The sequence below is a fragment of the Deltaproteobacteria bacterium genome (assembly GCA_016709225.1).
GTDB lineage: Bacteria > Myxococcota_A > Polyangia > Nannocystales > Nannocystaceae > Xiheibacterium > Xiheibacterium phototrophicum.
The window spans coordinates 1-43,417 of the sequence record JADJEE010000007.1; the positions used below are offsets into that span (position 1 = coordinate 1).

A 43,417-nucleotide genomic window follows, 5' to 3' on the forward strand; every position below is an offset into this window, starting at 1 on the left:
TTACCTGCGAACTTCGCGCAAAACGCTGTTCGCTGCCAGCTACTGGCATCTAAACGCCGTTCTAGCCACTTTGTGCGCTTACGCTTTTTCTGTACGCTGCTGTTGGCACGCAGTTTTCCACCTGATTTGGCACGCCGCTTGGCTGCCACGATTCGTGCCAGCCGAAAACCCGAACGACAGGAATCGTGCCATGGGCAGATTGGCAGCGCGCCGCGATCCCCGGCGGCTAGTGCAGCGGGGCCGCACGGGCTTTGGAACGGGGGTCTCGATCTCGTTCAACCGCGACCTGCAGGTGGGCGTGAGCGCGCGCGACGCGGTGGACTTCGCGGCCACGGCGCTGCGCGACTGGTTCGAGGAGGCCCACCGCACGGGGCAGCGCTTCGACGCGGGCCTGCTGCCTCGCGACGCCGGGGGGTCGTCGTGGGTGGGCTTCGACACCGGACTGCTGGCAGGCTACTGGCGCCTGCGCACGGCGGGCGACGACAAGACCGCTGCCGCGCGCGTCGCGCTCATGCCACCGGATCGGCAGCGCGCGCTGCGGCTCGCGGCATTGCAGCGGCAGGGGATCACGCTGTCGGGGCTTTCGGGCCGCGCCCTCGACGTGTATCACCGGGCGCTGTCACAATACATGACGGCAGTGGTGCACGGGTAGGCAAGATCCGTGCTACGCTTCCCCCGTGGAAGTTCGCGGTGGAATCCCAAGCGATCCCGGGGCCATCGGCCGCTGGGTCGCGACGCTTCGAGCCGAGCGCCTGTGCGACACCAGCCGTGCGATCGTCGACGGCATTGCGACATTGGCTCGTGACCTCGCCGCCACCGACGACGTCGACACCCGCATCAAGCTGACCCGTGCCATCGGCGAGCTCGTGAGCCGCTGCGTGGCGGCGGACAAGCACGCCGAAGCGCTGGAGATCGCCGCCCTGCGCAAGCGCAGCGACGCGCAGCGCGAACTCGCAGCCGAGCTCGGGGGGCTGCATTGAGACTGCGCGACCGCATGCGCCGGCAGCCGCGCTCGGCCGGCGGCGAGGTGGCGGCGCCGCCCTCGACCTACACCGCCACCCTGGCGCCGGCGGGCCTCGACACGCGCCGGCGGGCCTTCATCGAAGGCCACGGCGGCTCGTCGGCAGCGGGGGCCTACCTGCGGATCGAGGCCTCGAGCGGCACCAGCCGATACGCATACTGCACGATCGACGGCATCGGCTTCGACCCCGGGCCGCTCGTGGCCGAGCTCGCGGGCTTCGAGGGCGTCGAGGTGGCGCTGACGGGCCCCGCCGTCAGCGCGGCCGCACGCGCGACGGCCTACGCGGCCGCACTCGCCCCGTACTACACCACGGCCGCCGACGGTGCCGACCTCGAGATCACCGGCGCCCTCGCGAGCGTGACGGTGGGAGGGGCCTTCACCTCGCGCGGCAGCGCTGGACTGTACGGGAATCACACGTCGCAGCCGGCGACGAACGGCAACCCCTTCGCCGCCGCGCTCGCGGTGCATGGCACCTTCACGCCGGCCCGGCGATCGTGACTGCGATCGGCGTGCTGCTCGGGACGCCGGGCGGCGACGACGTGCGCGTGGGCTTGTACACCGGGGGCTCGAGCACCAGCTTCGTCGGCACCACGCTGGTCGCCGAGGGCATCGTGAGCGCCACCGATGACGGCTCTGGCAATGTCTACGCCTGGCTGCCGCTGACCGCCGATCAGGTGCTTGAGATCGCCGACGGCACCTCGATCTGGCTCGTCGCGAAGTGCAGCACCGGGGGCACGAGCGGCACGCACCCGGGCCTCGCACTGGTGGGCGACTCCGAGGATTGGACCGCGCGCAACCTCGTGATCTTCTCGGGCATGTCCACCGATCCGTCGGTCGCCTTCCCGTCGACGCTCGACGGTGAAGCGAGCGACATCGACACCGGATTTTTGGTGACCATGATGGCCGCGCTGGAGTTCCGCACGGCTCCCTACGTGGGCGACGCGTCGATCGGCGGCGCCACCACGAGCGGCGTGCTGCACGGTGTGCACACCGACGCTGTGCTGGGCGCGTCGCAGTCGGAGCTGCTGATCCCCGATGCAGGCGGCGCCAACGTCTTCGCCGGCTTCACGCCGCCGCCGATTCCGGGCAAGCGACTGACGCGGCTCGAGGTGGCGATCGGTGACACCCATTCGGCGCAGTTCCGCGTCGCGTGCTACGAGGGCGGCACGCTCGGCGACGCCGACGGGGCCACGCTGATCGCGGATGCCGGGCTCACCTCGGGCTCGGCCGCGAACGCGTGGACGGGGATCAACGTCGCCGGCGAGCCCGCGCTGCCCGACACCGATCCCATTCATGTGGTGTTCCGAGGCAACGGCGGCGTGACGATTCGCTACGCCGCGAGCGGTGCCCCCGAGGGCGTCAATCTCCCGGACGACCCCGCCGATTACGCCATGGGAGCGCTCGACGAGTTCGAGATCAACACCTCCAACCCTTCGCACTCGACGGATCCAGCCGATCCGTTCGAATCGCCGATCGTCGGGGATGCCTCCGACTTCAACCCCGGAAACTGGCCCGGCGTGCGCTTCTATTGGCGCGTACCCGGCGACACCGTGAGCGGACCATGAAGACCTTCCCACAGCAGATCGCATCGCAGCTCGGCTTCACGCGCATCGGCCCGGCGGTGCAGCTGCCGATCGCCGAGACGGCCGCCACCGGCAATACTACGCTCGTTTCGATCGCAGCGGGTGAGCGCTTCGTGATCGAGTCGATCGAGCTCGTGCCCGGGGGTGCCGGCGGCTTCACCCTGCGCTCGGGCGCGACGGGAATCACCGGCGCGATCGCGGGCGTCGCGGGCTCGCAATACGTCTTCTGCGAGAAGTTCGGGCAAGCCGATGGTGACGATATCGTGCTGAACCGCACCGATTCGATCGCGATCGCGGGGTCGCTGGTCTACCGGGTGCTGTCGAACCCGGCGTGACCGCATGCCGCGGATCGATCAGATCTACGCGCACGAAGAGCGCGCGCTGTACCGGCGCACGTTCGGCGCAGCCTCGCACGCGCTGGTCACCACGACGATCATTCCGCACGAGCGAAACGACGTGCCCGGGCGCACGTGTCCATGCTGTGGGAGCGAGACGGCGCGAGAGCTCGGGCGCGTCGACGATCTTGCTGTGCTGATCAACCGGCAGACGGGCGCGCGGAATAATAGGTGGGATCAGCACACCGGCGACGGCACGCTCGAACTGTTCGACTCGAAGGCCACCCTGGCGCAGCCGTGGGGCACAGCCGATGCCCTCGTTTGGCAGGCACCAATCATCTACAGGTGCACCGAATCCCAGGTCGACGCGCTGACCGATGATCACAGCGAGGTGATCCTATTCACTGGCGGGTGGCGCTCGGGTAAGACGTTCCTAAGCGATATGTGGTGGACACGAGGGTGGGTGAAGTTCGGGGGACGAGGGGAAATCTTTTGGCTCGTGTCGCCCGCGCTGATGCGCACGTGGAAAAACATGCGCAAGATCTTCTTCGGAAAGGAGAGCGACCCGCCGCTGCTGCCCACCTACGTCACGCCCGGAGGTGCCCGCGTGCCGATCCTCGCCAGCAGCTTCCCCGAGAAGCACACGAGCTCGCACATGCATTTCAACTGGTTGGACGGCTCGCGCGGCGAACTCTACCACGCAGGCCACGGCCACGGTGGTCACCTCGAGGGCGACGACGTGCGCCGCGTGCAGTTCGACGAGGCCGCGCGCGTGCGCGAGAAGGATGCCTTCGAGGTGCTGCGAGGGCGTGTCGCGCAGTCGCTCGGCGCCCTGGGCCTCGCGACGGTACCGGACGACGAAGGGCCATGGATCTACGACGAGATCGTGCAGCCGATCGAGCAGAAGACGCCGACCGCAGCGAATATGCGAATGGTGGTCTTCGACAGCTACGACAACGTGTTCGTGGCGCGTGAGGCTATCGAACGACTCGAGGCCGGCACCAACGATCCGAAGACGCGCGCCGAGAAGATCCGCGGGCAGTGGCAGCGCGGCAACGCGTTCGCCTATGGCGACACGTGGTCGCAGTCGCTGATCGTCGACACCAACAGCCACGACCCCGAGGCCTGGGGCTTCCGCGCCGACGTGACGAAGATCGCCACGAAGGTGCTGCTAGGCACCGAGGGATGCTCGTACATCGCCGGGGCCGATTCGAACTGGTCCCCGCAAACGTGCATCGTCGGCAAGATCTTCGGCGACCCCGAGCACCCACGCACCTGGGCGCTGTGCTGGCTCGACGAGATCGTGCTCGACGGCGACAGCGAGATGGCCGCGCGCGCCCTCGCCGAGAAGGACGGCGGCCGGTACCGAGGACGCACGCTTGTGGTGTGTGATGCGAATATGTTTCGCAACTCGCAGTATCACGGCGGCCACTCGACGCAGAGCAATGACGCGGCCGAATACAAGCGTCTGGGGTTTCGTACCAAGGCGCCGATCACGGTTGACGGCACGAAGCACTCGAACCCCAACGTGCTCGAGGCGAGGAAGCTCGTGCGCATCATGCAGCGCGAAGGCGTGATGCTCTTTTCTGCGGTCGGCTGCCCGCAGCTCGTGCAGGCGATGCCGAAGGTGCCAAGCCGCGTGAAGGCCCACGCGGAAGCCGGCAGCCGCATGGACCGGCAGGTGTACAACTTCGACGATTCGCTGCGCTATCCCGCGTGGCGACTGTTCCAAAAGCGCTGGCTGCCGCAGGGTGTAGGCCAGGGCGTGAGGGTGGCGTGAAATGGTGACGATCGATCAGCTTTCCGAAGAGAAGCGCGAAGCGCTGTTCAACACCGCACTTCGCCCCCATGCGCACGGGGCCGGAGCACGTCGCCGCGAGTTCCTGCAGCGCTACAAGATCGCGACCGACGACTACGACGATCTGATCTCGGCTCGCATCGGAGCCACGCACCACAACGGCGAAGTGGTGGCCGAGCAATCGAGGTGGGCGGTTGGCTTCTTCAACATCCAGAAGCGTGTCGGCCGGAAGCTTGCGGTGGCCTACAAGCGCCGCCCGATTCGCCGACTGGAAGGCGAGGGAGTCACCGACGAGGACAACGCGAAGCTGACGAGGCTTTACGAGCGCCTCCACTTCAACGCCCGCGCGCTGCGGTGGCAGCGACTGGCGGTGCAGATGAATCGGATCATCGTCGTCGCGGTGGTGCGCGAGGACGAAAACGGCGAGCGCGTGATTGACTTCGACGTGCTGACCGGCGCGGAAACCGAAGTGCACTCCGCCGGAAACCGTCCGCTGGCGTCGGTGCCCGACGTGGCGGTGCAGCTGCTCGCACACCGCTTCGGCGCGAACGAGCCCGCGCTTCGGGTGATCGACTCCAACGGGCTGCGCTTCTACAACGAGCAGAAGCTCGAGATCCCTGCGCTGCGCGTCGAGCAGCAGATCGGCACGTTCCCGGGCGCCGACATGCTGAGCGAGCACGCCGAGCTCGGATCCGACTGGTGGGACTGGAAGTCGTGGTCACCGAACACCAAGGCCACGATCGAAGCCGGCATGATCTACGCTTCGGCAGGGTGGACGCGTAAGACCCAGTGCCGCAAGCTGCTCGCGTGCACCACCAGCGGCGAGCGCGACGACGTGGTCGACGGCTCCGACCTCGTCGACCACGAGCGGCCGCTGATGTTGAATGGGCCGAACATCGCGCTGGCATCGCATGACCTCGACACCCCGGTCGAAGGATTCCGCAAGCACGTGGCATGGCTCGTCGACGAATGCGCCGAGCAGATGACCGGCACCGCGTCGACGTTCGCTGACCCCGATCCCTCGCTGCCGAACGCGGGCGTGGGAGGGGTGCAGCAGCACGCGGCGATCGAGGAGGTGCGCGAAAGCCAGTGCCCACCGCTCGAGCGTTTCGAGCGTCGAATGGCCTACGTGATCATGCTGCTGGCGCAGATGCTCAACGACCCCGACGCGGTCGACCCCGAGCTCGTGCGCAAGTCGTTCAAGGTGCAGTTCCAGCGGCTGCCGTTTCTCGACACGCCCGAGGCGCGCGTGAAGGTGTATGGCGAGCGCACGAAGTTCGGAATCTCGAATCAAGTGCAGGCGCTCGTCGAAGAAGAGGGCATCAGCGAGGCTGAGGCCGAAGAGCGGCTGATGCACCTGGCCGAGCAGCGCGTGAAGCTCGACGCGTTCAGGGCGAGCCGGCAGCAGCCCGGCGACCCGTTCGCCGATCCTGCGCTCGCAGGCACCACCGCGATGCCGCTCGCCGCCGCACCGGGCGAAACGCTCGAGCAGACCCAGGGCCGCGCCGGCGGCAGCTTCGACGACGCGGGCAACCCCACGATGCCGCCCTCGGCTGCCGGCGACCTCGCGGCCCCCGGTGCGTCGGCAGCGGTGCCGGCCCCCGGCGCGCCGAAGGCCGCGGCCGCGCTTGCTGCGCAGGGCGGCACGGTGGCAGATGCGGCGCTGAACGGCACGCAGCAAAAGGCGATCACGGATGCCGCGCTGCTGGTGACCGAAGGCAAGCTGCCCGCCGAGTTCCTGGTGCGGTTCATTCCGCTCGCGATGCCGACGATCAGCGACGAGGAGGCCCGGCGCCTGGTGGAGCCGCTGATCGGCTTCGAGGCCCGGCCAGACCCCGTTGTTGCTGTCAAGCCCCCGGCGTCGCAAGCAAATCCCGGGCCGACGCAGGCCGACCCGGTTGCATCCAACGATTCCAAGGGCTAAGCTATCGGGGTGGTAGATGATCAAGACGGTGGGCTGAGCGCTGGTGAAGCGGCGTCCGGCGGGGCCGGTGCAAGTGACAGCGCCAGCGGCGGCGACGCCGGTGGCACAATCGACTGGAAGGCTCGGGCCGAGAAGGCCGAGCAGCTGCTGGCGAAGGCGACGGGCAAGGCCGGATCGACGCAAGCCGATCTGACCGCACAGCTTGGGCACGCACGCAGCGAGCACGATCGCGAGAAGTCGCGAGCAGAGCAGCTCGAGCGCGAGCTGAAGCAGCGCGATGTGCTCGACGCCGTGCGAGAGAAGGCGCCGCCTTCGATGCGCAAGGCGGTGACGCTCGCCGCGAAGGGACTGCTGCCGTCGATCGACATCAGCGACCCCGAAGCAGCGGCGCAGGCCGTGATCGAGAAGATCAACAGCGACGCACCCGAGCTCTTCAAGGCCTCGGCTGCCGTCTCTACTTCACCCCACGTCGCCACCGGCAACGCCCCATCGGGCGGTGTGCTCGTGATCGGCGGCAAGACCATCTTCTGAGAGGTGCCCCGTGGCTGTCCCGTCCAATACCACCGTCCGAAGCAACGTCGCCGAGATCGTGCCTTCGGAATGGATCCAAGATTCGATCATTCGCGTCAAGCGGCCCAAGCCGCTGTTCGCCCTGCTGTGCAATACCGACGTCGTGCCGCCGGGCAAGGGCAGCACGGTCAACATCCCGAGCGTGGCAGCGCTGGATCCTCCGGCCGGCTCGAAGACCGAAGGCGACGTCTTCACGGTCGTGCAAATGGACACCGGCGAGGACACGATGACCGGCGGCTTCGTCGGCCATCAGGTGCGCCTGTCCTACGAGGCGATCCACGACAGCGCGTTCGACATGCTCGACCTCGCGACGTCCGAGTCGATGGCGGGCCTGATGAACCGCGTCGACGCCGACGGCTTCGCGCTCTGTTCTTCGCTGGCGAACGTCGGCGTGGACGTGGGCACTTCGGCGCTGACCGACGCGGACGTGCAGGAGGCGGTGCGCCAGTTCAACGAGCAGAATCCCAACTTCGACGGCATGCCGGTGGGCGTGCTGAATGCGAAGCAGTTCCTCGATTGGTCGCTCGACCTTTCGGCGAACGGCGGCACGGCGCTGGGCGGCGATGCGCAGTCCAACGAAATGGCCAAGCTGATCGGCCCCGAAGCCGGCTTCAAGTGCGTTCGCCACGGCGTCGCGTGGTATCAGTCGAACAACATTCCGGTTGCGACCGGCGAGGCCACGGGTTTCATCGGAGTGGCGGGCAAGCTCTCGCCCTTCTGGCTGCGCTCGTGGCAGGAGCTTCGCGTGGTGCAGGAGGATGACCCCGACTACGCCAGTGTGAAGCTGACCTTCATGATCCGCTACGGCGTTGCGGTCGTCGACGACGATCAGGCCGTCAGCATCACTTCGGATGGAGCGTGATCCCATGGCTGGCAAGGTGCGACTCACGACTGACGATGTGCCGGTGATCTGGCTCGTCACCCCTGCGGGCAAGCCCTTCAAGCACCCGGTGGGGCTGTGCTTCAACTCCAAGGTGATCCGCTACGACGGTGGCACTCCGCAGCTGCGGCCCGGCGCCGTTGCCCGCGGCTACCGCTACCTGCGTGATGTGCTCGCCCCCGACGAGGTGGCGCTGTGGCAGGAGTACGCCGCCGCCGAGAAGGCGGCGAAGGGCAAGCTGCGCCTGCCGCCCGAGCTTCGCCCGCGAGCGCTTCGCGTCGCGCAGCCCGGCACGCGTCAGAAGGCGCGGATCTTCGTGCCCGCGGCGCTGATGGCCGCGACCACCAAGCGCGTGAGCGTCGAAGTGCCCAACACCCCCGACGCCCCCGAAGCCGAGGGGCCGGATCCCCGCGACGGGCAGATCGCCGAGCTGGTCGAGGCCTCGAAGGCGATGGCGGCCGAGCTCGCGCTGCTGCGCGAGGAGAAGCAGCTGCTCGAGCAGCTGGCGGCCGAGCAGAGTGCCAGCGCGGAGATCGAGAGCGCGACGGCCGAGGCGAAGGACAAGACCAAGGCGGCGAAGAAGACCGCGGCGGAGGATCGGATCTGATGCCCGCCGTTCGCAAGCCCAAGATCCTCGTGATCTCCACGCGCGTCACGACTGCCGGCTTCGCCAGCGGCGCGTCGGCAGCCGCGGCCGTGCACTCGCTTCCGGCCAACGCCTTTCCGATTCGCGCACTGATCGAGTGCGAGTCGCCCATGACGTTTTCGGCTGGCACCACCACAGGTGCCACCGCGACGCTGGGGCGCTCGGGCAGCGCCAGCTTGTACCTGAGCAGCGGGAACCTCGGGGCGATGACGGCTGGCCAGAAGTCGGTGCTGGGAGGGCAGGGCGCCGGCGCGGGCGTGCTCGACACGACCGCCCGCGACGTGCTGCTGACGATCACGCCGACCGGCGGCGCCGCTGATGCCGACGAGATCAGCGGCGGTGTGTTCTGGGTGCATCAGGAGTACGAGATCGCCCCCGACCGCGTCGGGTGACAGTCGATGGCTGCTGGCTTCCACGAGGTGCTCTTCGAGGGCGGCGCGCAGGACTTGATCCACGTGCCGCCCTCGCGCGTCGCGTCTGCCTCGGTGCAGGTCGAGGATCTGACCGAACCGGACGACGGCGCCGATCGCTTCATCGTCGCGAACGGGGCCGCGACTGTCGACAGCTACAGCACGACGAGCACCGCAGCCGCCGGCGCCGGGCAGCCCGATCCGCGGCTCGTGACGCATGCAGGCGCGACGGCTACCGCTGGCCGTGCCTACGAGATCACCGCCAGCGATGGCCGCCGCGAGCTCTTCGCGGCCGAGACGGTCACCGCCACGACGCTGCGCAGCGCGACGCCGCTGTCGGGGGCCTACGCGAGCGGGGCCACGGTGCGTGGTGTGCAGCTCTCGGTGGCGTTCCCTTCGCTCGCCGCTGCCGACGCTGACATCTTCGAGGCGGATCACCCGCTGCGGGTGCGCTGGCAGTACACCGCACCCGACGGCGCCACGTGGCGCGTCGACGAGCTCGTGAGGCTGGTGCGAGGCAGCGCGACCGCACGCCACCTCGCGGCTGTCGAGCTCGACCTGCGAGCATCGAAGTGCGAGCTCGTGCGGCTGCTCGGGCCCCAGGCCTCGGCGCTGCGCAACCTCGTGGCGTCTGTCTCGCGTCGGCTCACCGCCGACCTGCGAGGCAAGGGGATCGACCCCAATCGCTATTTCGCCGGTGACGAGGGCTACGAGCTGCTGAAGCAGGCTTGCGTACTCGAGATGGCTGAAGACGGCCTCGCGCCTGCGAACATGGACGCCGCCGGCTTCGCCGCGCTGCAGTCGCAGAAGTTCGGCCGCATGTGGCAGCAGGCGACGCGAGGCAGCGACAGCGCGGTCGCAGCGACCACGACGCGCGTCGACGACACGGCGGCCGCTGGCTCGTCGAAGGTCGTGCGTTCGCCCTGGAGGCGCGGATAGTGGCGGTGTTTCCCAGCACGACGCTTGCGCAGCTCGAGGCCGCGATTCGCCCGATCATCGCAGCCATCGTGCCGTCGCACGCCGCCGACCGCGGCGAGGCGTGGATCCCCACCGACGACAACGCGGATCCCGGCTCGGGTCTGTGCCCGCGCCTGTTCTTCTTCGAGTGGAGCGATCCCACGAGCGTGCCCGGCGGCGCCACGGGCAACGCCGACAGCGAGGTGGCGATCGAGCTGCGGATCGTGACCGACTACCGGGCTTTCGACGCCCGCTCGCTCGCACAGATTGTGGTCGAAGACTACTGGGACCTGCACGATCGGCTCTTCGAGGCGTGCCAGCAGGATGAGATCGACGGGCTGACGAAGATCGAAGAGCTGAGGATCGACCCGCTCGACGCACAGGGCGTCGCGCACACGTTTCGCGTGCAGTACATGCGCGCGCGCCGGAGCTGACAATGCCGAGCAACGCCATTCAAAAGACCGTCGCTTTCGACCGCGAGAGCGCCTTCGCCGACCCCGACGGCGACGGCACGGCGAAGGATTGGGACTCGCTTACCGCGAACGGTGCGGTGATCAACTGCCGCAACCTCGACTACTCCAAGATCAAGCGACCGAAGATCCCCAACCCCAACATCGTGCAGCGCGCGGGCGCGACGCGTGCGGGCATCCTCGGGCTGCGCGGCCATGAGTTCAGCTTCGACACGGATTGGAGCGAGGGCAGCACCAACGCGGCCGAGGGCGCGCAGGCGGCCCGCATCGCGCAAGATGAGCTGCTATTCAACGCGCTCGGCGGCGAGCATCGCGGCTATGCTGCCGGCCTCGCGGGCGGCACTGCTTCGGCGCCGACCGTCGAAGATGCCGACGGTGACAATCTCGAGCCTTACGGCTGGTCGTTCTTCGTCGACAGCGGGTCCGGCTTCGGCGAGTTCGCCTGCTACAGCGTCGTGGCGGAGGGTGTCGGATCCGACACTCTCACGATGGCTTCCGGGCATACGCTGTCGTTCGTGCCCGATGCCGGCGGTGCAGACACGGCATATGCCGTCGTCGCGCATTACCCCGATTGGGATGCGCTCGAGGACCACACACACGCGAATCACACGTCGCTTTGTTTCTTCTTCAAGGGCCGCCACGCCGAGCACAGCGTGGAATCGCTGGGAGATGCGCTCTCGGTGGAGATGGGACCGATCGAGCAGGGCACGCCGGGCGAACTCAAGTGGTCGGGCATGGGCTGCGACTTCAGCGACAATGGCATTTCGCAGCCGTCGCTCGACGACACGCCCGCCGGCGGTCCCGGCAGCGTGATCGGCAGCGGCATCGCGACGATCTGCCACTTCGCGACGGCGGGTGCCGCACTCGCCACGCAAACCTTCTGGGGCGCGGTGCAGGTCACCGTCGGGATCAAGAAGGACCCGGTCACGGGCCCCAACGGTCGCGAGGGCAAGCACGGCTATGGACTGACCGAAGACAGCTACAACGCCACCAAGGTCGAAGTGACGGTGCCGTTCGACGACGCGCTGATCGCCGAGTACCACGCCGACACCCGCAAGCACCTGCGGATCCAGATCGGCCGCACGGTCGGCGATGCTCGCTTCGTGTATTTCCCGCACCTCGAGTATGCAGACACGCCGGAGAAGGTGAGCGTGGGCGGTCGCGACGCGCTGAAGCTCACCTTCAACGCGCTCGAGCGCGAGGTGGCGCAGGGGTCCATGACGGCGGCGCAGTACCACCTCGCTCGCGCCAAGATGATCATCGGAAGGGTAGGCTAATCGATGCGCCAGAAGTTCGCCCCCACTCACGACCTGTGCGCCCGCATGCGCTACGTGCCGAGCAGCGACAGCGCATGGCGCCACGAGCTCGTCGACAGCGAGACCGCCGAGCTTCGCAAGGCGGCCATCGTTGCGCTCGGCGAGCACCCGTCGGCGCTCGAGCTCGAGGCCGCACGCGACGCGCCCTACCACGCCGAGACGGGCCACCCGTTTTGGCGATACTTCTCCGGCTCGACGCGCTTCGATCTCGACGATCCGGCGCTGCAGCCGTACCTCGATCGCGACGCCAAGCCCGAAACGTGGCGCTTCCGCCGGCTCACGCTCGACGAGCGCGACCGGGCTGCCTACTACGATCGCCAGGGCAAGCGCGAGACTGGCCTCGCCTTCGCCTACGCGCACGCGGTGCTCGAGCTGCTGAACCCGAGCAGCGCCGAGGGCGAGCGGCTGGCCGACTACCTCGCGAAGCTGCCTCGCACCGGCCGCAGCGCGTCGCAGATCGACGAGCTGCTGCGCCTGACCGAAGATTACGCTGGCTCGATCGCCGCCGACGTCGGCGCGGCCGCGTTCCAAGGTTCGCAGGATCTCACGCGCGCCGAAACTTTTCGCTGAGGCTCGCCGCGTGGACGTGGCTCCCCTCGGGGGAGGTCGGCGAGTCCTGGAACCCACACGACTGCGAGCGCAACTGCGGCGCGCGAGGCGAGCACACTGGAGTGCGGCAGCTGCGGGGCTGCACGCGTTTCGATCTGCCGCCGGTGCAGTGGGAGGTCGACGAGGAGCTGATCGCGTTCCACCACGGTGCACCGCGGGACCTCGAGCGCCCGGGGCTCGGCACGTGCGAGAAGCCCACCGAGCGCCCCGAACACGGCTGCCCCGGCGGCTACCAGCGCGCGCGCGTACTGCAGGGGCTGCACCGCTACTACCGGCGCCGCACCGACGATGGCGCGCGGGTGCAGAATCCCTTCTTCGACGCGTGCGACGACTGGCTGATCCACGCCGCGATCTTGTACCTCGAGCACGAAGAGGAGCGCTGCGCGGGGGATCGCGAGCGCGTGTGGCACGACCAGCGCAAGAGGGAGGTGAACCGTGGCTAGGCCTGCACCCAGCCCAGGCGTGACCGGCAGCGGGTCCACAACGGCCACCGGCGAAGTACTGCTCAAGGGCAACGCGGTGCAGCTCGACACCACGCTGCAGAATACTTCGAGGGCCGTCGACGACCTCACGAAGAAACTGCACGAGGTGGGCGCCGCCACCGACGCGGCGAAGAACGCCAGCGAGCGCGCGCGCCAGGAGCGGGTCGATTCGATCGGATCGACGATCGCGGCCACGAACGCCTCGACGAACCTGTCGAAGACCTACACGCGACTGGGCTTCGCGGCGCATCAGCTCGTCGCTGGGACCGCGTCTTTCAATACGGCGCTGCAGGGAGTGCTCGGCACGCTGGGGCCCACCGGCCTGGCTGTCGGCGCGCTCGTGGGTGTCGTGTGGCATTTCGTCGATGCCGAGATCGCCGCTGCCGATGCGACGAAGAAGGCCACCGCTGAGCTGAAGAAGCAGCGCGAGGAGGCAAAGCGGCAGTCGAAGATCGACTACTTCGAGCAGGTGTTTCTGCCCGAGCAGAAGCTGAAGGCCGAGGAGCGTACGGCCGTCGCCGCACTGCGCGAGACCGAAGATTTCCTCGAAGAGGAGGCCGCCCGCGCGCGCCGCGAAGTGCGGTTTGCGAAGCAGGGCCCCGATCGCGACGCGGCGAAGCGCCAGCTATCGGAAGTGATGTCAGCGCGAGCGGTCGCGCGAGCCGAGGTGCTGAAGGCCGAGGCTGAGGTGGCCGCCGCGGTCGAGGACATGGATTCGTCGATCCGACTGAAGAAGGAAGCCGAGCGCACGCTGCGTGCCGATCGCCTGCGCCAGATCGACGATGAAGACGTGGCCGAAGAGGAGGCGCACAAACGCAAGCAGCGCCGCGCCGCCGAACAGCTCACGGACGTCGAGAAGGACTTCAAGCGCGAATCGGAGCGCGTGATCTATAGGCGCCAGCTGTTCGAGGATATGCAGAAGCGCGTCGAGGGGTACGCGAAGCGCGACCGCGAGGCCCGCGACGCGGCCGACTTCAAGGCGTTGGATCAGCGCTTCGAGGACGCTACAAAGCGAGCCGCACAGCAGGAAGCGGCGACCCGCGCTGCCGAGCTCGAGCGGCTGAAGGCGCAGGGCGCCGCAGGCTCGATCAAGGATCCGAGGTTGGCGGAGATCGAGCAGCAGCGGATCGAGGAGCAGTTTCAGTTTCAGCAGCAGCTCGAGACCGGCTTCGCGCAGTTCGATCAGGCGCGAGAAATGCGGCACGTTCGCGAGCTGCAGCGCCTCGACGAAGAGCGAGCGGCACGCGAGAAGCTGCTCGTCACTGTCGACAAGGCCTCGAAGATGGCCGCGAATGCTGCGTCGCAGACGCTGCTCGCGATCATTTCGGTCACAGACGCCCGGCGGCAGGCCGAGCGAGCCGCGCGCGCGCAGGGCAAGTCGGACGCCGAGGCAGCGCAGGCGGGCAAGGTCGCCGAGCTGAACGCCCGCGCCAGCCAGCTGCAGGGGATCCGCAACATGGCGGGAGTGAGGGCGCTCGAGGAGACCGCCGAGGGCATCGCATCGCTGGCGTCGTTCGACTACACCGGCGCGGGCTTCCACTTCGCGAGTGCTGCGGTGTTCGGCGCGGTGGCGGGCGCGGCAGGAGCTCGCAGCCGCACACTGTCGGATCAGGCCTCGAGCATGGAAGCGGGGGGCTTCAGCAGCGGCGGTGCCTTCGGTCCTGGGCAGGCGGGGGGCGGCGGGGGAGGGTCGACGTCCGCAGCGAACGGGCCGTCGGCGAACTTGGGCCCCGTGCCGGGCTCGCCCACGCCACAGCCTCGATCGGGCAAGATGCCGACCGGCAACACTACCTACATTCACGTCGAGCACCTGCATGGAAAGATGGATCGCGAGGTCGTGCGCGACATCTCCGAGCAGCAGCGCCAGCTCGGCTACAACGGGGCGAACTTCGGGAGCCGGTGACGCATGCCGCAAGTCGAATCCTCTTGGCTGGTCGGCTCCATCACGCTGCCGGACGCCACCGCGCTGTTCGACAGCGAGGACGTCGTGCTGCCTGGCGGCACGTATTACCTGCGCCACCCCACCGCCGCGCTGTCGCTGGTCGACGTCGTGCGCACCGCGATCAATGACTCGCTGTCTTCGATCACGTGCACGTCGCTGGTGGTCCTGGAAAATCGCCGCACGCAGATCAACCTGTCGACCGCTGCGGATCTGATCTGGGCAACGGGCTTCGCCGACTCCGCGGAAGATTGGGCCGCGGTGCTCGGCTTCAGCACCGGCGATTTGACCCTGGCCGCGAGTTACACCAGCAGCGGAATCTCGCCGCTGCTGTTCTCGGCCGGCTACCCCGCGCGCCCGAAGACGCAGGCCGGGATCACCGGCTACACCGTTCTGAAACAGGCCTTCCTGAAGGCGGCCGACGGCAGCGTTACGCGCCGCGTGGGCTTCGGAAACGAAACGTGGCAGGAGCTCGACTGGGGGCACATCGTGCCGAGCCGCCTGCAGTCCACGGGATCCGTGCTCTCGCAAGGCGGCACCTTTCACCAGTTTTTCGAGCAGTCGCTTTCGCTGGGGCTGTCGATGCTTCACTACGAGGACATGATCGAAGACGCCGCAAGCACCACGGCTGCCAGCTGGTCGACGCCGCTGGGTCCGTATCAGCTGCGCGACGGCTTCGATGGCAACTGGTACGCGCGCAACGTCGCCAACGCTGAGATTTCGTCACCTCTGAGCCTGCCGCTCCTGGCGGTCGAGGAATACTGATGCCGACCACCACGCAGCTGCGCGAGTACCCCGGCGCCCAGGTGGGCCATGTCGTGCTCTTCGACGGGATCGAGATCGGGCTGACCGATCGCCGCGAGCTCGTCGGCATCGACACGGGCAGCGGCCACTCGGTGCAGCTCGGGCTGCAACGCAGCGGGCTGTCATACCGCATGGCGATCGACATACGCACCGGCGAAGTGTTGCAGTCGCCCGCCACGCTTCCGATCGACGACTTCGACGATTCGATCTGCGACCTCTTCAAGGTCGCGAGCACCAGCGAGCAGGCGCTCGTCGACGTGCCCTTCGGCGCTGGCACTGCGATCGCCCCCAGCGAAGACCTGTCGCCACGCACCGAGCTTCACGGGCGCCATGTAGGCCTCGAGCGGATCTCGAGCTCCGGCGCGCGCCACCAGTTCCCCGTGCCCACCGACGCATCGGACACGTGGGGCATGCAGCACACGATCGCCCTCGATGGCGCGGGCACCGAGAGTGCGCCCGTGTCCGAAGATCCGATCGTGTGGAGCGGCCGCCGCGTTGAGCTTCGGCGCGTGTATTTCGACCTGGACGGCACGCCGCGGCCGTGGTCGGAGTCGCGTCGCTTGTGGATGGGCACCCTGCGCGACGACGGCATGCCGCGGGGACGCCGGTGGACGATCGAGGCAGCAGGGCCCGAGTCCCTGCTGCAGAAGCCGCTTGCGCTCGGCTGGCAGCGCGAGCCGGTGTCGGCGGTCAGCGACCTCGACCTCGACGCCACCAGCGACGAGCGCGAGACGGGCTTCGGTGTGCGCTTGGTGATTCCGTATGGTGGCGGCGGGGGCGATTATTCGCTGGACCTCTTCGCCAGCGACCTGACCGGAGCCAACGCGATCGAGCTGCGCGACGAGATCCGCGCCAGGATCGAGCTCGCCGCGGCGGACGCAACCGGCGACGGCCCGTTCGACGAGATCGCAGGGTGCGCAGTGTCGATGGATGCGCAAGGCCGCGTCCGCATCGCGACGACCACCACTTCAAACTTGCCCGCGATCCTGCAGCTCTGCCTGCACCGCAAGGTGTGGGCCGCGCTCGGCTACGAGGTCGAGATCCAGCGGCAGCTCGAGCCGCCCGATGCCGTCGCGGTGCGGTTCGATCCAATCGGCGCCGATGCCTTCGCAGCGTCGGCGCCTGGCGGCGACTACTGGGTCGGAACCTTCTTCACCGGCACCGAAGACACCACGATTTATCCCAACGGCGCGAACAACGGCGGCGCGACGAGGGTCTACAGCCCGCTATATCCTGCGGGCACGCAGACGCTGCTCGCTGACCTGAACGGCGGGCGAGGGCAAGTCGTGCGCCTTGGCGACGCGAACCTGGGCAGCGATACCTCGCAGTCGACGATCGCACACCCAGGCCAGGCAGCGAGACCGATCGCCAGCGACCCCACTGATCCCACGGCACCGATCGAGATCGACGGGGTGCCTTGCACGCGCACCGGCTTCTGGCTCTTCTTCGGCGTGCGCCGCTACGTGGGCGGCGGCGACGGGGTGCCCAACTACGCGGTAGGCATCGACGAGGTCTTCGATGAGGTGTGGGTCGGCGAGGCATCGTGGGTCGGCGGCGCGGGGCAGCAAGCGGGCTTGGTGTCCGGCGATCGGATCATCGTGACGAAGTGGTGGGAGCCGGGGTTGTTCGGCTTCGCGTCGAAGGGCGGAATCACCAGCGACTGGGTAGCGCGCGTGTCGACCGGCGACCCCGAGGACGGCAGCGTTCGCGCGGTGCCGATCGCGGTGTCGAGCTACTCCGACGGCTTCGACGAGGCCCACAAGGTGCTGCTGCGCACGCTGCTGACGACGGGCACGTCGGCGGGTTGGTCTTCTTACGCGGCCGACGGCGCCGCGACCCTGGCCGCGGGTGAGAACGAGCCGAGCGAGGCGCCCTCGCTGCGGTGCGACGCCGAGGTGGCGCCGCTCGGGCTCGCGATCCCTGCCGACTGGGTCGCGGCGCCGTCGGAGTTCGACGCGGTCGCCGAGCAGGTGGCGAACTCCGACGTGCTGAAGGTGAAGGCGGCCTACTCGGCGGCCTACCCTGCCGGCGACCTGCTGCGCTCGCTGATGCAGCCGCTGGGCTGGTGCTGGCACCTGCGCGACGGCGCGTTCGGCATCTGGTGCCCCGCCGACGGGCTGACGATCTACGACGCAACCCTGGTGATCGATCGCAGCGTGCGCGGTGAGATCGGCAGCGGTCGCTTCACGCACCCCAATCAATCGCTGCGCTACCTGCAGCCGATCGACAGGTGGAAGTTTCAGACCAACCTGCGCCCGCACTTCGGCGGCACCACGCTGCTCGAGCGCACCTCGCTGGATCGCGGATTCGCGTACCGCCCCGGCACCGTGCAGCAAGATGTGCTTGCGCACCATATGCGCCGGCCCGAAGGGATCTACGCGCGACTGCAGACGCTGTCGGCATGGTGGGCCCGTCGCCACTTCCCCGTGAGCGGGTACCCGATCTCGATCCTCGAGGCCGAGCGCGCATGGCCGGGCACGATCGTGCGGCTGACCGACTCCGAGCTGGTCGACCCGCGGGGCTACTACGGCGTCGTCAATCGATTGGCCGTGGTCACGGCGCTGCGCGTCGACTTGGCCGATGGCATGCGCGGCAACGGGGGCACGGCGTCGGTCGACCTGCTGGTGTTCGACGACAGCGCTGCGACCCCCCGCTACCACGCGCCCGTGGCGGTCTGCATCGGCTACGACTCCGCCACGCAGCGGTTGATCACGGCGCCCGAAGGCCTCGGGGCGGTCGGCGGTGGCGCTCTCTTCGTCGAGCCCCAGGTCGACGGCGTGGTGCCGTTCGGCGGCGACGCGGTGATCGAGTGCTGGCAGTGGGACGGCTCGACCTGGGCGCAGACGTGCAGCGGCACGGTCGACAGCGCAGCCGCCGGCTACGTGCAGCTGACAGGCCCGATCACGGGCACCTACTACCGCGACCGCGACACGATCGGCGTGCTGCGCCCCACCGCGACGGCAAATGCAGCGTGGGTCGACGCGATCTTCAGCCCGATCAGCAGCGGTACCAACGGGCAATGGACCGACGTGGCCACGCCGACCGACGGCTACCCCTGGGAGACTTGAAATGCCTGCATCCTACGAGCAAGGCTACAATGCGCGGGCGAAGGCCTCGACCCGCCTGTATGTCACCGGCGCATCGATCACCGCGTGCACCGCTGATCTGTCGCAGTACGGGCAGAACCTCACGGCGGGCACCTCGTGCGTGTTTCAGGCCTCGCCCGGCAGCGCGCGGCTCGACTTCTCGCACCCGCGCACGATCGGGGCGGTGATCACCGCCAACAGCACGGACACGGGCACGATCTTTCGCCACGGCTCGGCCTCGCCGACGCGCTTCGCGTTCAACGCGGCGGCTTCGCTGCGCGCGACGGTGAACAACACCACCGCCGGCACGCTCGCGATCACCGGGCTTGACGGCACGCGCGACACGCTGGTCGTGGCTTGGACCTCGCGAGCCAACCCGGACACCACAGGCGCGAGCGATGCCGTCAGCTCGACGCTGCACTGCTTGAACGTGACCAACGGCACCTACCAGTCGACGACCTTCGTGCACGCGGTGTCGACCACGAAGACGCAGACGGCATTTTTCGGCGCCGCCGACAACGCTTCGACCGCGGTTTTTTCGGGCGGGATCACTTCGATCTGGTTCGAGAACCGCGAGCAGTCGTGGGTCGAGATCGAAGCGGACTGGGTTTCGACCTACACGCCGCCGTCGAGCGACTACACCGTCGAGCTTCAAGGCCTGCCGCCGCAAGCCGACACGATCGACGCGGCCAACTACCACCACGGCCCCGCGGCGCTGTGGGCTGTCGACGCCACCGCTCGGCTGCAGCGCCGCACGCTGTCGGCGTTCGCCAACGATCGCTGCCGCGTGGCGCTGACGTGGCAGGCCTCGACGCTGACGGGGCCGTTCGTGCGCCGCGTCCCCGGTGACGCTGCGTGGCGAATGCCGCTTGGACATCTGCACGTCGCCCAGGTGCCCGACGTGTGCAACGCGATCGCAGCTCACGTGCACGTGCGCTCGTGGACGACCAGCGGCGCAGCGGTGCCCGTAGGCTTGCGGGTCTACAGCATGTCGCGCCCGCCGGGCGTCCCGGGCAGCGGGCCGCTCGAGCAGTTCTTCGCCGAGCAGGTGATCACCCGCGACGACGACGCGAGCAGCGGGTCGCTGACCGTGTTCGACCCGCTGCCGATCGCTCGGGGGCGCGGCGCCCTGCGGCGCGGCAAGACCTACCTCGCGCTGGCGATCGCGATCGATCCCTACGGCGCGAGCGCAAACGATGCCAACGCCCGCGTGACGATCAACGGCATGCACTGCGTGCCTGGCTTCATCGATCCCGCCGGCGGCGGGCAGTTCGGACTGCAGCAGCCATGACGGACAGTGCGTACAAAACGAAAGTCCTCGCCGGGCTCACCCCCGCGACGCCAGCACCCGGCGGCCTCGCTCCCTACACCCGCGTGCGCTGGGCACCGCTGCGCGCCCTCTTCGCTGCGCAGGACACGATCCCCGCGACGTCGCGGCGCACGCTCGCCTCGGTGGGGCTGAGCGGCGCGGCCTCGTGGGCGCAGCCATCGGGCCTCGACCCCGACGGCGGGGCAGGGGATGCGCAGTTCTACCCGACCAATGCCTGGCGCACGATCCACACGACGCTCGCGAATCTCACCCCCGGCTGCGAGCTCGAGGCCTGCGTGCTCGCGTGCCCCGCAGGGCTCGTGGTGAAAGAAGTCGCCGGCGACTGGGTGAGCGACGGCGCGTGGGCCGAGCTTCGCGTGCGCGTCACGTGGACGAACGGGGGCAGCAGCAGCGGGCCGCACGACTGGACGGTCACGATCCCCGGCTCGACCCACGGCACGTGGACCGGCGACGAGGAGAGCGTCGACGGGGGCAACTGGTCGCGGCTGCTCGAGCGGCGGATTGTGGAGATCCGGCCGCCGGGCTACGACAGCGATCCGGCGATCCAGGCGGCATACTCCGAATGGTCGCAAGTGGAGATCGCGATCGCGGTGCGCGGCGGCATGCGGCTGGTCGAGGCGATCGTGCACGAGCAACCGCTCGCGCACACGACCACGCACGAGAGCCACGGGCTGACCTCGGTGCACGCGATGCCGCCCGGCGCCGCACCGTTGACCTCGCGCCCGCTCGACGAAGCCCCCGACGGCGCCACCTACGAGGAACACCGCTTCGGCTCGCGGCGAATGGCGCAGGTGGCCGAGCGGCAGAGCGAGCGGCTGGGCCCGCGCGTGCTGTCGTGGTCGAGCTACAGCGAGGCGACGCACGACCCGCTGACCGAGACCGAGGCCGCGCCCGTGACGGTCACCAGCACCAGCTACGTCGACCTGCTCGACCCCACGAGCACCAGCTACGACGCGGCGGGGCCCGGCTTCGCCGTCGCCGGCGCCCATGCGCAGCTGCACCGCCTGGCCGGCCCGTACATCGCGGGCGGGCGCTTCGGGGTGGTGCCGGTGCGGGTGAGCGTCGACGCGTCCTGCACGAGCACGGGGGGCCGCGTGCGGGTGCAGTGCGGCTCGGGCTACGTCGAGGTCGCGGTGACGGGCGCGCGAGGGTGGTACACCGCCACGGGGCACCTGCAGTCGCAGGTCTTCCCCAACGACGCCGACGCACCGCCGATGGTGCTGCGGGGCTCGAGCTCGAGCGGAGCGCAGACGCTGTCGGTGTGGAACGTGTCGATCGACTTCGGCACGTGGGCCTAGTCGCAGTCGGCGTCGCAGGCGTCGTAGAACTCGGCGCATCGCTGCGCGCAGGCGAGGCCGCACGGCGCCGAGCTGCCCTGTTCGTGCTCGAGGCATGCGTCGAGCTCGGCGTCGCATTCCGCGTGGCACTCGGCTTCGGCGTCGTCACGATGCGCAGGCGCCACGATGCCGGGGCCCGGGGCAGGGGAGGGCGGCGCCTCGACAGCGCAGGCCGAGGCGAGCAGCAGGGCGGCTAGGATGCGTGCGGTCATTCTTCGACCAGACAGGTGCCGGCGGCGGTGACTTGGTGTTCCTGCACCCACGCGCACGAAGCGGCGTCCCCCTCGGCGCAGCGCTCGAGGTGGATCCGCGCGGCCGCCGCGCACGGGTCGCAGGCGGCGAGCAGGGCAGCGACGGCGGCGAGCAGCAGGGTGGCGCGCATGATGGTGTAGCTTGCGGCCACCGCGGCGAAAATCAAGCCCTGCGCGCCTGCCGCCGGCGGCCATGCACGAACGGTGCTAGGCTTTGCGCTGTGATCACGCTGCGTTCCCTTGCTGACATCGACTTCGTCGCCGCGTGCGCTGCCGCTCTGCTGGCCGGCCTGCTGATCCTGGTGCCCGCGCTGGCCCCCCTCGCCGCGCGCGTGCCGCCCGAGCTCCTGCTGAGCTTCGCGGGCGGCGCGATCGTTCGCTGGGCCCTGCGGCAGCCGCCCTCGCCGCCCGCAGCGGGCGCCCTCGAGGCAGCCCCGGCGTGAACGTCGCGGACATCGCAGCCGACAGCGGCCCCGTGGCGCTGATGCTGGGCATCCTGGCGAAGCTGGCGCACGGGATGCTGGGGTCGATCCTGCGCGAGGTGAAGGCCTTGCGCGCCGAGCTCGTGACGCACACCAAGCTCGACGATCAGCGGCACGCCGACGTCGTGGCGGCGCTGCAGCAGCGCTGGGCCTCGCAGCCACGCTAGTCGTCCGGCGCAGGGGTGGCGCGCTGTGCAGCCGCGTCCAGGTACTCGGCTGGCGTGACGGTCAGGCCCTCGCACCACTCGAGGGTCGCGGGCAGGACCCACAGCCGGAGCAGCACGCGGCGCTGGTCGGGCGGGAGCGGCGGGCGCCCGCGCTGCGGCAGGCCGATCTCGACGGTCGCACCGCAGCGCGGGCACGGGGTCGTGGTCGCGCTCGCCTCGAGACGCTGGCCGGCCCACCCGCACGGCGGGCACTTCACGGTGACGCGGCTGGTCACGTGATCACCTCGAGCTGGCCGGCCGCCAGGGTCGCGCAGTCGTGTCCTGAGCCGTCCGAGTACCGTACTGGTCGATCAAGCTGCACCGTCACCGCGGTCCAGTACGGCGAGGCGATCGCCGTGACGATCTCACCGCCCGTGGCGAGGCTGTCCGCGTCCTGGTCGCCGACCGCCATCCGCACCCTCGTGACCCAGTCCGCGGTCGCGCGCACGCGCTGCCCGACGGCGAGCGGCGTGCCGCAGGAGGCGACGAGCGGGAGGTCAGTAGCGCCGATCATCACGCACCCGTTTTCGCATTCGTTGCTCTGCACGAACTCACTTCCCGACCGCCTCTCCGATGCGACACGCGAGGCACCGATCGCAGTCGTCGTCATGGTGCTCCCAGTGGTGCTCACACTCACACTCGCAGCCGTTCCGTTCGAGCAGCTTGCGGACCGCACGGATGCGCTCGTCCGACTCCATCGAGTTGCGCTGGTAGTGATCGATCAGGGCCAAGACGTTGTGTTCACCCTGGCCGGCGTCGTCGAACAGCTTGCGGAGACGGTTGGCTTCGGACACCGACGCCGAGTACGCCGCCAGCAGGTCGTCGTATCCGTTCGCGGCTTTCCACTCGTCCACAAGTCTAGTTCTCTCGGCGTCGCGCATGCGCTCGTAGTCCTTGCGCATGTTGTCGTACGTCATCGGTCCCTCCTTAGCCGAGAGCGTCACCCGCCGTGTGCTCACGCCCGGGCTGGTCAAAGCCTGCGGTCTTGCCTGCGATACGAGGTGGCGACTCAAGAGCCGACGCCAGTTCCTGGTATGCGTGCTCGGTCATGCTCTCCGCGACGCTGGAGAGGATGCGGCGCGCGGCTTCCACCATTCGCCCTGCCTCTCCCGCCCGCCCGATCCACTCGTCCATCTCGTCGAGCAAGTGACCAACGCGCGCCCCCAGGCCGTCGAAGATGACCGCCCGCCCGTCCAGCGCGTCGAGCACCTCGCGGAGCCTCGCATCCTCCGGCTTCGCCAGCTCCTCGGCGAGACTCTCGATGCGCATCGCCATCGACTCGACCTGGCGGGCCAGCGAGGCGTTCTCGGAGCTTAGGTGATCGCTGTTGGAACGCAGGACCTCGTTCTCGCGCACCAGCTCGCGGTTCCGTTCCTCCCAATGCCGATTGCAGCCCGGAGAAAGCCTGCACACGCCATCCTGGCCGCAGTCCTCGATCTCGCTGCGCTGCCGGATCTTCGGCAACGCGCCGCTGCACGTCGTCTGCTCGCGGTCGTAGTTGCGGACCATCCCGCAGCGCGAGCAGACGGACCAGCCCTCGCGCTCGTGCTTCGCCCACTCGTGTCCCAGACTACTCACAGAGCGCCTCCCTCTCTGAGCCATGCCTCGATGGCTCGCAGGGCTGAGACGATCCGATGGGAGCCCGACTGCCCGGCTGTCGCGTAGAGCGCCTGCACCGCAAGCGCGTCGGCCGCATTGATGCCGCTCGCGCGCAGCGCGTCACCCAGTCGCGAGTCAAGATCGGCGCGGCGCTTGTGCTCGCGCAACGCGCGTTCGCCGATTGACTGGTCATCGTGCCACTGGGCATTGCTCATGCGGCACCGCCCCTGTAGGGCGCGGTCACGGTCTCGTTGCGCGCGGTGCTTTGGTCGATCAGTTCGTCGGCGGTCATGGTGGTCACACCGCGAAAGCCCCGCGCGACCTTCGTCGGCGGGGCGCGGGCAGACCCAGGAGAGCGCTACAGGTCGGCCGCGATCACGGCCTCGACGACGTCGTCGGCCGACAGCGTGCCGGCGTCGAGCGCCGCGCGCAGGGTGTCGTCGGCCCAGTGGTCGAGCTCGCCCCAGACGTCGAGCCGGCCGTCGTGCTGCCGCGGCAGCAGGGTGCAGTCGCCGACGTCGCGGCCGTCCACGTAGACGGTGGCGTCGACGGCACCCGCGTTGCCCGGGACGGTCGAGCGGGCAGCGCGGGCGGTGATCTTGGCGGTGATGGTCGAGGCGGGCATATCTGAATAATACAGCCGCCTAAGCCAGACGCCAGGACCAATCGACACCGATCGCGAATATCGCGTGTTAGCCCGGGCTGCGCCGCTGCCTAGCGAATGCCCCAGTCGTGGCACCACTCCAGCCACGTCTCGGCCGCGCGCTCGGGCTCCCAGCACTCGATCCGCGGGTGCGGGTCGCGAGGCCGTGGCAGGCCTTCGCCCCAGCCGCGCTCGCACGGCAGCAGCAGCTGCGCGCGCTCGAGCCACCGGGATTCGAGGTCGTGCTGCTTCACCGCTGCCGCGACCGCCGCCGAGTACACGACGCCGAAGCGCAGCTCGATCGCCCGCTGCACCGCTGCCTCGAGCTCGGCGAGCACGTGGTCGCCGCGCGCACGCAGGTAGGCCTTCACGGGGCCCGCGACGTCGCCGGGTGGGTAGGCCTCGTGGGCGTCGTGCAGCAGGCAGGCCTGCACGACCGGGCGCGGGTCGTCGGTGGGCAGGGCGGCCAGGCTGGCGATCGCGAGCCGGGCGACCAGCACCGAGTGCTCGGCGACGCTGATCCGCTGCCCGAGCGGCGTCTGCCCGTTCCATCGGCAGACGTGGGCCAGCCCGGTGGCCACGTCGGTCAGCCGGATCTGCTCGGGGCGCGGGTCGTCGAGGTCGAGCGCGCCACCCGACGCCGTCGCGGTCCAGTGCTTCGGCGCCGGGTACTCGCCAGGCGGCAGCAGGTCGCCGGGCTTCACGGCGCCACCAGCTGCTCGACGCCGACGATGTGCCGCTGCGTGAGCCCGTGCCTGCGATGCCAGATGTCCAGCCGCATGTCGCGCTCGCTGCGGTACCCCTGGCCCGCATGCCACGCGTCGGCGGCCGCGGTCGTGCGGAAGGTCTCGACCGTGCAGCCGGGGTAGTCCTTCACCCGCTGGTGGTGCACGTGGCCGGTGTACCACTGCCGGTGCCGCGTGCGGCCCCAGGCCTCGCGCTGGTCCACCGCCATGATGCCGGGCAGCTGCGGCGGCTTCACCGTGTCGAGGTGCGTTGAGCCGATCAGACACTGCCCGTGCTCGCGGTAGAAGAACTTCGCCGGCGACGTGTCGATCTGCACGCGAGGCTCGTCGCGGTAGCGCTGCTCGAGCGCGAGCGACAGCAGGATCGAAGTGTGGTCGTCGTGATTGCCGATCTCGTTGCGGACCTGCACGCGGCGGTGACGCTCGAGCGCTCGGTCGATCTGCCGATACACGATTCGGATCCCGCAGCGCAGTACCTTCGACCACCGCGAATCGACGTCGAGCTGATGCCCCGACTTGCGCGTTGTGTTGCCCTGGTGATCGCTGTGGAAGAAGTCGCCGAGGTTCAGCAGCAGGGCATCGGTGCCCGCGGGCGCGAGCGCGACGAGATGATCGACCGCGCCGAACAGCAGCGCTTCGGCGATCGCCAAGTCGTAAGAGGCGCCCGTCTCTTCGGCCCACGCGTACATGCCGACGTGGGGATCGCCCATCGGATACACGCACAGCAGGTCGTCGCTCGACACCGCGGGCGCCGGCACCGGCTGCACCGCCGGCACGTCTTCGCACGCTTCCTTCAGCGCACGCAGCAGCGCCTCGATCTGCGCGTCTTTGTCGACGCTCGACTTGATCCACTTCGGATCGCCAAGCGCGTTGCGGGTCATTTCCGAAACGCCGTGGATATGGTATCCCGCCGGAAGCGGCGCATCCTGGTAGCGGTGCTGCTGCGGGTCCGTGCGCGCGGCCTTCTTCTTCACCGCCGCGACGACGTGCTGCACAGCCTGGTAGCTGATCTTCAGCGCCCGCGCAGCGGCCCTCTGTGAGCCGTGCTCCTGCAGCGCCTCGAGCACTTCGCGCTGGCGCTCGCTCGCGTGTGGCAGCAGTGCTGCGATTTCGTCGTGCGTCACTTCACCACCTGTCCCTTCGGCTCGACCTCGCTGCGCCGGCGCAGCAGGTCGATCAGGTGCTCGGCGTCGGGGCGTTTCTGCAGCTGCCCGCAAACTTTCCCAGCTTCGATCCACAAACACTCGGAGCTGTCATTCTGCACGTACCACACACGCCGGAAGCCCCACTCCAGCCCGTCCGGAAGTGCCCACGGGTCGGTCGGCTCCGCCAGCGCCCGCTTCACCTCTTGGAGGGTGGCCACGGACCGAAACATGGCCTCGCGGTACTGCCCGCCAGGCTCGGCCGCGTTGCGGCGGCGGCGGAGCAGGTCGATCAGGTGCTCGGAGTCGTCGCGAAGGAGCAGGTACCCGACGGGGCGGCCCGCGTCGTTCAGCCACAGACTGCTGCACCCATCGGCGGACTCGATCTGCCACCCACGCCGGAAGCCCCACCACAGCCCGTCCGGAAGTGCCCACGGGTCGCCTGGCTCGGGCACCTCCCCTGCGCGCGGCACCAGATCGAGGAGGATCGCCAGCTGGGCGGCGGCGTGGTCGAGGTGCGAAAGCCCGCTCTCGGGGTCGAACTTCTCGCCGGCGCGCCACAGCAGCAGGTGCCGCAACAGGCACGCGTAGTGCGTGAGCGGCTCGGCCTGTTCGGTGCCTGCGATCCGCCACGTGCCATAGCCGTCCGCGCCTGGTGGCTGCCCGTGCTTCTGCACGCCATAGCCGAGCCCGCGCCCCGCGGCCAACATCAGCTCGGGCGGCACGATGTCGACACGAGGCTTCGAGGCCTTCTCGGCGTTGATCTCTTCTGCGGATTTCGTCACTTCAGTGCCTGCTTTCGCCAATAGAGAAACTGCGTGGGGGCAGCGGTTGCGGTCGGGTGCGGCGCGCTGTCGGCTGCGTCGTCGTGGTCGTGCCAATGCGCAGGCACCCACAGCCGGAAGCCGGCAGCGATGAAGCTGTTGGCGCTCGCAACATTCGCCAGGCTCGTGTAGCTCCACACCTCAGGCAGGCCGAGCTCGGCAGCGCGGCGGCAGGTCAGCTGAAGCAGCCGCTTCTGCAGCCGCAGGCCTCGGTGCGACGGGATCACGCCCTGCCTCGACACGATGAACGCCGCTTCACCGCTGCTGCGGTAGGTGTAGCCGCCGGAGAAACAAACCGGGGTGCCTTTCGGCGTGCGGCCCACCAGCCACTCGCCGCGTCGAGGGTCGGCGGAGTCGTCAGCGGGCAAGCACACGCGCTGCATGCAGAGCAGCAGGTCGCGGTCGCCCGGCTTCGCGATTGTGATACGGATCATTGCCAGCCTCCGATCGGTGTCGCGTCGAGCTTGCGCTGCTCGACGTCGGCGCGCCGGCGGCCTCGCGGCGTCAGCTTCGGGGCGTCGGGCCGCAGCTCGAGCAGGGCGGCGAGCACGAGCTCGCGCAGGGCAGCGCCGCAGCGCCGCACCGGAGCGTCGAGCTCGTCGGCTCGCACAGCCAGGAGAACGTCGATCGCCTCTTTCGTCAGCGGTTGCGGTTGCGGCGTCACAGCTGCCCCCTGCACCACGCCCGCGCGTCGAAGTCGTACCACACACGATCGAGCCCGAAGCCGGCCAGCTGCTGCCAATCGAACGCGGGACCGGGGTCCTGCTTGCCGCCGGGGCGTCCGATCGTGTCCCGGTGGGTCACGTCCTCGTGGCCGGTCACGTAGCGCAGTCGGGGGAAGCGACGAAGCAGCGGGGGGATCAGCGAGCGCAGGCCTTGATATTGTGCTTTGGTGTACGACTCCCACGAGGTCGAGCGCGCCGCAGGGTTCCGATGCCGCGCAGTGACGTACGGATTGCTGCCGCCGGGCGCCCATCCACGATTGCACAGCTCGATCCCCACCGAGCGCCGATTGATGTCGCCGACCCCCGCGATCAGCGGCACGGGGCGGCCTTCGAACGCGTCGAAGTCGGCGGCAGAAGGCAGGAGGCCGTCGCCGGCATGCCACGCGGCATCTTCGGCTGCCACGTACTGCCCGATATCACCGGCACGATCCACGGCGAACGTCGCCGACGCGGGGCGCGAGCGGAACACCCGACCCACGCCGCGCACGTCGCCGCGGCCGGCGGTGTAGTGAATCACCAGGAACTCGACGGGTCGACCCGCTCGCCCCCGGTAATGGTGAGGGCTGGGGATCCATTGCACTGGAGGCCATGCTGCGTTCATTGTTTCTTTCCTTCGGCATGCGCGATTCGTGCTCGCGCGATCGGCAGGTAGTCTTCGGTCATTTCGATCCCCAGCGCGTCGAAGCCCTCGAGCACGGCTGCGACCAGCGTGGTGCCCGACCCCGCGAACGGGTCGAGCACGAGGCCGCCGGGCGGCGTGATCAGTCGGATCAAGTAGCGCATGAGCGCGACCGGCTTCACCGTGGGGTGGTGATTGCGTCGACCGCCCTTGCACCCGGCGCCCGCGCGCGGGCTGTTCAGGCCGGCGCTGCCGTCCTCGCGATCGGTCAGCTCGCCGCCACTGCGGATCGGCAGGCCCGCGGCCTCGAGCCCGGCCTCGCGCTCGGAGCGGCTCGCCTTGGCCACGTAGAAGAAACGGGAAGCGTCGGCCTGCGCATCGAGCATCGCCGCCGCGTCCTCGTCCAAGAGCACGTTCGCGGGCCAGCGGCCGGCGTCGTGTGCCTTCGCCCCCACCGACGCGAGCGACCCGTCGACGCGCCACGCTGTGCCGGGAGGAGACTCGTACCCCGCCCTGCCGAACCCCCCCATGCTGTTGACGATGGAGCGGTCCTTTTCCGACATCTCGATCCTGCACGCCTCGACATTGATCCCGCCGGTCCCGTGCTGCAGCACGTTCGCGGCGACTGTGCCGACCAGGGGTTTGCGCGCGAGCACGATCGGTTCCTGCGCTGGCTTGAGCGCGGTACGCTTTCCGCGATGCGGGTCGCCGGCCGGGTGCGCCGGGCACAGGTGCGCCCCGGGCTTCTTCGACAGCGTCTTGTCGCAGTGGTCGCCCGGCAGCGTGCAGAGCGTCATGTCGATGTCGCGGCCGACATCATTCGACTTCGGAAAACCGCTGCCGTACATCCACGCCAACTGGTCACGGATCTCGAACCCGGCGATCCGAATCGCGGTGACCATCAGGTCGTAGGTGCGCGTGCCCGAGAACGACAGCACGTGACCGCCGGGCTTCAGCACTCGGTAGACCTCGCGCCAGACAGACGGGCCGGGGACGAATCTGTCCCAGGTCTTGCCCATGAACCCGCCCCCGCTGTGCTGATAGTCGTCGCCCGCGAGCCAGTGCCGCAGCACCTCCAGCATGTCCGGTTCTTTGCTGAGACCGTACGGCGGATCGGTCACGACCGCGTCGATGCACGCATCGGGGAGCCCGCGCAGTACCTCGACACAATCGCCGAGTGTGATTTCTACATCAGCCACGCTTCGTCACCGAATCCTCGTAATAGAGCTCGGCGCCAGGGACCTCTTCGCCGGCCTCGAGCGCTGCCTTCACCAACGCGTGCGACGGCTCGCACAGGTGCCGAGGCACCAGGGAGGAATCGGTGTAGCGCACGCACGGGCGCGGGGTGACGCTGATTCCCGTCGGCTTGTCGAGCACCACCGCGGCGATGGCCTCGGCGTCGCCAGCCTCGTGGGCAGCTTGCAGGGCGAGCGCCGCCGCATCCTCGGCGCGGCGCATCCCAGCGGCGATGCCGGTTTTGAGCTCGTGCTCGAGCTGTTCGAGCCGCTTGTCCGGCTTCGCGAAGAAGGCCAGGGCGGCCTTCCACGCGGCGTGCAGTGGCTGCGTGATCTTCTCGCGCTCGGCCTTCAGCGCCTTACGGTGCCTCTTCACTTCGCCCAACAGCTCGGACGCGACCTCGCGCCCGGCGGGCGTGTCGTAGTCCACAGCAGGCATCAGGGGCTGCGCCTCGGCTACGTACTGCTCGAGCTCGACGACGAGCGCAGGCTTCTTCACTGCTTGGGTACCCACGGGATCAGCCTTCCGTTTGCGTCGAACGTCGCCTTGGCCTTCTTCGACCAGCGCAGCATCGCGACCGCGCCGGCTGTGATCCGCACCCGCGGTATCCACTTCTGCACAACGCGCTCGACGACCTCCTGCACCAAGCTCGCGACCGCCGAAGCCTGGTCAATCGGGCACTGCACGATAACTTCGTCGTGAATGTAAGCGAGCGTGCGCGTGCCATTGAGCGGGGCGAAATGCTCGGCGTCGAAGCCCTCGGCCTCCTGCCCCCATTGCAGGCACGCCAACACCCACAGCGCCTCGAGCATCGCCGACGCGATCCGCTCCTGGTAGAACCCGTTCGCCGCTTGCGTGAAGCGAAGGCGGCCTCGCAGCAGTCCGGATCGAGGGTGCCTCACGTTGCCGCCGGCGCGACGCAGCAGCTTCTGCACCAGCGCCTGATAGCCGAGCGTGGTGGGGTAGGCCCGCTTCCATGCCGCCACGACCTGCCGCGATCGCTTCAGCGAGAGCTCGCGCCCCTGTCCGCGCGCATATGTCACGTAAGTCTCGGGCGACATGCGCACGGGCAAGCCGAAGTTCGCCGGCTTCACGTCTTGTCGCGCGTCGCTCGCCTCGGCGTCGCCGGCCTGATAGCGGCGCATGAACTCCGCGAGCGACAGCTGCACGAGCTCGGCACCGAGCAGGCAGTGAGGGTCGACGCCCGCATTGATCGCGTCGGCGAGCTTCGACTTGCCGAGAAACTCCAGCTCGATGTCGCCGAGGGCGCAGAGCTCGGCCTTGTCGACGTCCACCGAGATCAGGCAGTGGCCGGGGTCGGCCACGCAGCACTCGCGGATCCCCGGCGCGCGGGGCAGCTGCTGGATGTTCGGCTTGCTCGCACTGGTGCGGCCCGTGATCAGCAGCTCGTTGTAGCGAGGCCGCAGGCGGGCCCGCGACCGCAGCATCTTGACGAAGGTGGTCTTCAGCTTCCACAGGTGCTCGAACTCCGCCCACGCGGTCAGCTCGGCGTTGCCGCTGTCGAGGCACGTCTGTTTCGACAGCGAGAGCGATTTGCCGCTCTTGGCGCGAGCGGTCACCCCGACGCGTACGGCGTGCTCGAGCGCTGCGATCTTGTTCCGCGTGCCGTCGGGGCGCATGAACCCCGCGGCCACCATCTGCTCGCGCTTCGCGACCCACAGCTCTTCGAGGCCACGCGCGAAGGCATCGACGGCGGTCTGATCCACCGGCATGCCGAACAGCGACGACAGGTGCAGCGCCCAGTGCCCGCACGCGCGGCGGTGCTGATCAACGAATACCCCCTCGGGCCCCGCTGCCTCCTGGCTGTCGAAGATCGGGCGCAGGATCCGGCTGTCCTCGCTGGCGTAGTCCAGCGCGGCGCTTGGCCACCTCGACAGCGGCACGTCGAACAGTTCCCCGTAGCGCAGGCGCCACACGTCGCCCGCTTCGGACAGCTTCCGCTGCGCGTGCAGCGGGGCCACGATCTCGAGCGACACCTTCGGCCGCTTCCGACCGGCCGCGATGTCAAGATACTTCTGCCTCGACAGCACGTCGTAGACGTCGCCGCGGGCGAGCGCGCGGAAGGCCGGCGTCACGGTGCCGGCGTGCCTCGAGAGCACCGCCAGCTCGGTCACCACGCCGGCGCCGACGAACGGCGCAGCGAAGAGCTCCTCGATCGTCGCGCGGGTGACATTGCGGCGATGCGTCAGCGTGCCGTCGACCGACAGCACCACGAGCGGCTGGCACGTGCCATCGTCGCTCGCTGGCGTTTCGACGTCGACGCCGCGCGGGTCAGCCACACTTCGCCCCCCGCCCACTGCGCTTCCGAAACGCCGCGTGGTGGTGACACGTGCTGCGCCGGTTGTTCTCGCTGCGCGAGACCGGCTCGAGGTGCCACGGTGCGCAGCACAGGATCGACGCGCAGCCCCGCGCGCGCACGTGGTCGAGCGTCAGCTTGGCGGGCAGTCGACGGCCCTTGCGCTGCATCTTCTCCCACACGACGCGGTGTGCCTGCCTGCTCTGCCCCCGGTCGTGCACGCTGCCGTAGCCCCCACAGCGCCCGCCGCGAGACGCCGCGCCGATCCACAGCAGGCAGCCCGTGGTCGGCTCGAGCATCAGCTTGGCTGCGAGCCGCGGCGGCAGGCCTTCGAGGTCGCCTACAACGCGCACGGGGCCACCTCGACGATCGTGTGTTCGGGCCTCGGCCACTTCGACACCAGCAGGCCCGCGACCTGCGAATCGTCCACGTACGCGCCGCCGAGCTTCAACGCGTCGAGGATGCATTTCACCGGCGAGTCCACGTCGCCGAGCGGCAGCCCGGCGTTGTGCTCTTCGCGGCACGTCCGCGCGAACGCGGGAGCGATCGTCACGAAGCACGGACCGCGCAGCGTCGCGCCTCGCATCGCCTCGACGCGCGCAGCAAGGTTCGATTTGAAGCTGCCGTAACGCTTCGAGGTGCGGTAACGGCCGACAAAGCGACCGTTGATCGCTGCGTCCTCGACAGGCTGCGACGTCGTGACGATCAGCGACGGGGCCGCAGGGACTGGCATCAGGCCGACCAGCGCGTCGCGGGCGAGCTCGAGCGCTTCGCGCTGTGCGCTCGCGTCGCTGGAATGCACCGCGTCGACCAGCTGCTGCAGCGCGGTGCGCAGCACGTGTGCTTCGGTGATCACAGCGTCGCCTCGTCGGCGTGGTAGGGCGCCACCTCGACCTCGGGAATCGGCGGCTCGCACACGTCGCCGCTGTCCAGCTCGCAGGAATCCGCCCACGGGCTGCAGTCGATCAGGTAGACCACGAGCCGCGGCGCGGTCACGACAACCCCCGGGGCGAGATGCGGGTCGCTCGCTCGGGCATGCGCTCGACCTGCGCCGGGGCCTCGCGGCGACCTCGGCCGTCGGCGCGGCGGCCCTGATACCAGCTCGGGCGGGTGCCGCCGCGGCCGTCGCTGCACTCTTCAGCGCGGGGGCGGTAGTATGGCTGCAGCCGCTCGGCAATGCGGCCGAGGTCGCCTTGGCACAGCAGGCAGGTTTGCCCAGGAAGGCAGAAGGGACATTGCCCCGCTGCCAGCATTGCACGCTCGCGCGCAGCCACGTTGCCTCGCTCGAATGCAGCCGGATCGCCTGCTGCCGCGGCGCAATACGACGCCGACTGTGCGCGGGGTGCACGGCGAAGAGCCCTGTAACGCCCGGGCTCGGGCTGCGTCTGTATCCGCAGTGTCAGTCAGCGCGCTTCGGGGCCGCGCCGCTCTCACCCGTGCGAGGCGCTAGAACGGAATATCGGAATCGTCGAAGTCGCCTGCGGTGCCTCGCGGATCGTCGTCGTCGCTGCCCGCGTCGTCGCTGTCGCTGTCCGGCAAGTCGGGCATCGGCACGGTCGCGAACTTCTCGTCGGCGTGCGTGCGTGCGGCGTCGCTGAGCGCGGTGCAGTAGGTGTCGATCTTGGGGTCGCCTGCGTTCTCGCTCTTCTTTCCCTTCACGCCCAGCACCTGCTCGACGATCAGCATTTGGCCTCGGAGCGCCTGCGTTTGCACCGCGACCGCGAAAAAGGCCCCGTTGATCTCCGACGCTTCCGGAGACGCCGGATCGACGCCGGCCGCCGCCATCACGAAGAACTTGGCGTCGCGCCAGCCGAGCTTTTTCCACTTGCCGCCGGTGACCCAATAGAAGTCCCGCACATCGCCGACCTCGACGGGATCATCTTCGACCACCTCTTTGGTGTCCTTGTCGATCCGCTTCGTGCCGCCCTTGAAGACGTGCAGCACCTGCACCGTCGCCGCGACGAACGGGTCGCCCTCTTCGGGGTCCTGATCCTCGCGCAACTCAAGCACACGCAGCAGGTACTTTCCGGCGTGCCGCAGGTACTGCCGATTGCGGCGGCCCTTCGATGTGTCCGCGTCGTCGAATCCGCTGTATGGCGATGCCTTCTTCGTCGTCATTCGTCGCTCCAGTTTGCGAGCAGCAGTCGCTGCCGTTGTCCGCTCTTCTCTTGGGCCTCACGCGCGCCAGCCTGTGCGGCCTCGAGCCGGCGCCTGTATCTCTCGGTCGGGCACCAGACGATCAGCTCGACCTCGTCGGCGGGTTGCCCCGGCCGGTGCAGGCGGCAGATCGACTGCTCGCAATCTCGAGCACCCGGAAGCGGGGTCAAGTAGAGAGCACGGTGAAATCGCTTGAGCTGATCGCGGCCCTCGCTATTCGCCTGCAGCGACAGCGCGATCGTGCGGGTGCCGTCCTCGACGTCCTCGACGTAGCGCCCGTCACGATCGAGTCCCTTCTGCCTGTAGTACGGCACGCCGAGCTGCGCCAGCTGCTCGCCCACCGCCACGATGTTGGTCCAGATCAGGCATGGGTCGCCCTTGCTCGCGAATCTCACCGCGTCCTCGAGCGGGGACACGTCGATCCAGTTGGTGGTGCGCACCGGCTCGAAGCTGTGCTGCAGCTCCCCCCACCGGCGGCCTTCGGGCACCTCGAGCGGACCGCCGAGGCCGTACTGCCGCCAGATCTGCAGGTAGGTGTCGAAGCCTTCGAGGTCCGCTTCGGCGACCTTGCGCACGAACCGGAACCACTGCCGCCGGGCGGTCAGCCACTCCTCGGGGCCGGGCTCGCGCCAGCCGTACCACAGGCCGAGCGCGGCCTGCACTTCGCCGGCGGCCTGCATGTGCGGCTCGAGCTCGACGCCGTCGGGGCGCTCGCCGGTCTGCATGATGCGCAGGAGCTCGCGGCACGGCGCCGTCAGCTTGGGGCTGTGCACGCGCGCGACGATCGACGCGCCGCAGCTGGGATCCGTGCTGCCGATGCAGCCGGGCGTCGAGCGCAGGTGTTCGCCGAAGCCGATCCGCAGCTCGGAGGAGGTCCGGCCCCACGGCGCCAGCGCGCCGGGGGCCAGCGGCTCGATCTCCGACATCGGCGCCGGCTCGTCGATCGCCCGGCCCCATTGCTTCGCCTCGGCGAGCGTGCGAGGCAGCGGCATCTGCTCGAGGCCTGCGCGGCCAAACGTCCAGCGCATCAGATGGTGCACGCGCTCGAGCTTCGAACCCAGCCACGTGCCCGACAGCGCGACGACCTTCGGGCGGTGCGCTGTGATGTACCTGTCCAGCCGCTTCGCGGCGGCGTTCCAGGCGGCGACCTTGTGGGCCTCGTCGAGCTCGATCAGATCGGGCCGCAGGTCGAACAGCGCGCCGTCGTGCACAGCGAGCGACAGCTGGCTGTAGCTGATCACGATCAGCACGCCTTCGGGCGGCGGCGCGTGCCGGTGCTCGGCCTCATAGCGCACTGCCGGCGCGACCCTCCAGCCTCGCGACGCGAGGTCGTCGAACGCGTCGAAGGTGCGCTTCCGCAGGCCGCCGGGCACCGCGAGCAGCGGGCGGCGGGCCTCGGCGAGCAGCGGGCCGACAGCTGTGATCAGCGTCTTGCCATCGCCACAGCCGAGGCCCGCCAGGGTGCCGCCCAGCTGATCGAGCTCGACGAGCGCGAGCGCCTGCAACGGCCACAGGCGCTCGCTCCCGCTACAGAACTCGCGCGACAGCAGCTCAATCGCGTCGGGCACCTCGACGCGGCGGGGGAGAGCACGCACGCGCCGAACCTCGGGGGAGTCCGGCACACCATCGGCCTCGAGCGCGCGCCCGATCTTCGAGCGCAGGTCAAAGTCGGCGCGGGTCTTGCCGACACGCGCGAGCATCTGATCGAGCAGAGGCATACCTAACGGAAGATCCGGCGCCAGATTGACGGCTTCACAGGCTTCGGGCTGTAGTCCGGGCACCGAAGCCGTCCACGCCTGCGTACTCGGCACGTAGTATACGCGGTAAGAATACGGTCGCCGTCAACGGGGCTGACCTCTACCGCGTCTTCCAGACTGCAGATCAACAAATAGCCAGCCTTTCGGCAGTGCCCGCAGTTGACGCAAAACTGCGGATCGTTGTCCTCGGTTTTTCGGAATGGATCCGTCACGGCGGCGTCACCCACGGGGCCGGCGGGTGATCGATGGAATGCCACCACGCCTGCTTGAACGACACGGGCGACAGGTCGGCGCCGCGAAGGCTGTGCCGAGCACGGCGGAACCACGCGCGGGCGCGCTGCCTCTGCGTGCGGTCGGGGCCGACGACGCGCTGCAGCGGGGCGGCGCGGGGCGGCGCGGGGAACGGGTCGCGCAGGATCTCGAGCTCGGCGCGTCGCGCCTTGGCCGGCGTGATCACGACGCCGACTCCTCGTTGTTACGCGCCCAGTCGGCGACGACCTCCAGCAGGTCGCGAGCCCTCTCGGCGCTTCCCCCCGAGTGGCCGATGCACACGAGCACCGCGCCGAGCGGGAGACGCCGGTGAAGCTCGACGAGCCCGGAACTCGGGGCGTGCGTCTCGGCCTCCTCGGCGGCGTTGGTCTTGCCGCCGCGCTTCTTCGGTGGCAGGCGCACGTCGGCCGGCTTCGCGGTCGTCGCCGGCGGGGCAGCGGGCGGCGTGGTCGAGGCACCCTTCGGCGCGGGCTGCTGATCCGGCGAGAACATCAGCTCTTCGTCGCCGGCAGGCTGGGCCTTCGGGGCGGTGGTGGTGGCCGGCGCAGCGCCGGCGGCATTGGCTCGCAGTCGGTCGAGGACTCCCATATCAGCTCCCTTTGCCCGCTCGTCGCGGGACGGTCGTTGTTCTTTCCAGCAGGTTTCGCGATACGGGCAGCCCCCGTAATCGTCGCATCGTCGAAGATCGCGGTCGAAGTCGAGGGGCGGCGCATCCCACAGCGGAAGCATGCGGCGGGCGATCGGCAGCACGACGTCGCCCATTCGCTGCAGCGTGTCGCTGCGGCTTTCCGCGTACTCGCGCGGCTGCGCCCATTCGCTGTGATCCTGACCTCGCTTGTGAACCGTCGCGTAGTAGATCCATCGGCATTCGGTCGCATCGAGGCCTACGGCCAGGCGCTCGTCGGTCACGCCGACCTCTTCGCCCGCCGCGTCGTGCTCGATCACGAAGCCGTCGAGCGTGCCTCCGCTGTAGATCGTCCGCTGCAGGTCGTCGGCCAGCTGCTCGGATGTCAGCGCATATTTCGCAATGTCCTTGGTGGTCTTGTGGTCGACCACCAGCTGCTGGTGGCGCAGGTCGACGAAGCCGTGGAAGTCGATGCCGTCGAAGCGCAGCGCGAAGTGCTGCTCGAGCTTCGCCGCGCCGCCGCGCGGCACGTCTGCGAGGTAGCGCAGGCCAGGCAGTACGATGCGGCCTTCCTTCGCGCGCAGGTCGGCGGGGCCGGTCGTGCCCATGTAGTGCTCGAGCCATGCGTGCGCCTGCTTGCCAAGCTTCGTGCTGGCACGCTCGGGCTGCTCGATGTCTCGCGAGTATCGCCACGCACGCGGGCACGCTGTGAAGCGCTTGAGCGCGCTCGGGCTGAAGCGCCGCAGGTCGGAGCGATTCACGGGCACCCTGCGTCGTCGAGCTCGTCGGAGTGCGGCGCGGCGTCTTCGGCGACGAGCTTGCAGCGTGTGCACAGCCGGCGACCGTCGTAGATCCAACGCGCGCGATACGTGCACCAAAGCCCACGGTCGTCGCACGGGATCACTGTGTAGTTCAGGCTGCGATCGATTCGCTTGGGTGCAGGTGCGGGCATACGAAAGCCGCGGAGCGCCGCGGCGCCGGGTCATACAACGCGGGCTTGACCGGGCCTACCGCGAGGTGATTGGATGTCCCGTGTTACGGCCGGGACCACACCGGGATGCCCCGCATTACGGCCGGGGCCCATGCCGGGCGGGCTTTCTGAAGGCTTCCGCCGGTTGGGCTAAGCCCACCTGCAGCGTCGAGGGTCGCGAAGCCGCGTCAAGCGGCCCGCTGATACTTCCGCGCCTTCGTGTTGCCGAGCGCTTCGATCACGCCCTCGTCGATCAGTTGACGCAGGGCGACGCGCACCTGCGCCATCGGGGCGCCGGTCTCCTCGGCGATCGACTTGCAGGTGTGGGCGGCCTTCGAGCGGAACATGGGCTTGATCGACTTGTAGAGATCGTCGGTGGCGGTCATTGCCGATAGATTCGAAGCCGCCGAAGCGACGTCAACCTCGTTACCGGGTGACCCATGCGAAGATGAATACAAGTACGAGCGCGGCGACCGTGGCCACCGCGTACGCGCCGGCCAACGTTGCGACGATCACGACACCCGCGGCGAGCGCTCGTGCGGTGGCCACACCCGGGCCCGGATCGCTCGCCTGCTGCGCAGCAGCCAGGGCGCGCTCGGCATGGTGCGCGCGGCGCTCGGCGGCGGCGCGCTCGAGGTCGGCGGAGAGCAGGGCGCGGCGCAGGCGGTCGATGCGTTCGTGGTAGGGCGCGCGGGGCGTCATTGTCATTTCGTGTTCTCCAGTGCGGCCGCGGCCGCGGTGACGAGGGCGGACAGCAGCGCGAGATCGGGCGAGATCATCGCTCACCCCGCAGACGGCGGCCCGCGAGGGTCACGCGCAGGAGGGAGCCGAGCACGGCCGCAGTCGTCAACGAGGCCAGGATGCGGTCGAAGCGTCGAGCGTCGCTGCGAGCTCGGGCGCCCAGCGCTGCAGCCACGAGGCCACCGAACGAGCTTCGATCAACTCCGACGCCTGCACCGTCCGCAGGGCGGCCAGCTGCTGCTCGAGCTCCTGAATCCGCTGCCGGCGCAGCTTGGCCGCGTACCGCATCGCCCAGACTCTCGAGCTCACCTCGCCCTCCAGCGCCGGGCGGTCGCAGCGGGGGGCAGCTTGGTGGGCGGCCGCGATCTCGGCCAGGGAGCACGCGCGGCGAGCCGCTCGATCGGGGAGATTCAGGCGAGGCATCGCGATAGTTTCGCGCATGGCCCGGGGTTGTGATATCTGTGCGCACGAACAGCCTTCCGGTGTGCCTACTTGACATAATCTATCGACCCGGGACGTTATCGGCACTCGCGCCAGATCCCGGTCGACCGCATGTCGCGATCGGGCTGTCAAGCAGGGCGGGGGCGGCCTCGCCACAGCGTGGCCGTGCTGCAGTCGTACCCCCGCGTCGACTGACGCGCAAATGCGTGAACGCACGACCCGATACTGTGCAGCTGCGCAGCCCTGCCCGTGCGAAAGGGCTGCATGCTCGATCCTGGACAGTGGACATGCAGCAGCCCGCCCTACGACCGGCGATTCGACCGGAAGCAGGCCTTCGCATCAAGCAGGCGCGCCTGCGTGCCCGCATGCGGCAGTACCAGCTCGGCATGGCGATCGGGTTCCGATCGCAGCGCAGTGCCCAAGAGATCGTGCACGCGATCGAGACCGGACGCACCGCGTGGATCGTGTGCTCGCCGCCGCGGCGGCGGTGGGGCTGCCCGTCGAGGCTGTGATCGAGCTCGTGCCGCTGTGATTGACGCGGCTTCGCTCGGCGTGAGCTTGCGTGCATGACACGCGACGATCAGATCACCGCCGCCAAGGCGCTCGTGCGCTCGAGCTACACCCAGGGACGCTACACCGGCGACGAGGCGCTGCGAGGGCCGCTGCTCGACCTGGCGCTGGCGCTCCGCGAGCTCGAGCCCACCAGCGGCATCGACCAGGCCCAGGCCGCCGAGCTGCTGGCCAGCGGGGCGCCGGTGCTGTCGCTGCGCACCGCCGTGGTCGACGCAAGCGGCGGGCCCGAGGCGGCGTGATGCCGGCGGCCGCGTCGATGGAAGCACGCCGATGGCCCCGGTGATCGAGCGCGACCTGCGTGACGCGACGATGGCCGCGCAGACCGACGCGATCGCGCAGCGCGACGCGCTGTGGCACCTGCTCGAGGCTTGCGAGAGCTTCGGCGGCCCCACGGTGCGGGCGCTCGCGCGCAAGCGCTTCGAGGTGTGGGACGGCAGCGACGTGCGCGAGGACCATGAGGTGCAGCGCAGCGTCGCTGCCGAGCTCGTCGTGGTGCTGGCCTGGTGATTGCGTTGACCGTGCTTCCGCGCGCTCAAGCCTTGGCGCGTGTCATGTCAGCTTGCGGTCACACGGTGTAGGGTTCGAGAGGGCGGCGAGACGGGCAAGCTGCGGCTGCAGCGGTTCGAATCGCAGGCCGAGCTGCTGCGGTTCTTCGCCGAGCACGTCGAGGTCAGCAGCAAATACGACGTCGCAGGCATCGTGCCGGCGAGCCGCTGGGAGGATGCGAAGCGCAAGACAGGGCGCGATGCGGCGGCGGGGCGTGACGCGTACTTCCTTCCGCTCGACGTCGACGGGGCAGGGGGGCAGGGGGTGGCGGCCGACCGGCTCGAGGCCTTGGCCGCGAAGCTACGTGCCGAAGGCATCGCCTTCGCGCTGACGTCGACGTTCTCGAGCTCGACGAAGGCAGCGCCCGGGCACTGGCGCGTCCACCTCGTACTGCTCACCGAATGCATGGCCGACGACGCGGTGTACCGCGCAACGTGGGCCGCGTGGGCCGACGCTGTCTCCGACCTGCTCGACACGCCCGTCGATCGCGTGGGGCAGCACATCGCGTGCGTGACCTACCCGCCGACGTGTCCCCCCGGCTCGCCCCGCCTGTCGATCGTGCACGACGGGCAGCCGGTGCCCGCCGAGGTGCCGAGCGTGATGCAGCGCGTGCGCGCGGCGTCGATCGACCGCACGCCGAAGCACCCGATGCCGATGGCCGCCCGCGTCGCCCTGCTGCGAGGCCTCGAGCTCGTGCTCGTGCAGCCCGAGGACACCAGCGGGCACCTGCAGGGCATGCGGGGTCTCGCGTCGGTGCAGCAGATCACGTTCAGCGCGATCGAGCTCGGCGTCGACCTGCCGCACCTGCTCGAGTACGTGGATGCCGAGCAGCGAGGGGCGTGGACGCGGCAGGCGTGCCGCGAGGCCTTCGAGCACGTGTGGCACGACGTGTCGGGGTCGGCCCCGGCGTGGGAGAGCGAACTGCCCCCGGTTGGGCGCGCGCGGATCGATCTCGGGCTGAAGTTCGACGACGTCGTCGATCGCAGCGTCGAGGCGTTGTCGCGGGTGCCCGTACAAGAGTGCCGCGTGTGGCGACACGGTGGGCAGCTGGTGCGAGCGGACCTCTCGAGCTACACGACGCCAGCGCTGCGCACCGAGCTGTCGCGTGCGATCGACTACGTGCGCAGCACCGAGGACGGCGAGAAGACCGTGCACCCGCCGCGCGACGTCGCCGAGAGCGTCGGCGCTGCGGACTGCAGCGCGGTGCGGGAGATCGTCGGCATTTCGCGCGTGCCTCTACTGCGCCCCGACGGCGAGCTGGTGACCGCACGCGGCTACGACAGCGCGACGAAACTGTGGCTCGAGCCGATCGACGTCGAGGTGGGGCACACGCGCGAGCACGCCGAGGCCGCGGCGGTGCTGCTGCTCGACGCTGTCGGCGACGTGCAGTGGCTCGACGCCGAGGTCGACCCATGGGTGTGGCTCGCCCACGTGCTGACCGTGGCTGCGCGGCACCTGTGCAGCACGGTGCCGGTGTGGATCTACGACGCCGACCGCCCCGGCGCGGGCAAGACCACGATCGCCCGAGCGGCCGGGCTGATCGGCGGCCGGTGCTCGGTGGTCTTCAATGCGGGCTTTGGTGGCGACGAGGCCGAGCTCGTGCGCTCGATCGACCCGCACGCATCCGGGGCGGCGCTGGTGTTGGACAACCTGCGCGGGCGGATCGCCTCGCCGGCGCTCGAGGCCGCGTTGACCTCGGGCATCCTGCGCGTGCGCCGGCTGTACGTGGGGCACTGCGACGTGGCCCTGCGCGCTGTAGTGTCGCTCACGGGCAACGATGCGCAGACGGGCAGCGACTGGGCCCGCCGCTCGCTGCCGTGCCTGCTCGAGCGGCGCCGCGAGCTCGACGGTGCTCGAGAACTGCTCGAAGAGCTCGACGACCCGCGCTTCACCGCTGCCGCGCTGACGATCCTCCGCGCGTGGCTGCGCGTCGGCGGTGTGTCGCAGGCCACGTCGCTGCCGAGCTTCCGCGCGTGGTCGCAGCTGGTGCCGGGGGCGATCGCATGGCTCGCCGGCGTCGACGTCGTCGGGGCGACGCGCGAGCGCGCGGCCGAGCTCACGACCTCGGAGAACACCACCGGGCTCGTCGACGCAGTGGCAGACTTCCTGCATTGGAAGCAATGGAGCGAGAGGGGCGCAACCGCATCGGAGATGCTCGAGGGCGGCGCGAGCTACGCACTAGAAGAGGATCCTGGGGCGAAACTGCTGGCGATTCTGCAGCGCGGCTCGCGTGGCACGGTGACGCCGGTGACGGTGGGTTCGATGCTGCGCGACGCGAGCGGCGCGGATCCGCGCCTCCAGCAGTTCGGATCGAGGCGCGATGGCCGCAGATGGCGCGTGGTGACGGTGGATGGTGACGGTGGTGACGGTGATCCGGAGGGGGTGCGTCACCATTGATCGGTGCCGCAGGCCTATCTAGCTACGAGATCATGCAAATGGTGACGGTGGTGACGGTGACGGGGGTACTCTACGTGACGCGCGCGCGAGGGGGGAAATGCGGGACAATAGCGATCTGCCGTCACCACCGTCACCACCGTCACCAGCGCGCTTCCGCGCAGGCCAGCGAGTTGCGCCGGGGTGGGGGGTGGGCTAGGCTGTGGGGGGTAGGGTAGCAGTGGCACTTCCGTGGACCGTCCCCAGCTCGGTGGCAGAAGAGGCGAAAGCGTTCGCACGTGACACTGTCACAAGCGCGCTTCGAGCGCTAGGTCACTTCGTCGAGGGAGAGCTCGAGCGGCGGCGGTCGGCAGCGTTCGCCCACGAGAGGGCGATTTTCCACACGCGCATGCTGGAGACCTGGGGCCGCCGGCCTCGCTGGCACAGGTGGCGCGCTGTGGTGTGGAGCAACCGCGCCTACGCACGCGACGCCGCCCTGGCGCACGCCTGCGGGCTCAAGTGCGCGTGATGCGTACGTGCGTTTGCTCGCAGCATGGCAGCATGGCTACGCGGTTCCGTGCTGTTGCAGCTTGCAACTGTGCGGTTCCGAGCTGTTGCAGCCTGCAACACCCCTCCCCCTTTGGATTTTACTCACATTGCGCGAACGTCGCCGAAGA

General features: G+C 69.3%; 54 protein-coding genes. 27 read left to right on the forward strand and 27 right to left on the reverse strand.

The window, feature by feature from the left end; translation table 11 throughout:
- The first annotated feature begins 154 nt into the window (after positions 1–154).
- The 21 genes from IPH07_24325 (at position 155) to IPH07_24425 (ending at position 21,458) form a co-directional block, all read left to right on the forward strand.
- Positions 155–652 carry a hypothetical protein gene (locus tag IPH07_24325; protein ID MBK6920549.1) on the forward strand — a complete coding sequence of 166 codons (498 nt, stop codon included), beginning with the start codon at positions 155–157 and terminating at the stop codon, positions 650–652.
- Positions 653–677: 25 nt separating this feature from the next.
- Positions 678–980, forward strand: a complete 303-nt coding sequence (locus tag IPH07_24330) for a hypothetical protein (protein MBK6920550.1) — start codon at positions 678–680, stop codon at positions 978–980.
- On the forward strand, positions 977–1,519 hold the full coding sequence (locus IPH07_24335; protein MBK6920551.1) for a hypothetical protein: 543 nt from the start codon (positions 977–979) through the stop codon (positions 1,517–1,519). Before IPH07_24330 ends, IPH07_24335 begins: the two co-directional genes overlap by 4 nt.
- Positions 1,516–2,586 carry a hypothetical protein gene (locus IPH07_24340; GenBank protein ID MBK6920552.1) on the forward strand — a complete coding sequence of 357 codons (1,071 nt, stop codon included), beginning with the start codon at positions 1,516–1,518 and terminating at the stop codon, positions 2,584–2,586. Before IPH07_24335 ends, IPH07_24340 begins: the two co-directional genes overlap by 4 nt.
- A complete protein-coding gene (locus tag IPH07_24345) occupies positions 2,583–2,939 on the forward strand; it encodes a hypothetical protein (protein ID MBK6920553.1) in 357 nt (118 codons plus the stop codon). The genes IPH07_24340 and IPH07_24345 overlap by 4 nt, the downstream gene beginning before the upstream one ends.
- A 4-nt stretch (positions 2,940–2,943) precedes the next feature.
- Positions 2,944–4,719 carry a hypothetical protein gene (locus IPH07_24350; GenBank protein ID MBK6920554.1) on the forward strand — a complete coding sequence of 592 codons (1,776 nt, stop codon included), beginning with the start codon at positions 2,944–2,946 and terminating at the stop codon, positions 4,717–4,719.
- Between the two features lies 1 nt (position 4,720).
- Entirely contained in the window at positions 4,721–6,661 is a 1,941-nt protein-coding gene (locus IPH07_24355; GenBank protein MBK6920555.1) for a hypothetical protein, read from the forward strand.
- A 9-nt stretch (positions 6,662–6,670) separates the two neighbouring features.
- On the forward strand, positions 6,671–7,192 hold the full coding sequence (locus IPH07_24360) for a hypothetical protein (protein ID MBK6920556.1): 522 nt from the start codon (positions 6,671–6,673) through the stop codon (positions 7,190–7,192).
- 10 nt (positions 7,193–7,202) lie between these two features.
- On the forward strand, positions 7,203–8,093 hold the full coding sequence (locus IPH07_24365; GenBank protein MBK6920557.1) for a hypothetical protein: 891 nt from the start codon (positions 7,203–7,205) through the stop codon (positions 8,091–8,093).
- A 4-nt stretch (positions 8,094–8,097) separates the two neighbouring features.
- A complete protein-coding gene (locus IPH07_24370) occupies positions 8,098–8,718 on the forward strand; it encodes a hypothetical protein (protein MBK6920558.1) in 621 nt (206 codons plus the stop codon).
- Complete coding sequence (locus IPH07_24375; GenBank protein MBK6920559.1) at positions 8,718–9,149, forward strand: hypothetical protein; 432 nt, start codon at positions 8,718–8,720, stop codon at positions 9,147–9,149. The genes IPH07_24370 and IPH07_24375 overlap by 1 nt, the downstream gene beginning before the upstream one ends.
- Before the next feature lie 6 nt (positions 9,150–9,155).
- Positions 9,156–10,106, forward strand: coding sequence for a hypothetical protein (locus IPH07_24380; protein ID MBK6920560.1), 951 nt, complete (start codon positions 9,156–9,158; stop codon positions 10,104–10,106).
- Between the two features lie 68 nt (positions 10,107–10,174).
- Positions 10,175–10,558, forward strand: coding sequence for a hypothetical protein (locus tag IPH07_24385; protein MBK6920561.1), 384 nt, complete (start codon positions 10,175–10,177; stop codon positions 10,556–10,558).
- Between the two features lie 2 nt (positions 10,559–10,560).
- Entirely contained in the window at positions 10,561–11,871 is a 1,311-nt protein-coding gene (locus IPH07_24390) for a hypothetical protein (GenBank protein ID MBK6920562.1), read from the forward strand.
- A gap of 3 nt (positions 11,872–11,874) precedes the next feature.
- Positions 11,875–12,480, forward strand: coding sequence for a hypothetical protein (locus IPH07_24395; protein ID MBK6920563.1), 606 nt, complete (start codon positions 11,875–11,877; stop codon positions 12,478–12,480).
- A gap of 101 nt (positions 12,481–12,581) precedes the next feature.
- A complete protein-coding gene (locus IPH07_24400) occupies positions 12,582–12,962 on the forward strand; it encodes a hypothetical protein (GenBank protein ID MBK6920564.1) in 381 nt (126 codons plus the stop codon).
- A gap of 19 nt (positions 12,963–12,981) precedes the next feature.
- Positions 12,982–14,904, forward strand: a complete 1,923-nt coding sequence (locus IPH07_24405) for a hypothetical protein (GenBank protein MBK6920565.1) — start codon at positions 12,982–12,984, stop codon at positions 14,902–14,904.
- 3 nt (positions 14,905–14,907) lie between these two features.
- Positions 14,908–15,705, forward strand: coding sequence for a hypothetical protein (locus IPH07_24410; GenBank protein ID MBK6920566.1), 798 nt, complete (start codon positions 14,908–14,910; stop codon positions 15,703–15,705).
- Positions 15,705–18,812 (forward strand): hypothetical protein, encoded by a 3,108-nt coding sequence (locus tag IPH07_24415; protein ID MBK6920567.1) that lies wholly within the window; start codon positions 15,705–15,707, stop codon positions 18,810–18,812. Before IPH07_24410 ends, IPH07_24415 begins: the two co-directional genes overlap by 1 nt.
- A gap of 1 nt (position 18,813) precedes the next feature.
- Positions 18,814–20,121, forward strand: coding sequence for a hypothetical protein (locus IPH07_24420; protein ID MBK6920568.1), 1,308 nt, complete (start codon positions 18,814–18,816; stop codon positions 20,119–20,121).
- Entirely contained in the window at positions 20,118–21,458 is a 1,341-nt protein-coding gene (locus tag IPH07_24425) for a hypothetical protein (protein ID MBK6920569.1), read from the forward strand. The genes IPH07_24420 and IPH07_24425 overlap by 4 nt, the downstream gene beginning before the upstream one ends.
- Here IPH07_24425 and IPH07_24430 read toward each other — a convergent pair.
- Both IPH07_24430 and IPH07_24435 read right to left on the reverse strand, forming a co-directional pair.
- Positions 21,455–21,709, reverse strand: coding sequence for a hypothetical protein (locus IPH07_24430; protein ID MBK6920570.1), 255 nt, complete (start codon positions 21,707–21,709; stop codon positions 21,455–21,457). The genes IPH07_24425 and IPH07_24430 overlap by 4 nt on opposite strands.
- Entirely contained in the window at positions 21,706–21,879 is a 174-nt protein-coding gene (locus tag IPH07_24435; GenBank protein MBK6920571.1) for a hypothetical protein, read from the reverse strand. Before IPH07_24435 ends, IPH07_24430 begins: the two co-directional genes overlap by 4 nt.
- A gap of 90 nt (positions 21,880–21,969) precedes the next feature.
- Here IPH07_24435 and IPH07_24440 point away from each other — a divergent pair, with 90 nt between their 5' ends.
- Together IPH07_24440 and IPH07_24445 are read left to right on the forward strand one after the other, a co-directional pair.
- Complete coding sequence (locus IPH07_24440) at positions 21,970–22,191, forward strand: hypothetical protein (GenBank protein MBK6920572.1); 222 nt, start codon at positions 21,970–21,972, stop codon at positions 22,189–22,191.
- Entirely contained in the window at positions 22,188–22,397 is a 210-nt protein-coding gene (locus IPH07_24445; protein ID MBK6920573.1) for a hypothetical protein, read from the forward strand. Before IPH07_24440 ends, IPH07_24445 begins: the two co-directional genes overlap by 4 nt.
- Here the strand turns inward: IPH07_24445 and IPH07_24450 are convergent.
- From IPH07_24450 to IPH07_24570, 25 genes are all read right to left on the reverse strand, one after another.
- Complete coding sequence (locus tag IPH07_24450; protein ID MBK6920574.1) at positions 22,394–22,672, reverse strand: hypothetical protein; 279 nt, start codon at positions 22,670–22,672, stop codon at positions 22,394–22,396. The two genes, IPH07_24445 and IPH07_24450, sit on opposite strands and share 4 nt — an antisense overlap.
- Positions 22,669–22,983 (reverse strand): hypothetical protein, encoded by a 315-nt coding sequence (locus tag IPH07_24455; GenBank protein MBK6920575.1) that lies wholly within the window; start codon positions 22,981–22,983, stop codon positions 22,669–22,671. Before IPH07_24455 ends, IPH07_24450 begins: the two co-directional genes overlap by 4 nt.
- Positions 22,984–22,987: 4 nt before the next feature.
- The gene (locus IPH07_24460) at positions 22,988–23,353 is read right to left on the reverse strand and encodes a hypothetical protein (GenBank protein ID MBK6920576.1); all 366 of its coding nucleotides are present in this window, start codon (positions 23,351–23,353) and stop codon (positions 22,988–22,990) included.
- A 10-nt stretch (positions 23,354–23,363) separates the two neighbouring features.
- Complete coding sequence (locus IPH07_24465) at positions 23,364–23,945, reverse strand: hypothetical protein (protein ID MBK6920577.1); 582 nt, start codon at positions 23,943–23,945, stop codon at positions 23,364–23,366.
- A 65-nt stretch (positions 23,946–24,010) separates the two neighbouring features.
- Positions 24,011–24,250, reverse strand: coding sequence for a hypothetical protein (locus IPH07_24470; protein MBK6920578.1), 240 nt, complete (start codon positions 24,248–24,250; stop codon positions 24,011–24,013).
- A 143-nt stretch (positions 24,251–24,393) separates the two neighbouring features.
- Entirely contained in the window at positions 24,394–24,660 is a 267-nt protein-coding gene (locus tag IPH07_24475; protein ID MBK6920579.1) for a hypothetical protein, read from the reverse strand.
- Between the two features lie 89 nt (positions 24,661–24,749).
- Positions 24,750–25,382 carry a hypothetical protein gene (locus IPH07_24480; GenBank protein MBK6920580.1) on the reverse strand — a complete coding sequence of 211 codons (633 nt, stop codon included), beginning with the start codon at positions 25,380–25,382 and terminating at the stop codon, positions 24,750–24,752.
- The gene (locus tag IPH07_24485; protein MBK6920581.1) at positions 25,379–26,662 is read right to left on the reverse strand and encodes an oxidoreductase; all 1,284 of its coding nucleotides are present in this window, start codon (positions 26,660–26,662) and stop codon (positions 25,379–25,381) included. Before IPH07_24485 ends, IPH07_24480 begins: the two co-directional genes overlap by 4 nt.
- Positions 26,545–27,351 (reverse strand): hypothetical protein, encoded by an 807-nt coding sequence (locus IPH07_24490; protein MBK6920582.1) that lies wholly within the window; start codon positions 27,349–27,351, stop codon positions 26,545–26,547. Before IPH07_24490 ends, IPH07_24485 begins: the two co-directional genes overlap by 118 nt.
- The gene (locus IPH07_24495) at positions 27,348–27,824 is read right to left on the reverse strand and encodes a hypothetical protein (GenBank protein MBK6920583.1); all 477 of its coding nucleotides are present in this window, start codon (positions 27,822–27,824) and stop codon (positions 27,348–27,350) included. The genes IPH07_24490 and IPH07_24495 overlap by 4 nt, the downstream gene beginning before the upstream one ends.
- Positions 27,821–28,000: a hypothetical protein gene (locus IPH07_24500; protein MBK6920584.1), complete on the reverse strand. Its 180-nt coding sequence runs from the start codon at positions 27,998–28,000 to the stop codon at positions 27,821–27,823. The genes IPH07_24495 and IPH07_24500 overlap by 4 nt, the downstream gene beginning before the upstream one ends.
- A gap of 50 nt (positions 28,001–28,050) precedes the next feature.
- Entirely contained in the window at positions 28,051–28,632 is a 582-nt protein-coding gene (locus IPH07_24505; GenBank protein ID MBK6920585.1) for an N-acetylmuramoyl-L-alanine amidase, read from the reverse strand.
- Between the two features lie 80 nt (positions 28,633–28,712).
- Entirely contained in the window at positions 28,713–29,933 is a 1,221-nt protein-coding gene (locus IPH07_24510; protein ID MBK6920586.1) for a site-specific DNA-methyltransferase, read from the reverse strand.
- Positions 29,926–30,468, reverse strand: a complete 543-nt coding sequence (locus tag IPH07_24515) for a hypothetical protein (protein MBK6920587.1) — start codon at positions 30,466–30,468, stop codon at positions 29,926–29,928. Before IPH07_24515 ends, IPH07_24510 begins: the two co-directional genes overlap by 8 nt.
- Positions 30,465–32,204: a hypothetical protein gene (locus IPH07_24520; GenBank protein MBK6920588.1), complete on the reverse strand. Its 1,740-nt coding sequence runs from the start codon at positions 32,202–32,204 to the stop codon at positions 30,465–30,467. Before IPH07_24520 ends, IPH07_24515 begins: the two co-directional genes overlap by 4 nt.
- A gap of 58 nt (positions 32,205–32,262) precedes the next feature.
- Positions 32,263–32,640 (reverse strand): hypothetical protein, encoded by a 378-nt coding sequence (locus IPH07_24525; protein MBK6920589.1) that lies wholly within the window; start codon positions 32,638–32,640, stop codon positions 32,263–32,265.
- Positions 32,628–33,143 (reverse strand): RusA family crossover junction endodeoxyribonuclease, encoded by a 516-nt coding sequence (locus IPH07_24530; protein MBK6920590.1) that lies wholly within the window; start codon positions 33,141–33,143, stop codon positions 32,628–32,630. The genes IPH07_24525 and IPH07_24530 overlap by 13 nt, the downstream gene beginning before the upstream one ends.
- A complete protein-coding gene (locus IPH07_24535) occupies positions 33,140–33,283 on the reverse strand; it encodes a hypothetical protein (GenBank protein MBK6920591.1) in 144 nt (47 codons plus the stop codon). Before IPH07_24535 ends, IPH07_24530 begins: the two co-directional genes overlap by 4 nt.
- 450 nt (positions 33,284–33,733) lie before the next feature.
- The gene (locus IPH07_24540; protein MBK6920592.1) at positions 33,734–34,405 is read right to left on the reverse strand and encodes a hypothetical protein; all 672 of its coding nucleotides are present in this window, start codon (positions 34,403–34,405) and stop codon (positions 33,734–33,736) included.
- Positions 34,402–36,225, reverse strand: coding sequence for a hypothetical protein (locus IPH07_24545; protein MBK6920593.1), 1,824 nt, complete (start codon positions 36,223–36,225; stop codon positions 34,402–34,404). The genes IPH07_24540 and IPH07_24545 overlap by 4 nt, the downstream gene beginning before the upstream one ends.
- A gap of 184 nt (positions 36,226–36,409) precedes the next feature.
- Positions 36,410–36,658, reverse strand: a complete 249-nt coding sequence (locus tag IPH07_24550) for a hypothetical protein (GenBank protein ID MBK6920594.1) — start codon at positions 36,656–36,658, stop codon at positions 36,410–36,412.
- Complete coding sequence (locus tag IPH07_24555; protein MBK6920595.1) at positions 36,655–37,857, reverse strand: PD-(D/E)XK nuclease family protein; 1,203 nt, start codon at positions 37,855–37,857, stop codon at positions 36,655–36,657. The genes IPH07_24550 and IPH07_24555 overlap by 4 nt, the downstream gene beginning before the upstream one ends.
- Before the next feature lie 397 nt (positions 37,858–38,254).
- The gene (locus tag IPH07_24560) at positions 38,255–38,452 is read right to left on the reverse strand and encodes a hypothetical protein (GenBank protein ID MBK6920596.1); all 198 of its coding nucleotides are present in this window, start codon (positions 38,450–38,452) and stop codon (positions 38,255–38,257) included.
- A gap of 40 nt (positions 38,453–38,492) precedes the next feature.
- Positions 38,493–38,768: a hypothetical protein gene (locus tag IPH07_24565; GenBank protein ID MBK6920597.1), complete on the reverse strand. Its 276-nt coding sequence runs from the start codon at positions 38,766–38,768 to the stop codon at positions 38,493–38,495.
- A gap of 144 nt (positions 38,769–38,912) precedes the next feature.
- Entirely contained in the window at positions 38,913–39,116 is a 204-nt protein-coding gene (locus tag IPH07_24570) for a hypothetical protein (GenBank protein MBK6920598.1), read from the reverse strand.
- 419 nt (positions 39,117–39,535) lie between these two features.
- On the opposite strand from IPH07_24570, the gene IPH07_24575 reads away from it, so the two are divergent.
- From IPH07_24575 to IPH07_24590, 4 genes are read left to right on the forward strand one after another with little or no spacing between them, the layout of a single operon-like run.
- Complete coding sequence (locus tag IPH07_24575; GenBank protein MBK6920599.1) at positions 39,536–39,760, forward strand: hypothetical protein; 225 nt, start codon at positions 39,536–39,538, stop codon at positions 39,758–39,760.
- 54 nt (positions 39,761–39,814) lie between these two features.
- Positions 39,815–40,060, forward strand: a complete 246-nt coding sequence (locus IPH07_24580) for a hypothetical protein (protein ID MBK6920600.1) — start codon at positions 39,815–39,817, stop codon at positions 40,058–40,060.
- Between the two features lie 31 nt (positions 40,061–40,091).
- Positions 40,092–40,328 carry a hypothetical protein gene (locus IPH07_24585; GenBank protein ID MBK6920601.1) on the forward strand — a complete coding sequence of 79 codons (237 nt, stop codon included), beginning with the start codon at positions 40,092–40,094 and terminating at the stop codon, positions 40,326–40,328.
- Positions 40,329–40,367: 39 nt separating this feature from the next.
- Positions 40,368–42,764, forward strand: a complete 2,397-nt coding sequence (locus IPH07_24590) for a hypothetical protein (protein MBK6920602.1) — start codon at positions 40,368–40,370, stop codon at positions 42,762–42,764.
- The last annotated feature ends 653 nt before the right edge of the window (positions 42,765–43,417 follow it).

Excerpts from the sequence above, each read along its gene's own strand:
- IPH07_24585 (MBK6920601.1), top strand. The coding sequence starts at position 40,092 with ATGGCCCCGGTGATCGAGCGCGACCTGCGTGACGCGACGATGGCCGCG.
- IPH07_24435 (MBK6920571.1), bottom strand. The coding sequence starts at position 21,879 with ATGCGCGCCACCCTGCTGCTCGCCGCCGTCGCTGCCCTGCTCGCCGCC.
- IPH07_24575 (MBK6920599.1), top strand. The coding sequence starts at position 39,536 with ATGCAGCAGCCCGCCCTACGACCGGCGATTCGACCGGAAGCAGGCCTT.
- IPH07_24345 (MBK6920553.1), top strand. The coding sequence starts at position 2,583 with ATGAAGACCTTCCCACAGCAGATCGCATCGCAGCTCGGCTTCACGCGC.
- IPH07_24425 (MBK6920569.1), top strand. The coding sequence starts at position 20,118 with ATGACGGACAGTGCGTACAAAACGAAAGTCCTCGCCGGGCTCACCCCC.
- IPH07_24470 (MBK6920578.1), bottom strand. The coding sequence starts at position 24,250 with ATGAGCAATGCCCAGTGGCACGATGACCAGTCAATCGGCGAACGCGCG.
- IPH07_24355 (MBK6920555.1), top strand. The coding sequence starts at position 4,721 with ATGGTGACGATCGATCAGCTTTCCGAAGAGAAGCGCGAAGCGCTGTTC.
- IPH07_24370 (MBK6920558.1), top strand. The coding sequence starts at position 8,098 with ATGGCTGGCAAGGTGCGACTCACGACTGACGATGTGCCGGTGATCTGG.
- IPH07_24475 (MBK6920579.1), bottom strand. The coding sequence starts at position 24,660 with ATGCCCGCCTCGACCATCACCGCCAAGATCACCGCCCGCGCTGCCCGC.
- IPH07_24390 (MBK6920562.1), top strand. The coding sequence starts at position 10,561 with ATGCCGAGCAACGCCATTCAAAAGACCGTCGCTTTCGACCGCGAGAGC.
- IPH07_24380 (MBK6920560.1), top strand. The coding sequence starts at position 9,156 with ATGGCTGCTGGCTTCCACGAGGTGCTCTTCGAGGGCGGCGCGCAGGAC.
- IPH07_24430 (MBK6920570.1), bottom strand. The coding sequence starts at position 21,709 with ATGACCGCACGCATCCTAGCCGCCCTGCTGCTCGCCTCGGCCTGCGCT.
- IPH07_24410 (MBK6920566.1), top strand. The coding sequence starts at position 14,908 with ATGCCGCAAGTCGAATCCTCTTGGCTGGTCGGCTCCATCACGCTGCCG.
- IPH07_24565 (MBK6920597.1), bottom strand. The coding sequence starts at position 38,768 with ATGACGCCCCGCGCGCCCTACCACGAACGCATCGACCGCCTGCGCCGC.
- IPH07_24580 (MBK6920600.1), top strand. The coding sequence starts at position 39,815 with ATGACACGCGACGATCAGATCACCGCCGCCAAGGCGCTCGTGCGCTCG.
- IPH07_24415 (MBK6920567.1), top strand. The coding sequence starts at position 15,705 with ATGCCGACCACCACGCAGCTGCGCGAGTACCCCGGCGCCCAGGTGGGC.
- IPH07_24350 (MBK6920554.1), top strand. The coding sequence starts at position 2,944 with ATGCCGCGGATCGATCAGATCTACGCGCACGAAGAGCGCGCGCTGTAC.
- IPH07_24495 (MBK6920583.1), bottom strand. The coding sequence starts at position 27,824 with ATGATCCGTATCACAATCGCGAAGCCGGGCGACCGCGACCTGCTGCTC.
- IPH07_24540 (MBK6920592.1), bottom strand. The coding sequence starts at position 34,405 with ATGACGACGAAGAAGGCATCGCCATACAGCGGATTCGACGACGCGGAC.
- IPH07_24465 (MBK6920577.1), bottom strand. The coding sequence starts at position 23,945 with ATGGTCCGCAACTACGACCGCGAGCAGACGACGTGCAGCGGCGCGTTG.
- IPH07_24560 (MBK6920596.1), bottom strand. The coding sequence starts at position 38,452 with ATGACCGCCACCGACGATCTCTACAAGTCGATCAAGCCCATGTTCCGC.
- IPH07_24395 (MBK6920563.1), top strand. The coding sequence starts at position 11,875 with ATGCGCCAGAAGTTCGCCCCCACTCACGACCTGTGCGCCCGCATGCGC.
- IPH07_24420 (MBK6920568.1), top strand. The coding sequence starts at position 18,814 with ATGCCTGCATCCTACGAGCAAGGCTACAATGCGCGGGCGAAGGCCTCG.
- IPH07_24375 (MBK6920559.1), top strand. The coding sequence starts at position 8,718 with ATGCCCGCCGTTCGCAAGCCCAAGATCCTCGTGATCTCCACGCGCGTC.
- IPH07_24460 (MBK6920576.1), bottom strand. The coding sequence starts at position 23,353 with ATGACGTACGACAACATGCGCAAGGACTACGAGCGCATGCGCGACGCC.